The organism is Paraburkholderia lebeckiae (assembly GCF_014201005.1).
GTDB lineage: Bacteria > Pseudomonadota > Gammaproteobacteria > Burkholderiales > Burkholderiaceae > Paraburkholderia > Paraburkholderia tuberum.
The window spans coordinates 1-57671 of the sequence record NZ_JACHDK010000017.1; the positions used below are offsets into that span (position 1 = coordinate 1).

Genomic DNA, 57671 nt, shown 5'->3' on the forward strand with positions numbered 1-57671 from the left:
TCTCCACCCGGTATGACAAGCTCGCTGACAGCTATCTCGTGTTCGCGTCCCTTGCCTGCTCGTTTGGGCCGCTTTTAAATGTGAACACGGCCTAGAGGGGGCACGCAATGCAGATAGAGGGATGCACGAAAGCGGCGCAATCCTGGCCATCGCTGACCGAGCACAGCGTCACGGTCCCAATGACCAGGCCCTATGCAGATTGCTGGCACGGCAAGTTCCGCCAACTCATGCAACGCGGTCCGATTGCCGCAGCAGCGTCGCCGAACCAATCATTTCCATTTCAGCGTCCGACCACATTGGGCAGCCAGGCATTCAGGTCAGGCGCACCGCCGTCTGCCTTCGGCAACTTCCTGTATCACCCGGCTAAGATAATGCGGGTGGGGATGGCAAACCCCGACGCGTCAGACGAAGGCGCACCGAAAAGCGCTCTAACAACGTTCCGGCTTGTAGTTTTCCCTCTTCTGGCTGCCCTGGGCGCTACCGGCGCTGCCGATCTCGCTCGTGCACAGTCAATAACGACCACGGGCAACGTGACCCCCACGGCGCAATTGCCGTCTACCTCGACCATCACGGGCCCCGTCCAGGTGCCCGCGGCCGTTGGCGTCGGCAACGGCACAAACGGCAGTCTTACCATCGAAGGCGGCGCAAGCGTCACATCCAACACCGGGTCCGTCGCCAGAAACATATGGGGCGTGGGTGCCGGAAACATGGCCACGGTGATCGTGACCGGTCCGGGGTCGACTTTTACGAGTTCGCCGGCCAACGCCAGCAATCTGGAGCTCGGTCAGAACGGGGGGATGGGCAATCTCACCATCGAGAACAGCGGGACCGTCAACGCACCATTTCTGCGCGTTGGTTCCGGCGTCAACGGGCCGCCCGACACCACCGGCGGCACGGGCTTCATCGCGATCACCAGCGGCGGAGCGCTCAATATCACGGGGGGCCCCTTTGCCAGCCGATCAGATCGGCTGGCTTTCCAACTCCGTGGGTACGGTGTCGGTAAACGGCACTGGCGGCGGAGCCACTTATACCAGCGGCCCTCAGATCAGTGTCGGCTGGGCGGGGGTGGGCACTCTGAACATCATCAATGGCGGACTGACTACGGCCAACGGCGGAATGGACGTCGCAGTTCTGGCCAACAGCACGGGCACCGTCAATGTGAATGGCGGCGGCACACTGGCGACGACGTTCCTGACAGCCGGTTGCGATCCGGTTCGCATCGGCCAGCAGGGATGCACCAGCGTCCAGAAGGGCAATGCACAGCTTAATTTCAACGACGGCACCTTGCGTGCGCTGACGAGCAATTCAGGCTTCCTCACTGCCTTTTCCGGCACAGAACTCAACATCATGGCGGGCGGCCTGAGCATCGACAGTCAAGGCTTCACGGTCGCCACCGATACCACCTCGGCCTTCACCGGCGCGGGCGGGCTGACCAAGATCGGCAGCGGCACGTTCATTACGAATGCAGCCAACAGTTACAGCGGTGTGACTACGGTGACGGGCGGCACGCTTGCAGCGGGCGCGGTCGATGTCTTCAGTCCGAATTCCGCGACCGTGGTCAATCCTGGCGGAACGCTCGCCCTGCAAAGCTTCAACCAGACGCTCCCCAGCCTTTCGAACGCGGGCACGGTCGTGCTCCCGGCAATTGCGGGTGAATCCAGTCCAGCCACGACGCTGACCGTCAACGGTAGCTACTCCGGTAGTAGCGGCCACCTCGTGCTCAACAGTTTTCTTGGCGGCGACGGCTCTGCGTCCGATAAGTTGATTACTGGCTCGGCCTCAGGCACCACGAGTATTTTCGTCAACAATGTCGGTGGACCGGGCGCGTCGACCCCGGGCAACGGCATCCTCGTAGTGCAGCAAGCAACCGCGGCGACACCCGGTGTCTTTGACCTTGATAACCCGGAGCTGCGCGCGGGCCTGTTCGATTATCGCCTGTACCCGGGGGGCCGCAACGGTACGGACCCCACCAGCTGGTTCCTGCGGTCGTCCTTCATCGTGCCACCGCCACCTGGCCCACCTCAACCGCCGGGGCCGGAGGAGAACGTCGGCACCGAACCGCCGCCTCAACCTTCACCGTCGGGCGTGTGGCCCATCATTGGACCGGAGCTCGCGACCTACGGCGTCGTCCAGCCCATCGCGCGCCAGATGGGCCTGACGATGCTCGGCACGCTGCATGAGCGCATCGGCGACACGCTTACGGCCGCCGGTGGCGGCACGGACGGTTCAGGCTGGGCGCAGTCCGCCTGGGGCCGTGTGTTCGGTCAGCAGGTCGATAACCACTATCAGGCGTTCGCCGATCCACGTGCGAGCGGTTGGGTCGGGGGGCTGCAGACTGGCATCGACCTGTGGCGCGGCAGCATCTGGCCGGGCCATCGCGACACCGCCGGCGTGTACTTCGCCTATGGTTATGGCAATGTCGACGTCGACGGTCTCGTCACCAACGCGGCGGCCACCGGCTACGTCCTTGAGCACACCGGTTCGATGCACCTGAATGCGTATTCGGGCGGTGGCTACTGGACGCATTACGGCCCGAGCGGCTGGTATCTCGATGCGGTGCTGCAGGGCACGTACTACGACGGCAACGCGGGTACGCAGTACGCCAGCCTGCCGCTGCGCGGCTCGGGCTTTGTGACCTCGCTTGAAGGGGGCTATCCGGTGCCGTTGCCGCTAGGGCCTGGCTTCGTGCTCGAGCCGCAGGCGCAGATCATCTGGCAGCACGTATCGTTCAGCGATGAGAACGACGGCCTGGGGCGTGTTGCGCTGGGCTCGACTTCGGGCGCCACCGGGCGGCTCGGCCTGCGAGGGCGGTGGACCATCGAGGGCAGCAACGGTGCCGTATGGCAGCCGTACGTGCGGGCGAACCTGTGGCGGGACTGGGGCGCGCAGGCGAGCACGGCCTTCGGCACCGACCCGGTGCCACTGAACGTGCAGGCCACGCGCGTGGAGCTCGCCGGCGGTGTCACCGTGAAGATCAAGGAGCGTTTGAGCCTGTACGGCCAGTTCGGCTATCAGTTTGCCGTGAGTGGAGACAGCAACGTCCGCCGTAACGGCGTCGTCGGAGATCTCGGCGTGCGCTACAGCTGGTAGGCATCGCGGTGCGGAACGGCGTAGTCAGGGCCTTTTGCTTGTTCGATCGCTTGCCAATGCTGCGCGAAATTGCGTCGCTGCAACGTTCCCGCAGCATGGGGTGTGACGATAAAACCATTCAGCAGTAAGCACTGCCGCGACCAGAGCAACGGTGCAAAAGGCCACGTCAGCTAACGGCCGTTCCAGTATCCAAACCGGCCGTTGTTTGTGTCCTTGATCGAACGGCAGAGATGGGTCGAGATGGACTGTGTGAAAACGCAAAAGTACTCAGTTTTCGGGTGTCGCTTTACCCTTGGCAAGTTGCTGCCAGGCCATACGGCGCGGTCTGAAGGGTCGGCTTTTCCCAACCCCGCACTGAGCGCGCGTTTCCACACTGCCTCGGCCACTTCATTCAGGAGTATTGGCTACATCGGTGACAATCCGTCTACAAGTTAACTCTTTGCTGCGCTCGGCGAATTTCGTCCGTCACCCCAGCGATGGTCTGTAATCTGTCCCTTCTGCTGCGGACAAGAGGTTGGAGTTGTGAGATCAGGATACGGCGCGATATTCACCGCCTTAATCGCTGCGGCGCTGTTCGGCGCCGCGACACCGTTGGCCAAGGCGCTGCTCGGCTCTGTCAGCCCCTTCATGCTCGCGGGACTGTTTTATCTCGGTAGCGGCCTGGGGCTTGGCGTCGGCATCGCGTGGCGTGCCTTCCGATCGCGCGGGCTTCAGTCCGCCGCGGACCACCGCATCACCAAAGACGAGTTGCCTTGGCTGATCGGGGCGATCGCGATGGGTGGCGTCGCCGGCCCCGCATTGCTGATGCTGGGCCTGTCCACCACATCAGCGGCAACGAGTTCGTTATTGCTCAACCTTGAGGGTGTGTTGACCGCAGTGATTGCCTGGGTGGTCTTCCAGGAAAATGTCGACATTCAGGTTTTTCTCGGGATGGTGGCGATCGTTGCGGGCGGCGTGCTTCTGTCGTGGCATCCGGGACAGTCAGGCGTGCCGGTGGGTGCGTTACTGATCGTCGGCGCGTGTCTGTGCTGGGCAATCGACAACAACCTGACGCGCAAGGTCTCGGCGAACGACGCGATGGTGATCGCGTGTCTCAAAGGGATGGTGGCCGGTCCCGTGAATCTCGGCATTGCGATCGCGGCGGGCGCTTCGCTTCCGTCAGCAGGAACCATGGCGGCAGCGATGCTGACCGGGCTTGGCGGTTACGGTATCAGCCTCGTGCTGTTCGTTGTTGCACTTCGCCATCTCGGTACGGCGCGTACAGGCGCGTACTTTTCCGTCGCGCCGCTTTTCGGTGTCATGCTTTCGCTGATCATATGGCCCGCGCTACCCGATCTGTCTTTCTGGATTGCCGCCGCCCTGATGGCGCTGGGCATCTGGCTACACGTGCGCGAGCGGCATGAGCATGAGCACAGCCATGAGTTTCTTCAACACGCGCACCGGCATCTCCATGACGAGCACCACCAGCACGCGCATGATTTTCCTTATGCCGGTGAGGAGCCGCACACGCACCCCCACGTGCATCTGCCTATTACACATTCGCACGCGCATTTCCCCGATATCCATCATCGGCATCAGCACTAGCTGTCCTCCGACGTCGTCATTTCCCCAGGGCGGCGCAGCATCTTGTCGACTTCGCCCGCGTGCATCTCCTCGACGTGGATCATCTGACGGGCGAACTCCTCGAGTGCAACCGAGCGGTCCTCGACGAGCGCCAGCAGGTCGCGATACAACTGCAACGCAAGATTCTCGGCTTGCAGCGACTCGCGGAGGATCGAAGAGATATCGAAGGTGTGCGAGTCGAGCAGAGGACCGATCGCAAGGGACGGATAGGCGCCCAGAGTCGTGATCCATTCGCCGGCCTGCTGTGCGTGCAACAACGATTCATCGGCCTGCGCGCGCAACCACGACCTGATCGGAATGCGTCCGAATCCGAAAACAAGGAACGAATAGTGCGTATATCGGACGACGCCGGCCAACTCGGATTCGAGAATCTGGTTCAGCACCGCAACAACGTCTTCCTTATTGATCTCGGCCATTTGAAGTCTCCTTTCATGGCGTGGCGAGGCGTCAGGCCTCGCGACCGAGTAGGCCGGCAAGCGGCCGCAAACCGTGGCCGCGAGCCTGATCGAAACGGATAGAGATCCCGCCGGCCCACCGCTTTTCGCATCAAGCGTTCACGACGTCGACGAGCGCCGCACGCTCAAGTACCCTTCCCCTTCCTCACCCGCTCGATCTGCTGCTTCGCCGCCTGATACACGGCTCCCGGCGTGAAACCGAATTTCTTCTTCAGATCCGCGATCGGCGCCGACGCGCCGAACGTATGCATGACGACCTGCGCACCGAACCGTCCTGTATACCGATCCCAGCCGAGCGACGCAGCCTGCTCGACCGCGACGCGCGCCTCGACGTCCGCGGGCAGCACCGACTCCTGATACGCGCTGTCCTCGCGCTCGAAGATGTCCCACGAAGGCATCGACACGACGCGCGCCGCGATGCCCTCGCTCTTCAGCTTCTCGTACACGTCGGCGCAGATCGATAGCTCGCTGCCGGTCGCCATCAGGATCACCTCGGGCTTCTTGCCAGCGGGCGCATCGGCGAGCACATACGCACCGTGCCTGACGCCGCTCGCGGACGCATAGCGGCTCCGGTCGAGCGTCGGCAGCGGCTGGCGCGACACGACGATGCACGCCGGCCGATGCGGCTGCGTCAGCGCGACACGCCATGCCTCGGCCGCTTCGTTCGCGTCGCCGGGACGCAGCACCGTGAGGCCGGGCACGCCGCGCAACGACGCGAGCTGCTCGATCGGTTGATGCGTCGGACCGTCTTCGCCGAGGCCGATCGAATCGTGCGTGAACACATAGATGGACGGCACTTCCATGATCGCGGACAGGCGGATCGGCGGCTTCATGTAGTCGCTGAAGATCAGGAACGTCGAGCCGTACGCGCGCAGATTCGATAGCGCAAGACCGTTGACCACCGCGCCCATCGCATGCTCGCGAATGCCGAAGTGCAGATTGCGGCCGGCATAGTTATCCGCCTGGAAGCTGCCGGCGCCTTCGAACTTCAGGTTGGTTTTCGTCGACGGCGACAGGTCCGCCGCGCCGCCGATCATCCACGGCACACGCGCGGCAATCGCATTGAGCACCTTGCCCGACGATTCGCGTGTCGCGATGCCCTTCGGGTCCGCGTTGAAGCTCGGGATGTCGCTGTCCCAGCCCTGCGGCAATTCGTGCGCCTCGATCTGCGCGAATTCGCGCGCGAGTTCCGCATACTGCTTTTTGTAGCTGTCGAACTTCGCCTGCCATTGTTCGCGCGCCGCCTTGCCGCGCGCGCCGATGCCCTGCGCGAAGCGCTCGTGCACGCCCTCGGGCACGTAGAAGAACTTGTCCTCGGGCCAGCCGTAGAACTTCTTGGCCAGCGCGACTTCCTCGACGCCGAGCGCTTCGCCATGCGCGGACGCGGTGTCCTGCTTGTGCGGCGCCCCCCAACCGATGATGCTGTGGACCACGATCAGCGTCGGCCGGTCGGTCACGCTCTTCGCTTCGACCAGCGCCTTTTCCAGCGCGGCGGTGTCGTTCGCATCGCCGACGTGCAACGTGTGCCAGTTGTAGCCGTGAAAGCGGCTTGCCACATCGTCGCTATACGCGAGGTCCGTATGGCCTTCGATCGTCACGCGGTTGCTGTCGTAAATCCAGATGAGGTTCGACAGCTTCAGATGGCCCGCGAGCGAGGCCGCTTCGTGCGAGATGCCTTCCATCATGTCGCCGTCGCCGCAAATCGCGTACACGCGGTAGTCGAACAACGACGCGTCCGCGCGATTGAAGTGGCTCTCGTACCAGCGCGCGGCCATCGCCATGCCGACGCTATTGCCGAGCCCTTGTCCAAGCGGTCCCGTGGTGGTCTCGACGCCGGTCGTCATCCGGTACTCGGGGTGGCCCGGCGTATTGCTGTCGATCTGGCGGAAATGCTCGATGTCGTCGAGCGACACGGCCGGCCTGCCGGTCGGCTTGCCGTGTTCGTCGACGGCTTTCACGTTGGCCAGATGCAGCAGCGAATAAAGCAGCATCGACGCATGTCCGGCCGACAGCACGAAGCGGTCGCGATTCGGCCACAGCGGCTCGTCAGGGTCGTAACGCAGATGGTGTTGCCACAGGTGATAGGCGACCGGCGCGAGCGCCATCGGCGTGCCGGGGTGGCCGGAATTGGCTTTCTGCACGGCGTCCATCGACAGCGTGCGGATCGTGTTGATGCACAACTGATCGAGGGCGGAATCGTTTTGCATGGGACGCTCCTTATTCGGCAATTCGGCAGACGGCCGACGCGCGCCGCGGAGCGCGCGGACGGATCGGCGCATCGTGTCGACATGGAATCGCGCGCGTCCGGGCATGTCGATAAGGACGCGAAGCCGCACGTGGAACCGCACACGTGCCAGCGTCACCGCCGAAAGCGCGCGGGGAAATCGCGGCGAAGCCCACAGATGATGCGCCTAACCGCGCCACCCTGCACGCCACGCCGCCGCAGGTCGGTTTGCTTCGCGAACGACGAAGTTCAGGCCGACTGCAGCCAAAGCTCGACGACCGGACCATGCTTGCCGTCGATCGGATCGAGCGGCGGAAACGGCAACGCCAGCATCTCGGTGAGTTCCTGCGGCGTCAGGGCTTCGCGGCGAATGTCCCATTGCTGCCCCAACGGATAGCCCGCCACCACCTGAAAATGCCGCTCGAACGATTGCAGACAATGGCCGGTGCCGGCCGGCAACAGCAGCACGTCGCCCGCACGCACCGTCACCACGCGTCCGCCCGGCCCGCCGACGATCACCTCGGCGCTCGCGTCGGTCACGCCGAGCACCTCGTGCGCGGTCGCGTGAAAGTGATGGAAGTCGAAGATGCTGTTGCGCCACTGCGCCGGCCATGCATTGCGCTCGAACAGGATTTCGAACCCGGCGGCCAGATTGCCGCTGCGGGGCGACAGCGCGCGCCGGTACAGCACCACCGGCAGCTTGCTGTTGTTCGGCACCCAATCATGCGGCTCCAGCATGAACGCTTCGTATTCGGTCTGCGCGGCGTCGAAGCCGTGCCTGGACTCATTGAACATGGTTGCTCCTGGCTTGTGATGCGGTTGCCGCGAACCTGCGGACGAGCAGCCGGCTAGCCTCCGCCGATGCCCTGCAGCACCTTGCCCGTGCCGCCGCACACTGCGCAGCGAGCGCCCTCGACCTTGCCCGTGCCGTGGCAGGCGGCGCACAGGTCCTCGCCAGCGCCCGGCGTGTTGGGCGGCGCTTCGTCGCCGGGGTTCATCGATTCGGTTGGATTGTCCGGTTGCATGCGCTTTCTCCGGTTGGATGTTGACGGATTCGAGGCGCGGGCTGGCACGCATCGCGCCGCGTCATTGCTCGCCCGGCTGCTTGTGATGCGATTCGCGCCCGCCGCCCCCCGGCGGCTCCGCGTGCTCGCCGGTGCCGAGCGGCACTTCGGCGCCGTGGCGCGGCCGCTCGCTCGACCGTGGCGGATTGGTCGCTTTGTCCACGCCGGTCTGCACGACCGGTTCGATGCCGAGCGGACTCGGCTCGACGTAGTGCGTGCCGCTCGGCTTGTTGCGGGCTTTGACTTCGTCGGACAGCGTGGGTGCGGTGCGGTTCTCTGGCCTCGCGGACTGCTCGCCGCCCGGCGTCGCGCTCTGCTGCGGGGTGTCGGTCGATTGGGGATCTTGCATCGCGCCCTCCTCGTTTGTTTCTGCCGTCGATTCCGCGTCATTACGCGCCATCTCGAACGGGCACCTGGTTCATACAGCAACATTCGAGCCCTGCCGGAGAAGTCCGCGCGCAGCGCAACAGGCACGGCCATTGCGATCTCGAAGGCAGTAGCACGGCACGTTCGCTTTGTAAAAAAGGCGCCCCCGAAAGGAGAATCTCATGAGCATTACGACAATTCGCGTATCCGATACCGAGGTGCAGGTCGAGCGCACGCTGTACACCTTCGCGCAAAAGAGCGACGCCGATGCGTTCCAGAACTGCGTTGTCGAAGGTTCGATCGACACCTGCTATCGCGATCATCCGCCGCTGTCGGCGCGCCCCACCCTGCCCGACGAACATCTGGACGATCCCGCGCGCGGCAGCACGATTTCGCGGTCGCTCGGCGGTATGCCTTGAGGGCTCCGCGCCTCTCACGGAAGCACTGCCAAACCGGCTGCGCCCGCTCAGCCTTCGGGCGCGGCACGATCGGCCGCGACGAGCTGGCGGCCGTACGCAATCGCGGCGCGGCGTGCTTCGTCGGCGGTCGCATAGGGGCCGATCTGCGGTGCTCCCTCGAACGGGAACAGAATCCGCCTGTCCGCTTTCCTCACAACCTTCAGTCCACCTATGTATCGGCCGTCGCCTGTTCCGTGATAGCTGGCGAAAATCTCGAAGTCGTCGTCGGCAACGTCGGCCTTGTGTCGCGCCATATGCGCTCCTCGTGCTGTGCTTTGCGTGGGCGATGTCCACTGTGAGCCGGCGCGCGCGGTCATCGCGATGCGGCGCGCGTGCCGCATTCCAGCAATTGACGTTCCACGCGAACGACATCCGTCGGCATGCGGCACGAGCATTGCGCGTCTGAATCAAGACTATGTGGAGAGGACTGATGGATTTACCTGACACGAGCCGGCAAGCGCCCAGTGCAATCGGCACATTCGACCTCAACGCGACGACCCACGCGCAAATTTCGATGCAGTCGCTGTCACTGTCGCTGCCGCTGCATCCGCATACGCCGAGGCCGCCCGAAGTCGACCCCGACATCGCGCCGAACACGCCGCCGCCGAACATCGACCCCGATCCGATCCCGGACGATCCGGTCGACGTTCCGCACGAACCACCGGAAGGCGATCCACCTGAGGCGCCGCCGCCACAGCATGCATGGCGCCGGCATGCGGCGCTAGCCCGCCGGCGCGCGCATCGTCGCGATCGGAATCAGGAATTCGGACACGCCGGTCAGAATGATCTGCACGCCGATGCATAGCAGCAGGAACGCCGACACCCGCAACGCGACCTTGGTGCCCTCGACGCCGAGATAGCGCGCGAGGATCGTCGCGCGGCTGTAGATCAGATACACGCAGACGGCCACCGCGAACGTGATGGCGACCGACGCGATGCCCGACATCACGAACGCCGACAGCTTGTGCGTGCGATTCGCCGACAGCGCGATCGCGGTCGCGATCGAGCCGGGCCCAGTGGTCAGCGGCACGGTCAGAGGAAAGAACGCGCGCGATTTCGCGGTTTCGGCGTCGACGCGCTTGACGTCCGTCTGCTCGACCGCCGGCGTGTCCGGCGCATTGAGCATTTGCCAGCCGCCCACGGCAAGCGCGAGCCCGCCGCCGATGCGCAGCGCCTCCATCGAGATACCAAAGAAATGCAGGATCGGCGTGCCGATGAAGAATGCCACCAGCAGCACAACGGCGGCGTTGATCGCGATCTTGCGGGCGAGTACGGTGCGCTCGTCGAGGGTCAACGACGCGGTCCGGTCCAGAAACACAAACGCGCCGCTGAACGGATTGATGATGCTGATTAAGCCGATAAAGCCAAACATGATGTCCGAGATCAGACTTTCGACCATGTGCGTGTCCGTGTGTCTGCTTGTCTGCGTGTGCTTCGCGCGAGTTCGCGCCTGGGCGCGCTGCCGGTCATGAACCCGGTTGGAATCGCCCGGTCCGGAAAATGCAGCAATGCTCGCAGATCATATCGCGGCGCGCCAGCCGGCCTGCAAAAAAGCCGCGCGATACCTTGCGCGCCACGGCGCGTCCCGCTTTGCACCGCAGCAATCCGGGCTGGAAAGGTGCAATCGCAACGGTCGAAACTCCGACATTTATTTTGACCTGCTTTACGGGACCGAAGTATCCGGCATACAGTCCTCAGCGAAGCCGGAATTTCAACGACACATCCCTACTGGTTCGAGGAGTTGTCCACATGCTGCTTCGTGTACTTGCCGCGTTGCCGTTCGTCGGCATCCTGGTCGGCGTTTCGTTTGTCAATCGCGTCGAGCCGATCGTGCTCGGCATGCCGTTCGTGCTGGCCTGGATCGTCATGTGGGTGGTGTTGAGCGCGATCATCATGGCGATCATCTACAACCTCGATCCGTCCAACCGACACGTCGCCGCCAATGGCGAGGAGGTTCGCCCATGAGCGCACTCGTCATCATCGCCGCCGTTACGCTATTCGCGCTGTTCCTCGGCGTGCGCGCAAGGCGCGGCCACGACATGAGCCTCGAACAGTGGAGCGTGGGCGGCCGCAGCTTCGGCACCGCGTTCGTGTTCCTGCTGATGGCCGGCGAAATCTATACGACCTTCACGTTCCTCGGCGGCAGCGGCTTCGCGTACGGCAAGGGGGCGCCGGTCTACTACATCCTCGCGTACGGCACGCTCGCGTACATCCTGTCGTACTGGATGCTGCCGCCGATCTGGCGCTACGCGAAGACGCACCGCCTGGTCTCGCAGCCGCACTTCTTGACGCGCAAATACGAGAGCCCGGCGCTCGGCACGCTGGTCGCGCTGGTCGGGGTGGCCGCGCTGATCCCGTACCTGGTGCTGCAATTGAAGGGCCTCGGCATCATCGTCGCGACCGCGTCGTACGGTGCGATCTCGTCGACCGCGGCGATCTGGATCGGCGCGATCGTCGTGACCTCTTACGTGATCGTGTCGGGCGTGCGCGGCTCCGCCTGGAACTCGGTGGCCAAGGATCTGCTGATTCTCGCGATCGTGCTGTTCCTCGGCATCTATCTGCCGCTGCATTACTACGGCGGCTTCGGCGAGATGTTCCGCACGATCGACGCCGCCCGTCCCGGCTTCCTGACCTTCCCGGCGCGCGGTTCGAGCGTCGTGTGGTTCCAGTCGACGGTGCTGCTGACCGCGCTCGGCTTCTTCATGTGGCCGCACACGTTCGGTTCGATCTTCACGGCGAGGGACGAGCGAATCTTCCGCCGCAATGCCGCGATTCTGCCGCTCTATCAGCTGATCCTGCTGTTCGTGTTCTTCGTCGGCTTCGCGGCGACGCTGCGCGTGCCGGGCCTGAAGGGCGCCGACATCGACCTGTCGTTGTTCCGCCTGTCGCTGCAGACGTTCGATCCTTGGTTCGTCGGCGTGATCGGCGCGGCCGGTATCCTGACCGCGCTGGTGCCGGGCTCGATGATCCTGACCTCGGCGTCGACGCTGCTCGCCAACGACGTGTATCGCGGCATGGTGAACCGCAACGCGTCGGATGCATCGGTCGCGGTGATCGCGCGCGTCCTCGTACCGGTCGTGGCGCTGGTCGCGGTCGCCTTCACGCTGAACGGCGGCGAAACCATCGTCGCCCTGCTGCTGATGGGCTACAGCTTCGTCACGCAATTGTTCCCGGCCGTGCTCTGCAGCCTGTTCCCGCACAACCGCGCGACCAGACAAGGCGCGTTCTGCGGCATCGTCGCGGGTGTCGCGGTGGTCACACTGACCACGACGCTGCACTGGAGCGTCGGGCAACTGATGCCGTTCCTGCCCGATGCGCTGAAGGACGTCAACATCGGCTTCCTTGCGCTCGCGGTGAACGTGATCGTGTTCGTGATCGTCAGCGCGGTGACGCAACCGAGCGCAGCCGAGCAGGAGAAGCACGCGTCGGCGCATTGAAAGACGTCGCCGCGGCGTGATTCGAGGCTTGCCGTTTCGAGCGCCCGCATTTGCGTACGCTGGCGCCTGACGCATCTGAAGGGGCTGTTCGTTTCGGCGACAGCCCCTTATTCTTTCTGTTCACGGCTCGACCGCGCTCTCGACGATCCACGGAGTCCCGAATGTCCTACGTTCTCTACTACTCGCCCGGCGCGGCCAGCATGCCCGTGCACTGGATGCTGCTCGAAATGGGCGTGCCGTTCGAAGCGCGCCTCGTCGATATCGACGCGGGCCAACAGCGCGATCCCGAGTATCTGCGTCTGAATCCGGCCGGGCGCGTGCCCACGCTGGTCGTCGATGGCGTGCCGCGGCATGAATCGGCCGCGCTGCTGATGCTGCTCGCCGAGCGCCACGCCGAGGCCGACCTCGCGCCCGGGCCCGGCTCGGCCGCGCGCGCGGAATGGCTCGAATGGATGATCTACCTCGCGAATACGCTGCTGCCCGCGATGCGCGACTGGTTCTACGCCGGCAGCGACGGCGACCCCGCGGGCGCCGAGGCGGTGCGCGCGCTCGCGCAACGCCGCATCGAAGAAGCGTGTGCGCGGCTGGACAGGCATTTCGCCGACGGCCACGCATTTCTCGCGGGCGGCAAGCTCAGCACCGCCGATCTGCTCGCGCTCGTGCTGATGCGCTGGACCCGCAACATGCCCCACCCGGCGACGGCGGGCTGGCCGCATCTCGCGAGCTATATCCGTCGGCTGCGCGCACGGCCGGCGTTCATCGAACTCAACGAGCGCGAAAAGCTGACGGAGTGGCGCAACGAAGCCCAGTGACGTTCAGGCGGTTCACAACGTCGCTTCCCTGCCCGTCTGCGCCGCGAACGCGAAGCCGTTCTTGCCGTCGCGCTTGACCTGATACATCGCGGCATCGGCGGCGGCGACCAGACGGCGGTGATCGTCGACGTCGTCGGGATAACTCGCGATGCCCACGCTCGCGCGCACGCCGCCGATTCCCATCTGTTCGTCGGTGTCGACCACGCAGGCCATCAGCCGGCGCGCGATCTCGGCGAGCTCGTCATCGCCCGCAAAGGTGCGCACCAGCACCGCGAACTCGTCGCCGCCGATGCGCGCGACCAGATCGCCTTTGCGCACCGAGGCGCGAAACCGGGCGGATACCGCGGCGAGGAATTCGTCGCCGGTGCGATGCCCGAACGAATCGTTGACCTGCTTGAAGCCATCGAGGTCGATATACAGCACGGCGAAGCGCTGCTCGACGGCTGCGGTCCGCGCGTGCCTGGCGGCGGAGTCGAGCGCGGCCAGCAGCTTGCGGCGGTTCGACAGGCCGGTCAGCGAATCGTGCAGCGACGCGAGCTCGAACTCGTGCGACTGCCCCGCGAGCTGGCGGTTGCGCTTCGCGTACATCCCGAGCGTCGTGATCAGCATGCAAAACAGCAGCGCGGCGAGCGCGATCAGCGTGCGCGCGACGTGCGCGACGCGCAGCCGCACGTCGGCGCTCGACGCGTCGCGTTGCGCGCGCCAGTAGGCCGACACGCTGCCGAGCACCGTCGCGACGGCTTCGGGCGTCGCCTGGGTCGGTGACATCGACGGAATGGGCGGCGCCGGCGTCGGACTCGCGTTGACGAGCGCCGCGAGCGACGCGAAACGCCGCGCGAGTTCGGCGCGCGCCGCGTCATAGGCCGGCACGAACGACGCGTCGTGACTCGCCGGCGTGTCGGCCATCCGCTGCCACGCGGCCAACTGTTCGCGCGCGCTGTCGACGCGCCCGGCGGCTTCGAGCACGAGGCCGGCGTACTCCTGCTTCAACTGATCGGAAAACACCGTGCGGATCTGCATCGCCACATACAGCAGGCCGAACAGCAGACACAACAGCGCGGCCACGCCGACGCTCGCGGGGCCCGGCCGGAAGCGCCACACCGGCACGCGCGCGCGTGCGGCGCCGCGCAGCCCTGCTCGCCCCGCTGGTCCGACGACCGCGTGCTCAGGGATGGGAGTAGGTATCTTGTTGCCGTCGGCCGTTGTCATGTTGACGATAGCTCACGCGTCGAAAGAACTGTCCGATCCGCGCAAACAGACCGCCCTTGTGCTGCGACGACGCGCGCCGCTCCTGCTGTGCGAGCCGCGTTTCTTTCGCGTCGTGACCGGCCGCGGGCTTCGCGGTGGAATTGGCGGCATTGGCGACGTGCCGCGTGTAGCCCGGCGGTGGCGTGGGAACGATGGGCGCTGTGGGTGGGTTGGCCGACATATCCGCCGAGGTATCGACCGGCGTATCGGCCAGGGTGGCGGTGAGATTCGGGTCAGGCGTACTCGGGCGGATCTGCCCGGACCACGCGGCCGGGTTGGTGTCCTCGAAGCCGCCGTGCGCGCCGGCCGCTGCGAGCGCGACGTCTGGCGCGGCGGGCTGCCTGGCTGACGGCACGGCAAAGGGCGCGGCGGCCTCCTCCGGCGCGTGCGCGACGGCCACCGTCGGCACCCCGGCCGATGCCGATGAGCCGAGCGCCTGGCGCGCGCCCGCAATGGCATCCGCGTATGTCTGCTGATCCTGGTTGAACCAGACGCCGTAGGCGACGGTGCCCATCACACCGAAGGTCAGCGCGCCGGCCGCCGCGAGGCACAGGGCCAGGCGGCCGAAGCGCGGGGGCGGCACGCCCGATTCGTCCGGGCCGTCGAGATCGAAGCCGGTGGATCGGCTGTCCGTTGCGGAATGACGCAAGTCGGTATCGTCGGGATCGGTAACCATCGCAATACGCTCCGGGTATGCCACTTCCTGCTGACAAGCTGGCGCGCTGACGAGCCGGTGCGTAAACCGAGCTCGCGGGCTGCCGCTGCACGCAATGCTCAATGAATGTAATCCTGTCGCGAACGGCCGACAACACGGCAGCGTTGCGTTTCCGCCTCGCTTCGATGGTGTTTCGAACGACGCCGCCGGAGACCGCCTGAGGTTGGCAAAAAAGCGTGCAAAGCCGGTAAAAACTCCAACCCGGCAAAGCGCCCGATAGCCAGCCGTGCGCCTGCCGTGGGCCGATGCGACGCGGATTCTGCGAAACGCGCCAACGCGGTCGCCGTTCTGCATGCAACAACCGGGCCTGGCGGCGAACGCGCGCGCGACGCCGAAACCGCCGCTTGAACCCCCCGTTGGACTGCGGGCGCGCTCGCCTCGAGGAGCATCCCGCGATGCCTGCTACCGTGCGGATTCCCAAAGCCGTCCGTGCCGGATGGTAAGGTCACGAGCGCGCATGTCGCGAGCGCCGCGCCGTCCCATGCCCAACGGTGCCCGGCCCAACGTCATCGGTCAGCATAAAAATCATGTCGAACAGGTATCAGCACCAACCACTCACGCCGTTGCGCCGAGCGCTCGCACGCTTTTCTCTGTCGGAAACCGCCAAGTACACGAAGCTGACGCTCGGCCTGTGGATCGGTTTCGGCATCCCATACCTGCTCGGCTTTCCCGACGCGGCCGTGCCGCTCGCCGGTTCGACGATGCTGACGCTGGCGCTCGGTAGCTCGATTTCGGCGGCTCGAAGCTACTTCTACAAGCGGGTGTTTTCGAACGTGGTGGCGATGCCGATCGGCACGCTGCTGATCTGGCTGACCGCGCCGCACCTGTGGATGGGCGCGGCGCTGCTGCCGGTCGTGATCTTCAGCATCGTCGCGCTGCGGCCGTCGCTGTTCCAGATGACCAGCATCACGGTGCCGATCACGCTCGTGCTCTATACCGGCGAACATCTTCCGCTGCTCGAACAGCGCCTGATTGGCGTGGTACTCGGCATGTTGCTCGGCTTCGTCATCCAGCAGATCGCGTTTCCGCCCGATCACGGCTACTGGGCGAACACGCTCGTCAACGACGGCAACGAACAGGCCACCGATGTCGTCGCGCAACTGGCCGCGGGACAGCTCGACAAAGCGCAGATCAAGCCGGCGGCCTCCAGGCTGCGCACGCTGAGCACGAACCTGAAGCAGGCGCACCTGCTGCTGAAGACCGACCTCGAGCAGGCGTGGGTGTCGCCGCATCTGAAGCGCAACGCGGCACGGCTGCCGGTGTTCGCGAGCTATCAGGAGACCTTCGATTCGCTGGTCAATTTTCTTGAAACGATGGACACGTTTCACGATCAGTTCGCCGCGCTCGACGCCGCGTGGCGCGAAATGTTTCTCGCGCGGCTCGCGCGGCTCGTCAACGCGCACCGGCAACTGGCCGAGGCGGCGGACCTGCGCGTCGAGCGCCCGCCGCTCGACGCGCCGCCGCTGCATATGGAGGACCTGCGTCAGCTGACCGAGGACCTGCCCGCGTCGAACGTGTTCACGAGCGTGTACCTCGGGCATCTGACCGGCTATGGGATTCTGCTATGCCGGTTGAGCGAGCTGCATACCGCGTGAGCGGCGCGGGTTGCCCGGTTCACCGCTTATTGCACGGTAATGGTCGCCTTCATGTTCGGATGGATGCCGCAAAAGATCTTGTACACGCCCGGTTTATCGAATTTGAACTGATAGGTGTCGTCCTGGTCGAGCGCGGCCGAGCGGAACAGGCCCGCGTCGTTGACCACGGTGTGCGGCTCGCCGTCGAGATTCTTCCAAGTCACCGTCGTGCCCGCCTTGATGGTCAGTTCCATCGGCGAGAACATGAAGTTCTTGATCACGATCGCGTTAGGCGTCGACGCGACGGTCTGTTTCTGCACCTGCATCGGCGTCGTCGTTTGCGCAAAACCGAGCCCCGCCGACACCGCCAGAATCGCGACGCTGCCGAGCAGAATCGCGAGCGCGCGGCCCATCATCCTGGTTAGCATCATTGACCTCCTCGAGCGTAAAAGTAGCGCGTGTCGTCAGGCGAGCGTCGTGTCGTCGAGCGTCGCCTTCAACGGATGACGCGCGATGCTCACGCTCGTCACACCGAGCATCTTCGGCAGCTGGTCGCTCGCGACCTTCAGCGGCCCCGGGCCATCGCCCTGGCCGGCGGTCGGCTGCGGATAGGCGGTCGAGCGCGCGGTGTGGAACGTCACGTTGCCCTCGACCTTCGTCACGATCTGATGAATGTGGCCGTTCAACACCGTCACGGAACCGAAGCGCTTCAGATAGCTCATCGCCTGACCCGCGTCGCCCGTGCCCCAGCCCCACGGCTCGTAGATGGTCCACATCGGCATGTGCGCGAACACGACGACCGGGGTGCTCGACGAGCGGCCTTTCAGATCGTTTTCGAGCCATTCGAGCTGTTCGTCGCCGAGACCGCCGAGGCCGTTCGGCTTGAAATGCATCACGTTCACGAGCCCGACGAAATGCACGCCCTGGTGATCGAAGCTGTAATAGCCGCGGTTATCCGAAGCCTTGCCGAAGCGGCTGAAGTACTCGGTGCCAGGGCCGTCGGTGACGTCATGCTCGCCGGGGACCGTGTGCAGCTCGGCGATCTTCAGTCCCGACATCAACTGCGCGGCCAGATCGAATTCCGCGGGCTTCGACAGATGCGTGATGTCGCCTGTGTGAATCGCGAGCGGCGGACGCGCCGGCATCGCGTTGACGTAATCGATCGTCTGTTTCAGCGTGCCCGCGACGTCGGGATTCGCCTCCTTTTTGAAGCCGATATGCGTGTCGCTGATCTGCAGGAAAAGCGGCGTGCCAGCCGCTGGCGTCGCGGTGTTCGAGTCGGCCGCGAGCGCGAGTTCGACCGGCGTCAGCACGCCGCCCGACAGCATGAACACGGTGCCGAGGCCGCCGAACGCAAGACATTTCAGCGCGCCGCGACGCGCCGGATCGAATGAATGATGTGACGACATGATGACCTCACGATAGGGATTCGCCGAACCGAACCCGGTTCGTGAGGCATGACTGGCGTGGGGCGGGTTTTATTCCCGTGTCGTGCGGCGTTTGTGGGAGGCGGTACCTGTATGCGAATAGAAAGCGGCAAGTAATCGCCGTGATGGATTGCGCATCACGTCAGCCGCCGACCGCCGCGATGATCCGCGCGCGCATCGCGTCATCGGGCAGCGGTCCCGATCCCGCGCGCACGTTGTCCGCCATGTATTGCGGCCGCCCGGTTCCCGGAATCACGACCGTCACCGCCGGCTGCGCGAGCACGAATTTCAACAGAATCTGCGCCCAGCTCGTGCAGCCGATTTCGCCGGCCCATGCGGGCAACGGCGTTTTCATCACGCGCGCCAGCAAACCACCGCCGCCGAATGGCTGATTGATCACGACGCCGATGCCGAGATCGGCCGCGAGCGGCAGGATGCGCTGCTCGGCCGCGCGATCGTCGGCGGCGTAGTTGATCTGCACGAAGTCGGGCTTCTCGCTGCGCATCACCGCCGCGACTTCGTCGAACGCGCTCGACGTGTAATGCGTGATGCCGAGATAGCGAATCCGGCCGCGCGCTTTCCAGTCGCGCAAGGTCGCGAGCTGCGTGCGCCAGTCGAGCAGATTGTGGATCTGCATCAGATCGACATGCGGCTGCTGAAAACGCCGCAGCGATTCCTCCATCTGCGCGATGCCGGCCTCGCGTCCCTCGGTCCAGACCTTGGTGGCGACGAACGCCTTGCGATGCGCGTCGAGCTGCGTGAGCAGCGCGCCCGCGACCGCTTCCGACGAACCGTACATCGGCGAAGAATCGATCACCGAGCCGCCCGCTTCGAACAGGATGCGCAGCACCTCGGCGAGTTGGGCGTGCGCGGCGGCATCGTCGCCGACGTCGAAGGTGCGCCACGTGCCGCAGCCGATCACCGGCAGCGCTTCGCCGGTGGACGGGATCGCGCGGCGGCTCATGCGGGGTAAGGTGGTGACGGATTGCGCGTGCGCCTCAGTTTGCGCGGACGTGACGCGCGACAACGCAAGCGCTGCCGGCAGCCCCAGCGCCGTGCGCAGAAAACGGCGGCGGTGATCGTGGTTCGACGCATGTGCCATAGCGTGTATGGTGCTCTCGTTCATGAAAGTTCGACCACCGTCCACGCTGGCCAGGCTGTCGTCGATGAATAGCGTGTCCGTTGCGGCCGCGCCGAGGCGTTCGACGCAGCGCGCAGACAGGTTTGCGTGGCGGGCTTCGCCGCGCCGAACGCCGCCGAAAGGACCACGGTCAACCGCTTTAAATCGGGATAAGCCGGTTTTGACAAACCTTGACGGTGATCATTTCGGGCATTTCATTTCTATTGCATATTCCCGCTGGCGTGCAGCCTGCGATCGCCGCGAGACGCTCGACGCGAGCGGCGCGGTCGTACCAGGTGGAACAGAAGCAGCGTGAGGCGTCGCGCTGCGCGCCTAGCGCGCTCGCTGCCGCAACGGCCTGAAGAACTTTCGAATCTCGGCGGCGAGCAACGCGGGCTTTTCCATCGCCGCGAAGTGCCCGCCGGCTGGCATTTCGCTCCACTGCGCGACGTTGAAGGTTCGTTCGAGCCAGCTGCGCGGCGGATGATTGATCTCCTGCGGAAACAGCGCGAAGCCGACTGGCGTGTCGATGCGCTCGCCGTCGGAGAAACGCATCGGCTGCAGGCGGTTTTCCCAATACATCTGCATCGCCGGGCCGATGCACTGCGTGAACCAGTACAGCGAGATATTGATCAACAGATCGTCTTTCGAGAACACGCTTTCCACGTCGCCGCCGCAATCGCTCCACGCGCGAAACTTCTCGCCGATCCACGCGGCGAGTCCCACCGGCGAATCGTTCAACGACGCGGCGACGGTCAGCGGCCTGGTGCTGTGCTGATGCGCGTAACCGCCTTCGAGTGCGGCCCAGTCGTTCTTCTCGCGCAGATAGTCCTGCTCGGCCGGCGTCAGTTCCCGCTGCGCCGCGCCGATCGCGGGCTCATAGGAACTCGGCAGGAAGTTCAGATGGATGCCGTCGACCACCCGCGGATGATGCGCGGCCAACGCGATCGACACGCCCGCGCCAAGATCGCCGCCCTGCGCGCCGAAGCGCTCGTAGCCGAGCCCGCGCATCAGCGACACCCACAGGTCCGCGACCTGGAACGCGGATATGCCGGCCTGCGCGGGCGCAGGCGAAAACGCGAAGCCCGGCAGCGACGGCGTGACGACATCGAACGCATCGGCGGGATCGGCGCCGAACGCGGCCGGATCGCACAACTGATCGAGCAGCGCGCGAAACTCGAAGAAGGAACCGGGCCAGCCGTGCGTGATCACCAGCGGATAAGCCTGAAAGCCGGGCGCGACACTGGCGGCGCGCCGATGCGCGAAGTGCACGGTCTGGCCGTTCACGTCGGCGAGAAATTGCGGCAGCTGGTTCAACCTGCGTTCGGCCGCGCGCCAGTCGAATTGCCCGGCCCAATAGGTCGCGAGTTCGCGCAGCCAGGCCGGGTCGGCGCCCTGCTGCCAGGCGGGCGCGGGCGTCGTGGGCGCCCAGCGGGTGGCGTGGATGCGGCGGCGCAAATCGTCGATGTCCTGGTCGGCGATCGCAATCTCAAACGGGTCGATCTGCATGGCGGGTCGTCCTGGGTCGTTGGCGGCTCACCGTCATCGTACGCGCGTCGGACGAAAGCCGGATAATGGGCGTCCCTTCCCTACGATTCATTCACCGACCCACAGGAGATTGACGCGATGTCCGCTGACGAATCCAAGCTGCCGCGAGTGCTGCTGACGAACGACGACGGTATCGACGCGCCCGGCCTCGCCGTGCTCGAAGCCGTAGCCGCCGAGCTCGCGCACGAAGTCTGGGTGGTCGCGCCCGAGCACGACCAGAGCGGTACGTCGCATTCCATCAGCCTGCATTCGCCGCTGCGCGTGAGCCGCCAGGGCGAACGCCGTTTCGGCGTGACCGGCACGCCCGGCGATTGCGTCGTGATGGGCGTGCGTCATCTGATGCGCGAGGCGCCGCCGTCGCTGGTGCTGTCCGGCGTCAATCGCGGCGGCAACCTCGGCATCGAAACGATGTTCTCGGGCACGGTCGGCGCGGCAATGACGGGTCTGCTGCTCGGGCTGCCGTCGTTCGCGCTGAGCCAGGCGTTCAGCGATCGCGAGCGCGTGCGCTGGGACACCGCGCGCACGCTCGCACCCGGCGTGATCCGTCAATTGCTCGCGATCGAGCATGCGGCGCCGACCTGCCTGAACATCAACTTTCCCGACGTCGATGCCGCCGACGCCGGTCCGCTGACGCCGACGCGCCAGGGCGTCGGGCTCGTCAGGGACATCGAGGTGCTGCCTGAAGTCGACCCGCGCGGCATCGCGTATCACTGGCTGCGCTTCGATCGTGGCCCGCGCGAGAACGATGCCGACAGCGAAACGGCAACGGTCGCGGCGGGTCGCGTATCGGTCACGCCGCTTGCGTTCGATCGCACCGACGAAGCCACCTTCGCGCGGCTCGCCGCGTCGTTGATCTGACGGTTGCCTGCGGCGCGGCGCGGGCCCTGCTTCAGTGCGCCCCAGGTCCCGATGGCTCGGGTCTGCCGAAGGCGGGCATCGTACCGTTCTCACGCGCGCGCACGAGTTCGGCCTCTACTTCAGCGCGGGTTTTGGGGCCGTTGCTGGCGACCGCCTGAGTTGCGGCCTGGCTGGTCAGCCCCGCGCGCGGCATCGACCATGGCGACTCGACGCCTTGCGTTGCATATTGCGCCGACGGCCGCGCCTCTGGCACGACGCGGACCGCTTTCTTCCCAGACCGCTCGGCAGTAGAACTTTTCCGGTGGCTGCCGCCCCGCGCATGACTACCCGATGTCGTCGCAACGCTTTGCGCTGAGCGCGGTTTCGTCGTAGTACCCGACGCAATGCGGCCATGGTGTGCGTGCCCGGTCTTTGCCGGGGGTGGCGCCTGGGTCCGGTTCGAAGTCACCGCAGGCTGCGGCGGCAAACTCGTCTGTTGCGGCTGCGGCTGCGGCTGTTGCTGCGCCTTGTTCGACTCCCGCGCGAACTGTAGTGCGGCGATGGCCAGAGCGTCGCCCGCCTGCGCTCCAATCGACGCGGCCGGCTGACCCCGCAAGGCGGTCACGTCGTCGCGCAGCGCATGGCGGCGCGTTGCCGGCGCGACCGTCGCCGCGCCGGACTGGCCTTCGCTCTGCCCCGCCGCCGCGCCCATCGTGCTGACACCCCGCTCGCCATAGGCGACGAGACTCACGTCCCGACCGGACGACCAGTCGTTGTCCAGTTGCGACACATAGGCCCCAAGCGTCACCGCGCCGAAGACGAGGCCCGTCAACACGATCATTCTCGGTTCGCTATACAAGGCACGCTCCCCATTCCAACCGATCGACCGCCGAAGTCGACGCACGCGCATGCGATCGACCCTTAGTCAAAGTGTGGGCGATACGAATGACAGTGTTTTCCTTTTAGACCCAACAAGCTGCGAATCGGCGGATCTGGTCGGGGATGTGTCCGAAATCGACGGGTATTCCTCCGTTCAAACGCGCGCTTTAATCGGAGTCCCAAGCGATTCTTCAGGCGCCGCGCGACGGGCGGCATGGACGATTCGGTGAGCGTGGGCAATGGAAAACCGGACTATGCCCGCGCTCGCGCGCGCCCTCGCGATTACCCCGCGCGCCCACTTTGGCAAATCAGGGAATCCACCGATACTGGTCGAGCTAACTAATAATATTATTCATATCGATTTCTGCACTCCTACAGCAACGCCGTAAAGCAAGTTCGCTGTATGCGTATTTAATAATAATTATGACCGACGACCAAGCGGGGACCTCAGGAGATACAGGTGCGCAATTACTTTGTGCTGGCAGCGCTCGCGATGCTGAGCGCCTGCGGCGGTAATGACGGTTCGCCCAACGCATCCGCGACGGCGGACAAGCAGGTCAAAGCGGTTGACGTGACAGCGGCGACAGCCGCTTCGTCGGCGTCGGCCGCCGCCGTGGCTTCGGCCGACGCGGCGGACGTGCAGAATGAGTTCAAGGCCGCCAGGGCCATCCCGGTCGGCATGAAAACGACCACGCCGCCACTCGTGATCGCCGACCCGACGCTGAACCTGGCGCCGTACACGCCCCCCGCGCCGCCCGCCCCGCTCTCGACGGCAACGCTGTCGTTCGGCGATTTCACCAGCTACCTCGCGCCCGGTTCGGCGAGCACCTGGCACCCGGGCGCCAGTGCGTCGACGATCGCAATCGACGCGCCGCCCGCCAACGGCACCGGCGCCGGCGACAAGGCCGTCGCGCTCGCCAAGACCTACGCGAGCGCGTCGTACGAAGCGGACGTGACTGTCACCGCACCGGTCGGCTCGGGCCCTGCGAACGCGGGCTTCGTCGTGCGCGCGACGAACCCGACGGCGGGCGGTCCGGACAGCCTGACCGGCTATTTCATCGGCCTCGACACCGGCTCGCATTCGCTCGTGGTGGGTCGCGAGAACAACAACTGGACCAATTTCATCCAGTATCCGGTCAGTTCGATCGTCGGCGGCAGCACGCATCATCTGAAGGTGACGACGAGCGGCAACGCGATCCTCGTCGACCTGGACGGCCAGCGCGTGGTGAGCGCCAACGACGCGACCAATGCGCTGCCCGCGGCGTTCCAGTCGGGCAGCTTCGGCGTGCGGCGCTTCGGTGTCGGCGTATCGTTCGGCAACATCACGATCCACACGTATCCGACCGTGACTTCGCCGGTTTACGATTTCTCGAAGGTAGTCGGCGCGGTCTATACGCCGTCCAACGCGGTCAACGCAATCGACTTCTGGGAGAACTACGATCCCGAGATCGTCAACCGCGAACTCACCTATGCCCAGACGTACGGCATGAACACGGTCGCCGTGTACCTGCACTATCTGGTGTGGGCCAACGATCGCGTGGCCTTCCTGAGCAAGTTCGAAAACCTGCTGACGATCGCCGCGCGGCACGGCATCAAGGTTTCGCCGATCTTCTACGACGACTGCTGGAACCCCACCCCTCAATACGGCCCGCAGCCCGCGCCAGTCTGGGGCGTGCATAACAGCCAGTGGGTGCAGTCGCCGGGCACGCCGGTCGAGCAGGCGTATTTCCAGGCGAGCGCGTCGAACCCGGCGATCACGTACAGGCAGAGCCTCGCGAACTACATCACCGACTTCGTCGCGCCGCATCGCAACGACCCGCGGATCATCTTCTGGGAGCCGATGAACGAACCGGGCTGCAGCGGCAATGGTTCATTGCAGAACACGCGCGCTGTGATGATGAACGATGCGCGTATCTCGATCCTGAACGCGGGCGCGACGCAGCCGATCAACTCGCCGCAGGTGCAGGAAGACGAAGGCACGTACTTCTCGGACTTCTATGGGTTCCATCCGTACAACAATCCGTACACGGGTCCGGTGAATGGCAGCAGCATCAACGCGTTGAATTCGGAGACGCTGCAACGCGGCTTCGCGGGCACGACGGGCCAGACGATGCCGGGTATCGTAGCGAACTACGGCGGCACCACCGGCTTCATCGTGTGGGAGCTCATGATCGGCCGTACCAATACGCGCTTCCACTGGGGCCAGACGCCGAGCGCGCCCGCGACGGTCGAACCGGCGACGCCGTTCCAGGGGACGTTCTACCCGGACGGCCATCCTTGGCAGACATCGGAAACGCAGGCGCTGACGGGCGGCTTCGACGTCAAGCTGCCGGTGCTGCAGGTCGCGTACTACAACGATCCGACCTTCAGCGCGGCGCCGGTGAAAACATCGATCACGCCGCTGATCGACTTCGATCTGAACACCGAGCGCGGCACCGATTCGCCCGATGCATCGGCCGGCGTCAACGCGACCAACTACGGCGTGCGCTGGACCGGCGCGCTAAAGGCGACGCAGGACGGCGAATATACGTTCACGATCAACAGCGACAACGTCGCGCGTCTGTGGATCGACGGCGTGAAGGTGATCGACAAGACGAGCACGACGCCAGGCAGCGCGACCGGCAAGGTCCATCTCGCCGCGAACCAGAGCGCGTCGATCAAGGTCGAGTACGTGCACGGCACGGGGACGGCGAGCATGCATCTGTTGTGGTCGAACCCGGCTGCGAAGAGCCCTGGCGTGTTGAAGATCGCGCCGTCGGATTCGCTGGTGACGTCGAGCTGATAGGGATGGTTGCGGCGGGCGGCGCGGTGGGGTTGAAACCGCGCCGCCGCGCCGGCTTTTAGCAAGCCGGGTGTTAATCCCTCAAACTAAAAACCGTTTTTAATGCCGCTTTAACCCGCACAAATTTCCCGATTATCCGCAAGCGGCAAGAAGTTACCGGTCTTGCCATCGAGCGCAAGCATTTCACCGCTTTCGATATTGAAGATCCAGCCGTGCAGTCGCAGCGTCTTGTTCACGAGTCCGACCGCCACCGACGGATGCGTGCGGATGTTGCTGAGTTGCGCGATCACGTTGTCCTTGACCAGCGCCTCGAGACGCTCCGCATCCGAGCAGTAGTGGCGCGACGCGTTGATCGCCTTCGCCGCATCCGCGTGACGCAGCCAGCTCGCGACCGCCGGCATGTGCTCCAGATTCGTGCAGCTCGAGATCGCCGTCATCGCGCCGCAGTTCGAATGGCCGCAGATCACGATGTCGGTCACGCCGAGCACGGCAATCGCATATTCGACGGTCGCCGACACGCCGCCCGGCTCCGGGCCGTACGACGGCACGATGTTGCCCGCGTTGCGGATCACGAACAGCGACCCCGGTTCGGTCTGCGTCAGCAGTTCCGGCACCACGCGGCTGTCCGAACAGGTTACGAAGAGCGTGCTGGGATTCTGCGCGGTCGACAACCGCTTGAAGAGCGCGCTTTGCTGTGGAAAGACCTCGCGTTGAAAGCGGATCAGACCTTCGATGATTTCCTGCACGATATTCTCCAGAGAATCGAAGAGACGGATTTAAAGTTGCCGCGACTATACCGCAGCCTTTCAATCGTCGCGCGAATCACCGTGCTAATCGTCGGACGCTCCTGCCGCGAATGCCAGCGAAATCACGGCGTGCCTGCACGTGCCATAAAAAAGACCCGGCTGCCGGCAGCCGGGTCCAACTCTCTCGCTCACACGCGTTAAACGGTGTGCGCGTCGATACTGTAGCCGCGCCGGCGTCGCGGATAAGTCGCCGCGATGGAAGAGTCCTTTCCACCGCGGCACGAATGGCTTGACCCGATACGAGCAAGCGGGTCGCTCAATCGAAGTCGCGCGTCTCGAGCTCCACGGACCGTCCCCCGTTGCGTTCGAGCACCCGCCGCGTAGCATTTTCAATGCGGGCGCGGTTCGCCTCGAACGCTCCCACCAGATCGTGAGCAGACGGGGCGCCGTTGCCGAGGCTGCCATTGCCGAAATGGTCATTGAGCGCGTCGAGCGACACGCTGCACCATACGTCCTTCCCGTCCACATTGGCCTCGTAGGCGACGCGCGCAGCAGCCACCACTTCCCGGCGTCCGGTGAATTCGATCCTCATGATTGTCCTCCGTGTGTCAAAGGGAAATCCGAATACGCAACGGTCGTGCCCAATCCGGCCGGCCCGCCGGCTGGCCGGGCGCGAGCACGCATTCTCCGCAAGGTGCATACTCCTGACCGGCCGCCACGCGCGGCCGCGCCGATGCGTCGCAGCAAGGCCTCCTCCGGGCCGTCGACGCATTCAACATATCGATACTACGCCCTTCATGTGCCGCAATACTCAATCTTCACGCCCGCTCGTGATCGCCGCCGTGATGGCCTCGATGGCGATGGTCGCGATCGAAGCGACCATCGTGTCGACCGCGATGCCGCAGATCGTCTCGCAACTCGGCGACCTGCATTTATACAGTTGGGTGTTCTCGTCGTTCCTGCTCACGCAGACCGCGATGACCGTGGTGTTCGGCAAGCTCGCCGACCTCTATGGGCGCAAGCCCGTGATCCTCGCGGGCATCGCGATCTTTCTCGTCGGCTCGGTGCTCGCCGGTTTCGCGTGGTCGATGCCGGCGATGATCGTGTTCCGCCTGATCCAGGGGATCGGCGCGGGCGCGATCCAGCCGGTCACGCTGACCGTCGTCGCCGATCTGTACCCGGCGCGCGAACGCGGCAAGGTGCAGGGTTATCTCGCGAGCGTGTGGGCGATTTCGGCGGTCGTGGGTCCGATGGTCGGCGGCTTCATCATTCACAACCTGTCGTGGGCGTGGATCTTCTGGATGAACGTGCCGATCGGGCTCGCGTCGGCGGCGGGCTTCATCGCGTTCCTGCGCGAACCGGAACGGCACGCGCGGCCGTCCATCGACTTCGCCGGCGCCGCGCTGTTCATGGCCGCGATCGCAGCGCTGATGATGGCGCTGACCTACGCCGGCGACGACGCGTTGGCGCCAGCCTCGTTCGCAGGCGGCGTCTTCGTGCTGTGCGTGCTGCTGTTCGTGCTGCAGGAGCGTCGCGCGGCCGAACCGATGATCTCGTTCGCGCTATGGAGCCGCCGCCCGATCGCCGCATGCAACGGCGCGACGGTGCTGGCCGGCATGATCCTGATGGGCGCGACCACGTTCCTGCCGATGTACGTGCAGGGCGTGCTGCATCGTTCGCCCGTGGTGGCCGGCCTCGCGCTGACGATGATGATGGTCGGCTGGCCCACCGGCGCGACGTTCGCGGCGAAGTCGTTTCACCGGCTCGGTTTGCGGCGCATCCTGATCTGCGGCAGCGCGTTCGTGCCGCTCGGCGCGGTGCTGCTGCTGTTGCTGTCGCCGGGCGCGTCGCCGCTCGTCGCCGGGTTCGCGTCGCTGATCATGGGCTTTGGCATGGGGACCTCGAGCGTCGGTTCGCTCGTGCTGATCCAGGAGATCGTCAGAATGGAGGAACGCGGCAGCGCGACCGCGTCGAACCTGTTTTCGCGCAATCTCGGCAGCACGCTCGGCGCGACGCTGTTCGGCGCGGTGCTGAACTTCGGGCTCAGTCATTCGCAGGGTGTCGCGACGGTCACGTCGGATCAGCTAAAGGCGCTGCTGCAGAACCGCGCCGCCGATCTCGGCGACAGCGATCTGGTCCGGCTCGTGCTGCACCAGTCGCTGCATCTGACCTTCGTGTCGATGTTCGTGATCGCGCTATTCGTGGTCGTGCTGCTCGCGCTGGTCCCGACGATCCGATTCGGCGACGACAAGCCGGCACCGCTCAAGGCCTTGTCGCCGCTCGAGGACTGAGTCGCGCGGCGTCGCGAACCGCTTGCGTTCGCGAGCGCTACGAGCCGCCCGCCGGCAGCGTCGCCGCGAAGAAATCACGCACCTGTGCCGCGGTTCGCGCATGAATCGCGGCGCGATCGACACCCGGCCCGTCCTTGCAGATCGGCGCCAGACGCTCCATCGCCTCGGGCTCGCACACATCCATGAACGTATAGTGCGAGGCGCCCGGCACCATCGTCACCGTCGCTTGCGGCATGAAGCCCGCGATGCGGTGAATGTTGGTGTTGACTGGCGCGGTCGTGTCCGCCTCGCCCGCGAGCAGCGCGACCGGAATCGTCACTTCCTTGAACGACGCACTGTTGAATGCCTCGCCGAGCGCGGGCGCGATCGCGAAAGCGGCTTTGACGCGCGGATCGCGATACGAGTCGCCCGAGCGCGCGCGCGATGCGTTCGTTTGCGCCGATAGCCCCTCGACCGTCAGCGCCGGCGTGCCCGGCGCGTGCGCGAGATTGGCGGCTTCGGGCGGCGAGCAGATCGCATCGGCTTCGGGCGACGTGCAGAAGCGCTCCAGCGCCGCGCGATCGGTCCGTGCGCCCGCGACTTCGAGCACCGTATAGCCGCCGAGCGAAAAGCCCAGCGCGCCGATCCGCGTCGTGTCGACGCTCGGACCGAAACGCGGGTCCGCGAGCACCCCGTCGAGCACTTCGCTCAAATCGGTCGCGCGCTCCCACCAGAGGATGAAGCCGTCGCGCGTGCGCGGCTCCAGCGCGTTGTTACCCGGATGATTGACGCCCGCGACGATATAACCCTGCGCGGCCAGCGAGGCCGCGAGCCAGTCGAGACTGTCCGCGCTGCCGCCGGTGCCGTGCGATAGCAGCAGCAACGGGTATTTGGGCTGCGCGGCGGACAGCGGGGCATCGTCGGCGGCCGCGTGGCCGACGAACATCGGATGGCCCGGCGCGCCGATATCGTGAGGCGTCTCGGGCTGCGCCGCATCGGCCGGGTACCAGATGCGCGTGATCAGCGCCTGCGTTTGCGCGCCGCGCCAGTTGCGGGCCACGGCGGGGTGAAATACGCGGCTCGTTTCGCCGACATGCCAGCCGGCGGAGGCGGTTTGCGCGATGGCGTTCGCCGGCAACGAAGCCCACATCGCGCCAGACAGCACCCCTGACAACGCCGCGGTCAACGACACCACCACCGCGCTCGACAGCGCGGCACAACCTCGACGCATCATGGTTAGTTCTCGCAAATGGGGATCAGTAGATCGGTGACGCAGGGATGTTGCGCGCTGCGATCGGGCGTGCTTCGATACAGTTCCAGCCCCGGCCGCTGATCGCGCCGGTAGCCGCTGCGCGGCAGCCAGCCGCTGTACAGCGCCCTGAAAGTGGGCGAGATCAGCGCATAAGGGCCGACGAGGCGGTGCACCGCATACAGCCCGCCTTCGAGCCGCAGCGGCTCGATGCCCGGCGGCGGCCCGGCAACACGCGGGCGTTGCGCGGCTTCGTCGAGCCGCTCCATCGCACTGCTCAACGCCGCCTGCGAGCCCGCGACAATTGCCGCGTGATAGCAAAACCCGCCAGCCATCGACGGATCGCGCGCGCAAATGCCGACCCGCTGTTGCAACAGCGGGTTCTCGTCGCAGCGCAGCGTCGTCATCAGCGTGTGGAAGGTCTGGCCGATCGTCGCGATCGGGCCGTCATGGCGAAGGCATAGCACGTCGAGCGGCGCGAGCTCGGTGACTTCGACGGACGGCAGCGCGGGCGGGCTTTGGCTTTCGGTGCTTTCGTCACGATTACCGTCGACGCCATCGTGAATGCGGGCGCCATCGCCATCGCCGTCGCCTCGCTGCGCGATGCGCGCTTGCGCCGTTCGCAGGGTCCGCGCCGAAGCTGTCGAAACCGCCGGATTCGCCACCAGATGCCGCTGCCGGGTCCTGAATTCGCTCGGCGACACACCGGTGAAATCGCGAAACGCGCGCGCGAACGCTTGGGGACTGTCGTAGCCGGCGTCGTGCGCGACCGCGGTGACCTGCGCGGCGTCGGTCAACCGCTGGGCCGCCTCGGCGAGCCGCAGACGCTTGACGATGTCGCCGACGCTCTCGCCCATCAACGCGCGATAAATCCGGTGGAAGTGATACGGCGACATATGCGCGACGGCCGCGAGGCTGTCGAGCGTGTGTCGCGCGCCGGGCTCGACCAGAATGGCCTCGACCACGCGAGCGATCCGTCGACGGTAATCACGTTCGGTGCTGGGCTTCATGATGGCGCCACGATAGCGGTCTGCGCGCCGCGAGGCGGTGCAGAACTTGCGGATTTTCGCGTTTTCGCGCTTCGCGTTTTGCCAGCAGACGGGCGGCCAGGCTCGCGCGCTGCGTCACATTATGATCGACAATCCACGCGGCTTCCTGACGCCAGAACGGCTTTCACGGCGCCGTCAACTGCCCTTCGCATACAGCGTCGAATCGGCGAACCCTTCGGCGGCCAGCACCTGGCCGACCAGAATCAGCGCGGTGCGCTCGATCGCGCTGCCCTGCACCTTCGCGACGATATCGTCGAGCGTGCTAGTGATCTTTTCCTCGTCGGGCCAACTCGCGCGATAGATCACCGCGATCGGACACGCGCCGCCGTAATGCGGCCGCAGCTCATCGACGATGCGCGCGAGATGCCGCACGCCGAGGTGAATCGCCAGCGTCGCGCGATGGCGCGCGAGATCGCCCAACTGCTCGCCTTCGGGCATCGACGTTTTGCTCGCGTAGCGCGTGAGGATCAGCGTCTGCGACACGTCAGGCAGCGTCAACTCGCAGCCGAGCGCCGCCGCGCATGCGGCCGTCGCGGTCACGCCGGGGACGATTTCGTAAGGAATGGCCAGCTCGCGCAAACGGCGGATCTGCTCGCCGATCGCACCGTACAGCGACGGATCGCCCGAATGCACGCGCGCGACATGCTGGCCCTTCGCGTGCGCCGCCGCGAGCAGCGCGACGATCTGGTCGAGATCGAGCTCCGCGGTGTTGATCACCTGTTGCGCGCTATGACCTTCGAGCACCGCGGCCGGCACCAGCGACCCCGCATACAGGATCACCGGACAACTGCGCACGAGACGCTGCCCTTTGACCGTGATCAGTTCCGGGTCGCCCGGACCCGCGCCGATAAAAAACACTGTCATTCAGTACTCCAATTATTTGCTCACTTACCCGAATCCGCATGCGCCTGCGCGGGCAACGCATCGAGAAGATCGGCAACGCTGGCGAACTCGCGATCGACCTCGGGCAACACCGGCCGTCGCAGCATGATCACCGGCAAGCCACGTTCGCGCGCGACCTCGAGCTTCGCCTCGGTCGCGCCGCCGCCGCTGTTCTTGCTGACGACCACGTCGAACGCCTGCAGCGCGAACAGCGCGCGTTCGCCGTCGAGTGTGAACGGTCCGCGCGCCGCGAGGATGCGCGAGCGCGCCGTGTCCGGATGCGAGTCGAGCACACGCACGGTCCAGAATTGATGCGGCGCAATCTCGTCGAGATGCGCGAGCGGTTCGCGCCCGAGCGTGAAAAGCGGCCGTCTGAACGGCGCGAGCGTGTCGATCAGTTCGTTCCAGTCATCGACCATGCGCCAGTCGTCGCCGGCTTGCGGCTGCCACGCTGGACGCCGCAGCGCCCAGCACGGCACCTTCGCCGCGCGGCACGCGTCTACGGCATTCGCACTGATCCGCGCCGCGTACGGATGCGTCGCGTCGATCACGAGGCCGATCGCTTCGCTCGCGAGGTAACGCGCCAGACCCGCGCTGCCGCCGAAACCGCCGACGCGCACCGCGCACTTCAAGTCGTCGGGGACCTTGCCGAGTCCCGCGAGACTGTACACATGCGCGGGACCGAATTGGCGCGCGATCTTCAGCGCGTCGCCGGTGCCGCCGAGCAGCAGGATGCGCGTCATCGCGCGACTCCGACGATGTTGCCCTGCCGGTCGATCGCGAAGATTTCGACGCTGACCTGCGGCGGCACGATATCGCGAGCAACGGCCAAAGCGTGCTGACAGACGATATCGCCGAGCGGCACCTGCCGCGCGTGAGCGAGCGCGAGCGCCTGCTGGCTCGTGTTGGCCGCGCGCATCGCCGCTTGCAGCGCGGCGTCGGCGCCATGCGCGGCAGCCCAGCCGGCGAGTTGTTCGAGATCGATGCTGGAGTTGCGGCTATGCAGATCGAGATGGCCGGCCGCGAGCTTGCTGAGCTTGCCGAAGCCGCCGCAAATGCTCAGACGCTCGACCGGCGCGCGCTTCACATGCTTGAGCACCGCGCCGACAAAATCGCCCATTTCGATCAGCGCGATATCGGGCAGGCCGTAGTGCGCGCGCATCGCGTCCTCGCTCGCGTTGCCGGTGCAGGCGGCCACATGCGTATAGCCGTTCGCGCGCGCGACGTCGATACCCTGATGGATCGATGCGATATACGCCGAGCACGAAAACGGCCGCACGATGCCGGTGGTGCCGAGGATCGACAGTCCACCGACAATCCCGAGTCGCGGGTTCATCGTTTTCAGCGCGAGCGCTTCGCCGCCTTCGACGCCGATCGTCACTTCGAAGCCGCCGCGATACGCGTGGCGCGCGGCGAGTTCGTCGAGGTGCTGCGTGATCATCTGGCGCGGGACCGGATTGATCGCCGGTTCGCCGACCGGCAGCGTGAGCCCCGCGCGTGTGACCGTGCCGACGCCCGGCCCCGCGCGAAAGATCACACCGGGTCCGGGCACGAGGCGCACGCGCGCGAACACGAGCGCGCCGTGGGTCACGTCGGGATCGTCGCCGGCGTCCTTGATCGTGCCGGCTTCGGCGATCCGCTCGCCGTCCGTCGCGGCAAGCCGGCAGAACGTGAGCCGCATCGGCACATGCTGGCCCTTCGGCAACACGATCTCCGCGACCTCGCTGAGCTCGCCCGCCAGCAGTAGACGAGCGGCCGCGAGCGACGTCGCGGTCGCGCAACTGCCGGTCGTATAGCCGCTGCGCAGCGGCGCCGGCTGTTCGGGAGTCTCGTCGCGCATCACGAATCGGCCGATGGTTTGGCGGGTTTGGTCACGTCGAGCAGTGTGATCGGCAACGCCTGGCGCCACGTATCGAAGCCGCCGAGCGGTTGCGCGTGAGCGAGCCCGATGCGCGTCAGCGTACCGCCATGCCGCTCGCGCCATGCGGCGAGCACCGCCTCGCCTTGCAGCGTCACCGCGTTCGCGACGAGCCGGCCGCCGTCGCGCAGTTGTGTCCAACAGGTGTCGAGCACGTCGGGCTCCGTCACCCCACCGCCGATGAACACCGCGTGCGGCGCCGGCAGTCCCCGCAACGCGTCAGGCGCGCGGCCGGCCACGAGTTGCAGCCCCGGCACGCCCAAAGCATCGCGATTCTGTTCGATGAAGCGCTGCCGCGCTTCGTTCGCTTCGATCGCGATCGCGCGACACGTGGGATGCGCGAGCATCCATTCGATTCCGATCGAACCGCTGCCCGCGCCGACGTCCCACAGCAACTCGCCGGGCGCGGGCCCGAGGCGCGCGAGCGTGATGACGCGCACGTCGCGCTTGGTCAACTGGCCGTCGTGGATAAAGGCATCGTCGGGCAAACCGCAGGACAGCGGTAGACGCGGCGCATGCGCCGACGCGCGGCACTCGAGCGCGATCAGATTGAGCGCGGCCATCTCGCCGGCCGGCCATTGATCCGCGCGGCCATCGACACGCCGTTCGCGTGCGCCGCCCAGATGTTCGAGCACGGTCATGGCAGTCGCGCCGAAACCGCGCGCATCGAGCGAGGCCGCCAGTGCCGCGGGCGTGCGCCCGTCCGCGCTCAGCACGAACAGGCGCGCGCCGTCACGCAGATGCGCATTCAGCGCGGCAAGCGGTCGGCCGACCAGCGAGACGGTCGCGACATCCTGCAACGGCCAGCCGAGCCGCGCGGCCGCGAGCGACAACGACGACGGCGCCGGCAGCACGCGCAACTCGCCGGCCGGCAACTGCCGCGCGAGCGTCGCGCCGACGCCGAACAGCATCGGGTCGCCGCTCGCGAGCACGCACACCGCGTGCGGACGCTCGGCGAGCAACGGCGCGAGATCGAACGGACGCGGCCACGCGGCACGACGCGCCGCGAGCCGTGCGGGCAGCATCGCCAGATGGCGCTCACCGCCGTACACGACCGACGCGCCCAGCAACGCACGCCGCGCGGGCCGCCCCAAACCGGCGAAGCCGTCGTCGCCAATGCCCACTACGGTCAGCCATGCCGGCATGCATCCATCCTCATCAGTTGCGTCGATTCTTTAGCGATTGCACCGGCTCATGCATGCGGCTTTGCGCAGGCTCGGAGCGCGGGTTGCGAAAGTCGGCATGATACCGCCGCCATGCGGCCCGCGGGTTCGCGGCGGAGCGCCATGCTGCCGGGATCACCGGCATCGCGCGATGGCCGGCAAACAGGCGCTGCGGCCACAGCGTAAAGATATAATGGCCGCTTTCATTGCCCACGGTCAGCCCGCAGCGCTTTTCGGCCGCACAGTTCACGCCGGCCCTCGTCGGGCAGCATGCAGCGAGGCCGCAGCCATGCCGTCGCGCGACGCTAAACCCGGTGCCCCTTTGAATCGAGCTTCGCCTCCCACCGTTTCGTCCCACGTGGTCACGATACCGCGGTCCTCGGCATGTCCGGGGTTGCTGCGCATCGTCCCCGCGCGCGACGGCGGCATCTGCCGCATCAAACTGCCCGGCGGCGTCCTGAGCGCGGCGCAGGCACGCGCGATCGCCGATGCGAGCACGCGGCACGCGAACGGCGTCGCCGAGCTGACCAATCGCGCGAATCTGCAACTGCGCGGCGTGCGCGACGGACACGAAGCGGCGTTGAGCGCGGCGCTGATCGGCGCGGGGCTTGGACCGGCGGGCGCGCTCAGTTCCGCCGACGACGTCCGCAACGTGATGATCAGCCCCGCCGCCGGCCGCGATCCGCACGCGCTGATGGACACGACGCCGCTGTGCGGAGAACTGCTGACGCTGCTGCAAGGCGATGCGCGCTTCGTAGCGTTGTCGCCGAAATTCGCGCTGCTGCTCGACGGCGGCGAACAGCTTGCGCGGGTCGATCATCCGCATGACGTGTGGCTCGCGGCGTCGGCTGACGAAGAAGGCGTGCGCTTCGTGTTCGGCCTCGCGGGGTGCCCGGCTCCGGCAGGCGAGAACTCGAACCCGCGCGACCATCGCGATTCCAACGGCACGGGCGCACTCGCGGCGGTGCCGCCGTCGCGCGTGCCCGCGCTCCTGCGCGCGTTGCTGCACACGTTCCTCGACCTCGCCCCAGCCGACGCGACCCGCATGCGCGACCTGCTCGCCACGCATTGCGCCGACGCGCTGCTGCAGCACGCGCAGCGCTACGTCGATTTCCCGCTCGCGCGCGACGCATCGCTGAGCCACTGGCAACGGCACATCGCCGCCGACCCATCGCTGCGGCTCGGCGCTCACGCGCAGCGCGGCGACGGCAGGTCGCATGTCGGCGGCCAACCACCGCTCGGCCGGATCGATGCGGCCACGCTGCGCGCCCTGGCTGCGCTCGCGCAAAAACACGGCAACGGCAGGTTGCACGCGACGCCATGGCAAAGCGTGCTGCTGCCCGACGTCGCGACGACGGCGGTGCCCGCCGTGCTCGCGAAGCTGACCGCACTCGGTCTCGCGTGCGATCCCGCGCAGGCCATCACGCACGTGATCGCCTGCGCCGGTTCGGCCGGCTGCGCGAAGGGCCTCGCCGACACCAAGACCGACGCGCTGCAACTCGCCGAGCGCTTACCCGCCGGCGTCGACGTGCATCTGACCGGCTGTCCGCGCTCCTGCGCGGCAGCCCATCGCGCGCCCTACACGCTGCTCGCCGCCGCGCCCGGCCTCTACGACCTCTATCGACGCGACGGCCGCCCCGGCTTCGGCCAATGCGTTGCGCCCCAACTGACGATCGACGAGGCCGCCGCGCTGCTCGCGCGCCTCGCCCGGAGTACTCCACATGCTTGATTACATTCGCGACGGTCAGGAGATCTATCGCCAATCGTTCGCGACGATCCGCGCGGAGGCCGACCTCGCGCGCATCCCCGCCGACCTCGAAAAGCTCGCGGTGCGCGTGATCCACGCGTGCGGCATGGTCGACGTGATCGACGACCTCGCGTTCTCCGACGGCGCCGGCAGCGCGGGCCGCCGCGCGCTCGCGCAAGGCGCGCCGATCCTGTGCGATGCGGGGATGGTCGCGCAAGGCATCACGCGCGCGCGGCTGGCCGCGAACAACGAAGTGATCTGCACGCTCACGCACCCGGACGTGCCCGCGCTCGCGCGCGAAATCGGCAACACGCGCTCGGCCGCCGCGCTCGAATTGTGGCGCCCGCATCTGGCGGGCAGCGTCGTCGTGATCGGCAATGCGCCGACCGCGCTGTTTTATCTGCTCGACATGCTCGATGCCGGCGCGCAGAAGCCGGCGCTGATTCTCGGCTTTCCGGTCGGCTTCGTCGGCGCGGCGGAATCGAAAGCGGCACTCGCGCAAAACAGCCGCGGCGTCCCCTATGTGGTCGTGCACGGACGGCGCGGCGGCAGCGCGATGGCCGCCGCCGCGGTCAACGCGCTGGTGACGGAGGTCGAATAAATGGCGAGCCAGCTAACGAGTCGCGGACGGCTGTACGGCATCGGCGTCGGTCCCGGTGACCCGGAATTGCTGACGTTGAAGGCGCTGCGGCTGCTCAAAGCGGCGCCGGTGGTCGCGTATTTCGTCGCGAAGGGCAAGAAGGGCAACGCGTTCGGCATCATCGAGGCGCATCTGCACGACGCGCAGCAGCATCTGCCGCTCGTCTATCCGGTCACCACCGAAGCGCTCGAACCGCCGCTGTCGTACGAAGCGATCATCGCGGACTTCTATGACACCGCCGCCGAAATCGTCGCGGGCCATCTCGACGCGGGCCGCGACGTCGCGGTGATCTGCGAAGGCGATCCGTTCTTCTATGGCTCGTACATGTATCTGCACGACCGGCTCGCGGCGCGCTACGACAGTGAGGTAGTGCCCGGCGTGTGCTCGATGCTCGGCGGCGCGGCGGTGCTCGGCGCGCCGCTCGTGTATCGCAACCAGAGCTTGTCGGTGCTGTCGGGCGTGCTGCCCGAAGATGAATTGCGCCGCCGTCTGGCCAACGCCGACGCGGCGGTCATCATGAAACTCGGCCGCAATTTCGACAAGGTACGGCGCGTGCTCGACGAACTCGGACTCGCGCAGCGTGCGCTGTACGTCGAACGCGCGACGATGCGAAATCAGCGCATCGTGCCGCTCGCGGAAGTCGATCCGATGGCGTCGCCGTATTTCTCACTGCTGGTCGTGCCGGGGCAAAAATGGCAAGGATGAACGCGCCCGCCATCGTGATTCTCGGCACCGGCGCGCTTGCGACCGCGCGGCGGATTCAGGCGTCGTATGTCGAGCGTGGCGCGCATGCCGCGGCCGGCGTTGCCACGGACTGCCAGGTCCATGCGCTGCAGGGGCGCGTCGACGCCGACGTCTCGTACAGCGAACTCGGCGCGCATCTGCGCGAGCTGTATGCGCGCGGCACGCCGATCGTCGCGCTGTGCGCGGCCGGCATCGTGATTCGCTGCCTCGCGCCGCTGCTGTCGAACAAAGGCGCCGAGCCGCCGGTGCTCGCGGTCGCCGAGGACGGCAGCGCGGTCGTGCCGCTGCTCGGCGGCCTCGCGGGCGTCAACGTGATGGCGCGCGACATCGCCGCGGCGTTGGCCGTGCAGCCCGCGATCACGACGAGCGGCGAGCTGCGCTTCGGCACCTGCGTGCTCAATCCGCCCGATGGCTATGCGCTCGCCGACCTGGGTCAGGGCAAGCGCTTCGTGTCGGATCTGCTCGCGGGCGAAAGCACGCGCATCGAAGGCGACGCGCCGTGGCTCGACGACGCACAACTGCCGCGCTCGGCGTCGGCGCGTCTCGCGATTCGCGTGACGCCGCGCACGTGGGATGGGCGTGAAGACGAGCTCGTGATTCATCCGCGCAGTGTGGTGGCGGCTGTCGCCAGCGACGCTGCCGATGCCGCCGACGCGATAGTCGCGCGCGTGCGCGCGGCACTGTACGCACAGGGTCTCGCGATGCTTTCGCTTGCGGCCTTGCTCGCGCCATCGACGAGCATGGCCGACCCGGCGCTCGCGCAAGCGGCAAGGCTTCTCGAGGTACCGCTGCGCTTCGCCGATGCCAGCGCCGAACAGGGCGAATCGAGTGCCGCAAGCTTGCTGCATACCGCGCTACGCGTCCCCCACGAAACGCTGCACGACGACGCACACTCCAACGTCGCGCTCGCCCTCTCCCCGCTCGCCATCGACCCCGCGACGCTCGGCCGTGCCCGCGGCCGTCTGACCGTGATCGGCCTCGGCCCCGGCCGGGCCGAGCTGATGGTCCCGGCTGCGCGCACCGCGTTGAACGAAGCCACCGACATCCTCGGCTACGACACCTACGTGAAAATGGCCGGCCCGCTGCGCGCCGGTCAGCGCGTGCACGGCACCGACAATCGCGAGGAAATGCAGCGCGCGCGCCACGCGTTCGAGCTCGCGAGCGAAGGCCGCTCGGTCGTGATGGTGTCGTCGGGCGACCCCGGCGTGTTCGCGATGGCGGCCGCCGTGCTCGAAGCGCTCGAAGCTTCCCGGAACGACGCATGGGCGGCCGTCGAACTATCGATCGTGCCGGGCGTGTCGGCCGCGCTCGCGACCGCCGCGCAGGCCGGCGCGCCGCTCGGCCACGACTTCTGCATGCTGTCGCTGTCGGACAACCTGAAGCCGTGGACGATCATCGAAACCCGCCTGCGCCATGCGGCGCAAGCCGATCTCGTGATGGCGTTCTACAACCCGATTTCGCGCGCGCGTCCGTGGCAACTCGACAAGGCACTCGACATCGTGCGGGAGTATCGCGTGCCATCGACCCAGGTGGTGCTGGGTCGCGATATCGGCCGGCCCGGCGGCACGCTGCGCACGCTGACGCTCGGCGAGCTTCGCTCGGCCGATGTGGATATGCGCACGATGGTGATCGTCGGGTCGTCGCTGACGAGAAGATTCGCTTGCGGTCATCACGGCGCGCAGTGGGTGTACACGCCGCGGTGGTACGAGTAAGCGGACCGTACCGGGTGGTACCAGCCCGCCCCGCTCACGCCACCTTCAGATCCTGCACCGCCCGCTGCCTGACGCCCAGGTCGTCCCACAACTCCGGATGGCACGTGAACACCAGAATCTGATGCCGCGTCGCCGCGTCGATCAACGCGCGTTTGAGCGCGTCGCGGCGCGCGGCATCGGTGTGTACCGCGGCGTCGTCGAGCATCAGCAGAGTCGGCCGGCCTGAGGCCTGCAAGAGATCCGCGTACGCGAGCCGCGTCAGGATGCCGAGCTGTTCGCGCGTGCCGAAGCTGAGCGCATCGAGCAGTTCCGCGCGGCCGTCGCGATCGAGCATCGCCGGAATCAGATCGTCGCCGAGCGCGAGGCTCGACTGCGGAAAAAGCCGCTTCAGGTAGTGACCGACCCGCTCGGTCAACGGCGCACGCAGTTGGGCGAGCGCGGCGTCGCGTTCGTCGACCAGCACTTCGTCGAGCAGACTCAGCGCGCTCGCGCGCAGGCGCAGTTCGTCGTTGCGACGCGTGGCCTGCTCAACCTGGGCTTCGAGCGCGGCAAGCCGTTCGCCGAGGCCCGATGCGCCCATCGTTTCGAGCTGGCTACGCAGCTCCGCGATCCGCAGTTGACGCTCGTGCTGCTCGTTGCGCGCGAGGTCCGCCGATGCGCGATAGCGCTTCGCCTCCGCCACGGGGTCGTCCAGACGCGCCGCATCGAGTTCGCGCTCGCGCTCGCCGCGCTGGTTCTTCAGCGCATCGACCTTGACGCGTTGCTCGACGATATGCGCCTGCCACCGCGCGCGGTTGCGCCGAAACGCTTCGTCGTGCAGCTGTGCTTCTTTACGCTGCAACTGCGCCGTGAGCGAATCGGCCTTCGCAACGCCGCTGGATTGCGCGCCCGCCGCCTGCGCGAGCACCTTGCGCGCGGTCTCCAACGCGTCGCGCGCGATGTCGGCGTTGCGGCGCGCGTCGTCGAGCGGCGGCGCCGCGGACACGTCGGGCAGACTGGCAAGGCGCTCGCTCGACGCCTGCAAGCGCGCCGCCGTCGATGCCAGCGCCGCGCGCAATGCATCGATGCCTTGCGGCGCATGGACTTCGAGAATCCTCGCCTGGCTCTTCTGTTGCGCGACCAGCGATTTCCATTGCTCGTGACGCGCCTGCGCATCGCCCACCGACGCGACGCCGAGCGACCGCAGCAACTGCGCGTGCTTCGCCTCGAGCGACGCCAGCTCCGACAACCGCGCGGACAGATCGGACACGCCCGGAATCACGCGCAGTTCGCCGAGCTTGCCGAGGCCGATGCGCTTTTCATCGTCGACATGCAGCACGCCCGTGCCGCTGATCGTCTGATCGCCGACGCTCAATTCGCCATTCAAGCTGTACTCGATGCGCGTCATCGCCGCTTCGGTCCGCGCGCGCAACACGGTCAATTCGCCGTCGAGCGCGACGACGCGCTTGAACTGCGCGTCGTCGAGTTCGAGCGCCGCCGCGTCTCGCGCGGCCTGCAACACCGCCGCGTTCGCCTTGTCCGCCTCGCCGATCGACGCTTCGAGCCGCTGGCCCTCCTCCCGATAGAAATCGACCTGGCTGCGCAGATCGGCGGCGGTCACGGCCGCGTTCGCGAGTTCGAGCGCGCGGTTCGCCTCGGTCGATGCATGCTCGAATTGCGCCACACGGCTTTGCGCCTGCGCATGCGCGGTTTGCGCGGCCGCGACCTCGACGCGCGCCGCGTCGAGCTGCTCGCGTTCGCGCGCGATGGCCGCCTCCAGTTCGAGCGCGCCCTGCTCCTGCTGCACCGACAACGCGAGTTCGGCCTCGCCGATCTTCAGCGACTGCGCGAGCCCTTCGAGACCGCGTTCGAGTTGTTCGACCGCCGCGGCACGTTGCTGCGCGAGCGCGGCCTTCTGCTCGTGAAGCTCCCAGGGACGCCTGCGCTCGGCGTCGTCGAATGCCTGCTGTTGGGCGGCGAGGCGCGCGATGTTGTCGTCGAACTGCTGGCGCTGCTGTTGCAGCTCGTCGCGGCTCGCGATCAGCGAGGCGAGCTTCTGCTCCGCCTCGGCGAGCGGCCCGGTCGACTTCTGCGTGCGCGCGGTCAGCAGTTGCCGCAGCTCGCGCTGCACGGCCGCGATCAGCGCGTCCTCGCCGCCCGCTTCGCGGCCGCCCGACAGTTGCGTGAGCGCGTCGCGCAGATACTGTGCCGCGTGCCCGGTCGAATCGCGCATCTCCTGCGTGCCGCCTTGCTGCACCCACAACAGACCCGGCACGCCGGCGTTCTCGGCTTTCATCGGACCGCGCGCCGCGCGCGAGAAGCCGAGCAGCGCGGCGAGCTTGTCTTCGGCTTCGTCCTCGCTATACACGGCCTGGCCGATCCTCAGCTCGCAACGCTGACGCGACACGAACTGCTTCGACAGACGGCACGCCACACCATCGAGCTCGAAGCTGACCTCGACCGACGGCTGCCCGCTCGCGAGCCCCCACGGCAACAGGTCTTTCAGATGCGACGCCTTGTAGCGTTCGAGGAACACCGTGCGCACCGCCTCGGCAATCGTGCTTTTGCCGGCTTCGTTCGGGCCGATGAACAGATTGAGACCGGGTTGCAGATCGTCGATCACGATCTGCCCGCCGAACTGCCTGAATTCCTGAATCGCGATACGCTGCAGCTTCATGCGGGGGCTCCTTCACGCGGCGCTTCAGGTTGCTGCCGCTCGCGCATCTGCGCGGGTGGTGCGGCCTGCGAATCGCGTTGCCGCTGGTCGCGCTGAAAACGCGCCAGCAGCAGCAACGCCTCGGCCGCGCGCCGCGCCTCTTGCGGATCGGCCTGCGCGTCTTCCTGCAGGCCGCGCAGCCGCGCCACCACCTTCGCGAGATAGCCGCTTTGCGCGCCGAGTTCGGCGAGATCATCGGAGGTCGGCAGCACGTGCAGGCTGCTCAGATCGGCACGCAACGCGCGCACACGCGCGCGCGCCTGTTCGACCGCGACATGCAGCGCCTCGGCATCGGCGAGCGCCGCGGTGCCGCCGACCTCGATGCGCAGCACGTCATTCGCGCCGAGTTCGGCGAGGCGGGTTTTCAATGCATCGACATCGGTCGGCACCGAAATCGTCTCGTCCCAGCGATGCCACCGGTATTGCCCGACCCGCACCGCGTCGACCTGCGGCACCGCGCCGGGTTCGCTGACGGTAACGTCGAGCACGAAGCCCGGCTCGTTCGCGCGGAAACGGTCCTGCTCGTGCGTGCCCGCGTACCACGTGCGTTCGTCGACGCGCAGATGGCCGTGCCAGTCGCCGAGCGCCAGATAGTCGAGCCGCGCACTGGCGGCGCGCGTCGGCGCGATCGGATTCGACGAATCGATGCCGTCTTGCAGAATGCCGCCGACGCTGCCATGCGCGAGCCCCACGCGGTGATAGCCTGGCGGAGTATCGGTGGAATCGAAGAACGCGGTGGTGTCGTCGTAGGTGATGCGCTGCGTGAGCGGCGCGCACAGCAGCGCGCACCGGCACGCGTCGAGCAGCACGACGCCGGCTTCGAGCACGAGCCGCACGTTCGGCGGCACGCAATCGAGCCGCTGCGCGCGGGTCCACACGCTTTCGACGAGCGCCGCGTCGTGATTGCCCGGCAGCATGATCCACGCTCCGGAAAACGCTTGTAGCGCGGCGAACAACCGTCGGATCACGGTGTCCGACACCGTCTGCAGATCGAACACGTCGCCCGCGACGAGCACCGCGTCGACGTTGCGCGCGGCCGCTTCTTCGGCGATGCGGCGCACCGTGTCGAAGCGCGCCTGGGCGAGATGCGCGGCCTCGTCCGGTTCGAACTGACCGAATTGCGTGCCGATCTGCCAGTCCGCGGTGTGCAGAAACCTGATCACTGTGCCTCCATTTCGATTGCGTTGCGTCCTCTTGCGTTGATTTCGCCGAGGAGCCCAATCGCGAATGTTACCTTGCCGAAGCGCCGGCGCGTATCCAGGCTGGACGCGCGCGCGGGCCGTACCGCATCATTGCAACCGAACCGGCTGAGCCCGCCGACTTTCCAGCCGCCGCCCGACACGATCAACCGCGCCCGATGGACAAGACCACCGAACTGAAGAAGGCCAAGCGCACGCCTTTACTGCTACTGCTCGCGGCCGCCTGCGTTTTCGTCGTCGCCGCATTCCTGCCGCGCGGCCTGTGGGTCGACGGCATCAAGGCCGTCGCCGAGGCCGCGATGGTCGGCGCGCTCGCCGACTGGTTCGCGGTCGCGGCGCTGTTTCGCCGCGTGCCGATTCCGCTCGTGTCCGCGCACACCGCGATCATCCCGCGCAACAAGCACAAGATCGCCGACAACCTCGCGCACTTCGTGCAGGACAAGTTTCTCGACGTGCCGTCGCTGGTCGGTCTGATCCGCCGGCATGACCCGGCGCAGACCGTCACCGCGTGGCTCAGCGAATCGGCCAACACCGCGCGCCTCGGCGACTACGTGGTGCGGCTCACCGGCGGCATCCTCGACGTGGCCGACGACGCGCGCATTCAGAACTTCATCAGGGACGGGTTGCGCGACGTGCTCGCGAAGGTCGATCTGTCGCAATCGCTCGGCGCGATTCTCGACACGCTGACGCGCGACGGCCGCCATCAGGAACTGCTCGACACCGCGATCGATCAGGTGATCGCGGTGCTGCGCGAGGCGCCGGCGCGCGAATTCATTGCCGCGCGCATCGTCGATTGGGTGAAAAGCGAGTATCCGACGATGGAGAAGTTTCTGCCGTCGGTATGGCTCGGCGACAAGGGGGCGGAGGCGATCGCGAGCGCCGCGAACCGTATGCTCGAACAGATCGCGCAGAACCCCACGCACGAGCTGCGCGACAAGTTCGACCAGGCGGTGCAGAAGCTGATCGTGCGGCTGAAGACCGATCCCGTGTTCCTGCAGCAAGGCGAAGCACTGAAGCGCTATCTGGTCGAAGGCGATGCTTTCGGCAGCTACGTGAAGGACATGTGGGGAGAGCTGCGCGCGTGGCTCAAGCGCGATCTGCAAAACGCCGATTCGGCACTGCATGGGCGTGTCGCCGCGATGGGCGCGTGGGTCGGCCGCGAACTCGCGCGCGATCCAGCGCTGCGGCAATCGCTGAACGACCACCTCGAGGAAGCGGCGCGCGCGATGGCGCCGGACTTCGCGCGGTTCCTCACACGCCATATCAGCGATACCGTGAAGAACTGGGACGCGCGTGAGATGTCACTGCAGGTCGAGTTGAATATCGGCAAGGATCTGCAGTACATCCGCATCAATGGGACGATCGTCGGCGGATTTATCGGCTTGTTGCTGTATGTGAGTTCGCTGTGGCTGGAGATGCTGCGGGTGCATGTCGGCTAGCATGCGGATTGGCGGCCCCTACCGGTAGTCTTCCATGCCGCCGATCGGCCGAAGGACGTCGCACTTTTTGACTGATGCGGTTTCGATCGCAGTTTTGATCAAGCAGTGCGCATCGAGCAATTCTCTGACTCGTGCATGCCGCGTTCGCAAATCACTTCGCATTTCGTCACGCGCAAATCGGACAATGGTCTGTACAAAACGGAACTCATTCACATTCATCGTCCGACGTGCCGTATTAAGTCGAACCAACCGGCGTCCATGAATTCGGGGCCACGTTCCCTCGCCGCTTGCCCGATGTATTATCAGCCATCCTACTTACGTCGACTGGCTATGTCCGAGAACCTTACACACAGTGTCGAGGGAAGGGTTGGAGCCACCGGGTTCTTCTTCGTCGTCGCGTATGCGGCGCTTTCGTTGACAGCGATAGCGCTGGTCGGCCCTTATGGCTGGGACGACGGCGCCATCACTATTGCCTATGCGCATACACTCGGGCGACACGGGGTATTCGCGTTGACCTCAGCTTCGGCGCCGGCCGAAGGTACGTCAACTTTGCTCATGACGGCGATGTTGGCGATAGGGCAGTGGATGATGCATCCAGGCTTTCTGGATGCGATCATGACGGCGCAGTTGCTCTCCTTCATCGCAATGAGCGCTACCCTGGTGCTCGTGTGGCGCGCACTTGAACCGTGCCTGCCGAGCCCAACGCATCGCCTCATCGTGGTGTGCTTGCTGGGGCTGCTGCCAGCCTGCCAGGCCGAGATCATCAATGGCATGGAAATGACGGTCTTTGCGTTGCTGCTGTTTGCGTTCGTGCTCTCCTGGCGCGCGCGATCGACACTCGCCTATGCACTGTTGCCGCTTCTGATGCTGACTCGCTTCGAGGCGGTGTTCTATCTGGGATTCGCGCTCGGCTGGATGGTCGTGTTTTCCCCGCAGGATAGGCCGCATGCCATTCGAATGTGCGTCTGGCTCATGCTTTGCTTTCTGCTGATGACAATCTGGAGGTATCGTGTCTTCGGCACGCTATTGCCGAATACCATCCTGGCCAAGCTGCAAATGCCCTACAGCAAAAAAGGCTGGGACGGCGTATTGGTAAAGCTGCGCGGTCTCAAGGATTTCCTTTTCGTGAATGCCGCGTTTCTGGCTGGCATGTACCTGAGCCGGAAGGGAGAGAAAAAGCGCCGTCTGGATCCGATGCCTGTACTTCTAATATTTTCTTTTGCCGTATTCGCGCTCGTATCGGGAAAAAATTGGGGCTATACCGGGCGGATGTTCATGGCCGTGGTTCCCCTTTTCGTCCTTTCTCTCGCAGAACGTTTTGCGAATATGCGTCAACCATATGTATTTCGTGGGCTTTTGCTGTGCCTTTCTGGAACTTTCCTGTTCAACATTGCATTGCTGCGCGACAACGTCGACACGGTAATCCTTGGTGCGGCGATGCGTGGCGTGCTGCCCGCTGCGCTGAATGCGGCGGGAGACGCGGCCCGAAACAGAGCGTGGCACGATTTCCCCGGTGACTGGCGCGGAATTACGCCAGCGAACTACGCGATGACGGGTGCTTCGGTTGATCATCTGCGCGAGTATCTGGGGCAACCGACGCTCAAGTTCATGACGCCAGACGTTGGTGGCGCCGCACTGTGCTGCGAACATCTGGACATTCTGGATTCGGCGCTGTTGACCAACCCATCGCTGGCGCGTCGCGGGTATGCAGGGTTTGCGGACTATCTGAGCAAGGAACGTCCGGAAGTCATCGAAACACATGGCCTTTGGAGCAGCAACAGCGGGATATACTCCGTCGCCGAATTCCAGACGGACTATCTGCCCGCGATTTACGATGGGACGCTTTTCTGGCTGCGTCATGACGTCCTGGAGCGTCTGATTGCTCGCGGCGTGGCGGCCGATCCTGTTCGCCCGGGGAGGTTGCTTGATATTCGCTATGTGGGAGACAGTCGAGACGCCTGGTATCTGATGCGATTTCCCGCTGTGACGGTACTCAGTCCGTGAACTTCTGTCGGCTTGGAAGCTGTTGCGAGCGCCCCAACGGGTAGCAACGGTTCGACGAGGGACCACAGTTCGTCGGGTATGCATTCTCTGAGCTTCGCCTCATATCGCGACAAACCGAGACCGAATAGTACGGAAGGTCTGCTGAACTCGTTTCCTGACCGCTGTACCTTCAGGCGATCAATGCTTTGCAGAGCAGATCGCTTCGCATTTCGGCTTCTTCAAAGGCGTGATGGCGAGCACTCATTCGCATCGGCCTCGGGCTATGTTGCAGTGCTAGTCCTTGCGCTTTACATGAAATCCACCGACGTGACGGTGCTGTACAGCCATCCCCATCGGCTGCGGATTCTGTGTTGCCTGCTCCTGTACTGGATCAGCCGCGTCTGGATGGTTGCATTTCGCGGTGAGATGCACGACGACCCGATCGCCTACGCAATAAAAAACTGCTCCAGCCTTCTGACCATTGTGCTGTGCGTAGTTGCAGTGCTCATTGCGATCTAGCCCGCGATGCATGGTGCGTGACCGGCGCACGCGTTCATCGTGTCGCATGTCGGAATGTGTCGATAAGTTCGACAGCCGCTGACGCCATGTTGCCTTTGGTGACCCTGGCATCCGTCGCCCTTCGCTCACGGTCTCGCCGTTGGGTGTCGGCGTTCTCGAATTCGAGCGGCAAACGGTAGCCAATCCTGCTGTGCAGGCGGCGTACGTCGTACCAGCCCTCCAGGAACCAGACGATGCGCGGCCGGCGATCTGAATCGGCCTCTTACCGCTCGCCGCGACGTGGCAAAGCACCCCACCCCGCCAAACCACCTACAATTCGGGCATCTGTCTTGCTGACGACCAGTGCTCCGCTCGGCCGTCAACACGTCCCAACCGGAATTCTGCTTACATGAAAATATCGCTACCGCCGCCGCATGGGCGGCCCAACCGCGTTTACCCGCCGGGCACGCCGGGCCTGCATGGCCTCGTGTCGCTGATCACCGGCGTGGTGGTCGTGTGCGGGCTGTACTTCGGGCGGGAGGTACTGATTCCGATCACGTTGTCGGTGCTGTTGAGCTTCCTGCTCGCGCCGCTCGTGCAGATGCTGCGGCGTCTGCACATGGGCCAGTTGCCGTCGATCTTCATCGCGGTGCTGTTCGCTCTCGCCTCGCTGCTCGCGGTCGGCGCGCTGATCGGCGCGCAGCTCGTGCAGCTCGCGGACGCGCTGCCGCAGTACCAGGAAGCGATCGAGCAGAAGATCGAAACCGTGCAGGAAAAGACCGTTGGCCGCGCCGACTCCCTGATGAGCAGCGCTGCCAGCGCGCTGCAGCGCGTGGCGCCATCGCGCCCCGCGCCACCGCGCCCGACCGGCCGCGCCGCGCGCAACGCGCCGCAGGTGCCGCAACAGGTCGAGGTGCACGAGCCCGCGCCGACGCCGGTGCAACTTGCGCAGCGCGCGCTGACGCCGGCCATCGCGCCGATCGAGACGACCTTCATCGTGCTCGTCGTGACCATCTTCATCCTGTTGCAGCGCGAGGATTTGCGCGACCGTCTGATCAGCCTGTTCGGTTCGCGCGACCTGCACCGCACGACTACCGCGATCAACGACGCCGCCGGGCGCCTGTCACGCTATTTCGTCGCGCAGCTCGGCGTGAATCTGAGCGCGGGCGGCATCATCGCGATCGGGCTCGCGATCATCGGCGTACCGGGGGCGCTGCTGTTCGGCGTGATCGCCGCGCTGCTGCGCTTCGTGCCGTACATCGGCATCTGGATCGCGGCGATCCTCGCATTCTTTCTCGCAGCCGCGATCCAGCCGCAATGGACGATGGCGGTCCTCACGCTGATCCTGTTCATCGTCGTCGACGTGGTCGCCGGGCAGATCGCCGAGCCGCTGCTGTATGGTCATCGCTCGGGCCTGTCGCCGCTCGCGGTGGTGGTCGCGGCGATTTTCTGGAGCTGGCTGTGGGGGCCGATCGGCCTCGTGCTGTCGACGCCGCTCACGCTGTGCGTCGTCACGCTCGGGCGCTACGCGGACCGGCTCAACTTCCTGACCGTGCTGCTCGGCGATCAGCCCGCGCTGACGCCCGCGCAGAACTTCTATCAGCGCCTGCTCGCCGACGATCCGCACGAGGCGATCGTGCAGGCCGAACGGCTGCTGCGCGAGATGTCGCTGATCGACTACTACGACAAGGTCGCGCTCGAAGGCCTGCGGCTCGCGCGCAACGACGCGCAGCGCGGCGTGCTGATGCCCGACCAGTTGCAGCGGATCAACGACGCGCTCGTCGATATCGTCGAGAACCTCGATATCGCCGAAGGGCTGCGCGATTCGCTGTCGCCTGCCGCACCGGCGGACGCGGGTAACGCGCTGCTTGCCGGGACGCCGGATCTGGCGTCGCCGGGCGCGGGTGCCACGGAGCGATACCGCAGCGATCTGCTCACGCGCTCGCAACAGCCGGACGGAGCGGGCAAAGCCGCGGTGTTGTGCGTGCCCGGCCGCGGCGCGTTCGACGAAGTGACGACCGCGATCGCCGCGCAACTGCTGAACCGCCAGGGCTTCGCGCCGCTGTTGGCGACGCACTCGGGCTATCGCAGTGCGCGCGCCGACGAGCCGAGCTTCAAGGACACGTCGATCATCTGCATCGTGTCGCTCGACGCGCCCGAGTCGCCGCTGTACCTGCGCAACATGCTGCGGCGCACGCGCGAATGGCGGCCACGCGCGACGCTGGTGGTCGGCGTCGGCGTCGGCGACGCGCCGGACGGTAGCGTCGAACTCGATGCGGGCGGCGAGCTGCATGCGTCGCCGACGTTGCGCGCGATGATCGAGGCATGTCACGCGGCGACGGCTGGGCAGCCCATGCGGCAGCCGTCGCAGACGGCCAGCGCCGGCTGAGGCCGGGTGGGATGACGCCGTGACCGGAGTGGTGAAATCTGCGTCGTGATCGCCATTTGCCGGTCACTGCGCTCGACGCTGATAACCGCTCTTCAATGCGTCCACTACAAGCTCGACTGCCCGGGATGATTTGCGGCGGCCAGGGTAATAGACGTGATGTCCGACGAACGTGGGAAACCAGTCTTCCAGCACCCAATTCAGGCGCCCGGCCCGGACGTGCACCTCAGCCAGGTCTTTGGGCACGTACGCGAGCCCAAACCCGCCAAGCGCTGCGTCCATCATCTGGTAGACGCTATTGAAGGTGAGCTGCCCTTCGACCCGCACCTGCAGTTCTCGCCGCCCCTTCCGTAGCTCCCACGGCAGCAGTGAATCTCGCGTTGGCAATCGGAGATTGATGCAGTTGTGCAGCGTTAGATCCTGCGGCGTCTTCGCCGGTGCGGTCGATTGCAGGTAGCCTGGAGAGCCCGCGATTGCCATCGTCATGTCAGGCGCGATTCGCACCGCGATCATGTCTTTGGCCACCTGGTCGCCTAGTCGCACACCGATGTCGTACCGATCCGCGACGATGTCGGCTAACCCGTAGTCATTGATCAATTCAATCTTCAGGTCCGGATATTGGCGCAGCAACGGTTGCAGACGCGGCCAAACATACGAGTTTGCCGCGTAGTCGGTGGTCGTGATCCGGACCGTTCCGCCTGGGCGGCTCGTCATCGCGCGCAAAGAATCGACCTCCGCTTCGATTTCCTGAAAACGCGGTGCAATCGCGGCCAGTAGCCGTTCGCCTGCCTCCGTCAACGAGACACTCCGGGTAGTGCGCATCAGTAACTGAAGGCCCATCCGCTTTTCAAGGCCGGCAACCGTCCGGCTCAAGGCCGACTGCGAGACTCCCAGTTGCGCGGCCGCCCGCGTGAAGTTGCGCTCACGCGCGACGTTCATGAAGCCGACCAGATCGTTGAAATCCTCTTTCAATTAATGCTCCACAGCATAAGGGCATCCCGATATTGCGACCTAGTCGCATCAATTGCCAGGAGTTAGATTAACAGCAGTGGCATATCGCCCCGACGATACCGACGAGGAACAGTCATGGAATTGAAACGTGCGGGCTCCCAGCCCTCGAAGAAAGGCCCTGAAGAATGGTTTACGGGCACGGTGCGGCTCGACCCGTTGAACGCTCCGCCTCCGCCGGCACGCGTTTCGTGCGCGAGTGTCACATTTGAGCCGGGAGCGCGGACTAACTGGCACACCCACCCGCTCGGCCAAACCTTGATCGTTACGGCCGGCTGTGGCTGGACCCAGTGCGAAGGCGAGCCGCGCGTCGAAATCCGAGCTGGTGACGTGATCTGGTGCCCGCCTGGCCACACGCATTGGCATGGCGCAACTTCGACGACCGCGATGACACATATCGCCATTCAGGAAGCGCTCGACGGCAAGAACGTCGAATGGCTGGAGAAGGTCACGGACGAGCAGTACCTCGGCAGCGGCGAGCAGGTGTAACGCCGTTCATGAGGCCGCAGGCGTGCACTTTTGTGCGCGGCAAATCCAGAATGCGGCTGCTGGTGCGCGTCGTTACGGCGACAGCCGTGGCGCTTATCTTCGCTGCCTGTACCTCAATGGAAAGGACTGGAAACATGCAAGATTCATTGTCACAAATTGATCTCACTCCCGTTTCTCCGGCATTCGCGCGTCATACGAACCAGACCGTGCTCGGCGGCCTCTGGAAGAGGCCGCAACTGTCACCGCGTGACCGAAGCATCGTGACGCTGTCGGTGCTCATCGCCCGCAACCAGACCATCGAGATGCCGTTCTATTTGCGGTTGGCGCTGGATAGCGGTGTGAAGCCTGCCGAGATTTCGGAAATGATCACGCACCTCGCCTTCTATTCCGGCTGGGGAAATGCGACCGCAGCGGCTGTCGTCGCGAAGTGTATCTTCGATGAACGTGGCATCGGTATCGATCAGATCCCTCGGGCCGATGTCGAGCCGCTACCACTGAACGAAGTCGCAGAGCAACAGCGTGCGCTGGCGGTCGAGCAAAGCTTCGGCTCGGTCGCTCCCGGCGTTGTTCAGTACACGACCGATGTGCTTTTCCGCGACCTATGGCTGCGTCCAGCACTCGCTCCACGCGACCGGAGTCTGGTCACGGTGAGCGCCCTGGTTGCCAGCGGTCAGGTCGCCCAGATTCCGTATCACCTCGGCCGTGCCGTGGACAACGGTCTGACGAAGGACGAGGCGTCCGAAATGCTGACGCAGCTCGCCTTTTACGCAGGCTGGCCAAACGTCTTTTCGGCGATGCCCGTGTTCAAGGATGTTTTCGCGAAGCGAGCGGCATAAACGTCGATGCCGGAATCGTCCACCGCTTGGAAAACCGCGTTTTTCCAACCGAGGTGAAAGCTCGTCGGCCCGGATGCTGCACTGGCACCGCGGAAACTCGAACAAACATCAGTGAGGGACCCTTCTTCATCTCATACCGGTTCTCGAACATGTTCACGCCACTGACTGAGCAAGGATCCGCAAAAGGCGCTTGACGTGCAAGGGACGATCCCGGGACCTGGCGAATGCTGTATTCGCTATCGGGATACGAAAGGGCACCGGCTTACGGTGCCCGAGGAAAGCTAGCGACCGGCGCTCTGACGGCCGTCGACGTGCAGGATTTCTCCCATGATGAACGATGCTGATTCAAGGAAGAGAATCGCGTCGGCGATATCGCTCATCTCGCCCATGCGCCCCAGCGGAAGAAAGGCGCCCAGCGCCTCACGTGTTTCCGGCGCGAGCATCGGCGACTTGATGATCCCCGGCGCGACCGCATTCACGCGAATCCCTTTCCTCGCATACTCGATCGCCAGTGACTTCGTGTCGGCGTTCAGCCCGCCTTTCGTCAAGCTGCCAGTACCGAAAACACACCACTGACCGCAGCGTCGACGACACTGGCGGTCACGCTGACCACGTGCCCGTTGGATTGCTTTTCCATTTCGGCGATGGCGAATTGCGTGACGCGATAGAAACCCCGCCATGTTCACGTTCATCACCGCCGCGTAGTCTTCAGCGGTGTATTGAGCGAGAGGCTTTCCAATGTAAATGCCGGCGTTGTTGACCAGCGTGTCGATCCGGGCCATGCTTTGCCCAGGAAATTTTCCGCTCGGCTTCAACGCCACCCGAGTCGATAGCCAATATCAAGCAGAACGCAGACATGCTGATTCTGGTTTCGCATCGACCTGAAATCACCCCTTTTCAGTTTGCGCCAGCCACTGGTCCAGGCTCACGCGGCCAATCCGCGCGTCGCCGAGCGGTACGAGCGACTGTTCCTCGACGCGGCCGCCGTAATAGCGCGCACCCTGATCCGTCACAACTGGGCGCGGGTCGCCGACAGACTTCAGATAACGTCTGATGATGGCGGCAAATGGTTCACGGTCCGGGCCCGCGATATCGACTGTGCCGTTCAGTGGCGTGGCGAGAGCGACCTGCGCGAGATTCGCTGCGACGTCGTCCGCGGCTATCGGCTGGAACAGTCCGTCCCCAACGCGCACCGTCCCGCCTTCTGTGCCGGAATCAGCAATCGCGCCGATGAATTCCATGAACTGGGTCGCGCGCACGATCGTATAGGGCACGCCCGCCGCTTCGATCGCCTCTTCCTGCGCGACCTTGGCAACGAAATACGCATTTTCCGGCGTGCGGTCGCAGCCGACGATGGAAAGCGCGACGTGATGGCGTACCCCTGCAGCCACTTCGGCTTTGCCGAGGTTGCGCGTCGAGGTGCGGAAAAAGTCGAGCACCGCCTGAGGCTCCCAGGAAGGCGCGTTCGCCACATCCACTACGACGTCCGCGCCCGCTAGCGCGTTGCTCAGACCTTCCCCCGTCACGGCGTTCACACCGGTACGTGGCGACGCAGCAAGTGCCTCATGCCCGGCCTCGCCGAGCAGCGTGACGAGGCGCGAGCCGATCAGGCCGGAACCACCGATTACGACGATCTTCATGGCACATCCTCCAGATGAGAGTCAGTTGACACGGGCAGACGGCTGGCGGCCGTTGCATCGCGGCAAAGAACTCGCCGCCGTCGCATCGTGTGAGGCTATTGTGAGAAGATCATGAACTATCGAAAAGTGCCAAGAATTGTCGATCGGACCAGGACATCCTGATTCCGGTCTGCTTGCCGGCAAGACCGTGATGACCGTACCGCCTAGCGAATTCACCGTCGATATCGATCGGCAGCTCCAGTTGCCGATCTACCTGCAGATCTGCGCGCGCTTCAGAACCGCGATCGCCGCAGGGCATCTGCGTCCAGGCGATCGCGTGCCCGCGCTGCGCGGCCTCGCTACGCAACTGAACATGGCGCGCGGCACGGTTGAACTGGCGTATACGGTCCTCGTCGACGAAGGCTACCTGCAGATGCGCGGTGCGGCTGGCACGTTCGTGTCGCCCTCGCTGCCAGCTTCAGTGACGCGCTCGCGTACGCAAAGCACAAAGAGTTCGGACGGCACTACCGTACCTCAGACGCCAGGCGAATCGCACGGCGCTCAACCGGCGCCGCGCCAGCTTGCCATTGCCGCCGCCATGAGCGGCGAGCCCCGGCCGTTGCAACCCGGGCTGCCCGCGCTTGACGCGTTTCCGGTCAAGGCTTGGAATCGTCTCGTTTCGCATCGCGCGCGCAGCGGCGAGCGCGCGATGCTCGCGTACCCGGATCCTGCCGGCTACCGGCCGCTTCGCGAACACATCGCCACGTATCTTGGGCTGTCGCGCGGGGTGACCTGCCTGCCGGACCAGGTGTTCGTGACGGGCGGCTACCGTGCGACGCTCGAGCTCGTGTTGCGCAGTCTCGCCCGCCCGAACGACAGCGTGTGGTACGAAGATCCGGGCTATCTGCTCGCGCGCGGTTTTCTTGCCGAAACCGGCGTGCAGCTCGTCGCAGTGCCGGTGGACGAAGAAGGGATCGACGTCGAACACGGCATACGGCTGGATGCGCAGGCGCGCTTCGCGCTGGTCACGCCGTCGCACCAGAGCCCGCTCGGGCACACCTTATCGCTCCCCCGACGCATGGCGTTGCTGAGCTGGGCAGAGCAAGCGTCCAGCTGGATCGTCGAAGACGATTACGACAGCGAGTTCCGCTATCTGGGCCGGCCATTGCCGGCATTGAAGAGCCTCGATCGTCACGATCACGTGATCTATTGCGGCACATTCAGCAAGGTGATGTTTCCCGGCTTGCGGCTCGCGTATGCGGTGGTGCCGGAGCGGGCCGTCGAGCGCGTCGGGCGGGTGGCGCGCAGCATGAACGCCGGATCGCCAACCGTGTTGCAGGCCGCTTTGGCGGACTTCATCGAGCGGGGGCATTTTGCGCGACATCTGAAGCGCATGCGTGCGTTATACGCCGAGCGGCGCGTGCTGATCGTGCGTGCGTTGGAGCAGGCGTTCGGCGAACGGCTGAGCGTCGAACTGCCGCCAGGGGGAATCCAGTTCGCGGCACAGTTCGTCGAGGGCCCTGATGGCCCGGTCGATGACGTCGCGGTTGCGGCGCGCGCCCGCGAAGCAGGGCTCGCCGTTCTGCCGCTCTCGGTCTGGTACGCGAATGGTCGCACCCGTCGCACGCCGCGTGGCGTTGTGATGGGCTTCGCAAACATCGCCAATGCAGGTGAAGCGGGCCACCTCGCGCGGAGCTTGCGCGCCTGTCTGGACGGCTAACGAGCGGCGAAGGTCCCGGTCTCTACCACTCGTCACGTTCGCGCGCGGCGTTGTACCCAAAATGAGGACAGCCGCGCGCGAACGCTGACGCATACTGGACCGATAACGCAAGAAAACTGGAGACACGCATGACCCGCCCGTTCAAGCCCTATCCGTTCGCCCCGCGCCGCTATCCGGCCGCGTTGCCGCCGCTCAACGACGGACGCGATCCACAAGCGCGCGCCGTCGCGATCGTCGGCGGCGGTCCGGTCGGCATGACGCTCGCGCTTGCGCTCGCGCGCCAGGGCGTGCGCTCGGTGCTGATCGAGGCGGATGACAGCGTGTGCACCGGCAGCCGCGCGATCTGCATCTCGCGACGCAGCCTCGAAATCTTCAAGCGGCTCGGCGTCGTCGACGGCTTTCTGCAAAACGGGTTGGCGTGGACCGGCGGGCGCAGTTTCTATCGCGACACCGAGGTGTTCCGCTTCGCGATGCATCAGGACGACGAGCAGTCGCTGCCGCCGATGATCAATATCGCGCAGTATCAGATCGAGCAGTTGCTGCTCGACGAGATCGAACGGCACGCCGATCTGATCGACGTGCGCTGGCAAACGCGTGTGACTGGCCTCGAGCAACGGCCGCAGGGCGGCGCGACCTTGACCTTGCGCAGCGCCGATCCTGCCGATCCGCAAGGCAAAAGCTGGCAGATGGACGCTGCGTGGGTCGTCGCCTGCGACGGCGGACGCAGCACGATCCGCGACCTGCTCGGGCTGAAGCTTACAGGCACGACCTACGAAGGCCGCTACGTGATCGTCGATATCGAACTCGACAGCACGCGCGCGACCGAACGGCTCGCGTACTTCGATCCGCCGTCGAATCCGGGCTCGACGGTGCTCGTGCACAAGCAGCCTGACAACGTGTGGCGCATCGACTATCAGTTACGCGACGACGAAGACCCCGACGCCGCCGTACTGCCCGAGAACGTGATACCGCGCGTGCAAAACTTGCTTAACTCGATGGGCGAAGCCGGCGCTTGGTCGCCGATCTGGATCACGATCTACAAGGCCAATGCGCTGACGCTCGAACGCTATCGGCATGGCAGCGTGCTATTCGCCGGCGACGCCGCGCATCTGGTGCCGATCTTCGGCGTGCGCGGCGCGAACTCCGGCATCGACGACGCCGACAATCTCGGCTGGAAGCTGGGCTGCGTGATCAACGGGAGCGCGTCGCCAGCGCTGCTCGATAGCTATAGCGACGAACGTGTGTACGCGGCGCGCGAGAACCTGAGCTACGGCATGAAAAGTACCGAATTCATGGCGCCGCCGACCTTCGCGTTCGACTTGCTGCGCACGGCCGTGCTCGGGCTCGCCGAACGGCATGCGGCGGTGCGGCCGCTGATCAATCCGCGCCAGACGCATGCAATCGCGTATCGGCAATCGCCGCTGAACTTCGCAGGCGACGGAGCCGATGCGTTCGATCGCGGCCCCGCGCCGGGTACCGTGCTGCCCGAGGGCAGGCTGCTCAAACAATCGCAAGATGGCGCACGGCTCGGCATTCATCTAACCGATCTGCTCGGACCGTGCTTCACGGCGCTGCGCTTCGACGCAGACCGCGCGAACGATGGTGACGCGTGGCAGCAACTGCAAAGCACGCTAGCCCACCAAGGCGTTCCGTTCAACCTGATCGATATCGTCACGGCCGAAGCGCAATCGGCAAACAGCCCGCGAGCGATCGACCCAACCGGCCGCCTGCACGACATGCTCGACGCACGGCCCGGCACCGTCTATCTGAGCCGCCCCGACGGCCACGTTCTCGCGCGCTGGCGCAACGGCAGCGCGGCGGCCGTTCTGCGCGCGCTCGATGCCACGCTGACACGGCAGAACTAACGCGCAAGGACCTTCGACATCATGACCGATTCCGATCTCGACCTCGTCTATACGACGCTGTGCAACACGCTGACCCACGAAGGCGAGGCGCAGGCGTCGCTGTATCTCGCGCGCCTCGCGCTCTTGTGCCTCACCGAACTCGACGACTCGCGGCG

The 57671-nt window shown here is 65.6% G+C and carries 50 protein-coding genes and 2 pseudogenes (1 of these 52 running past the window's edge); 25 read left to right on the forward strand and 27 right to left on the reverse strand.

What is annotated here, in order from left to right; translation table 11 throughout:
* From HDG39_RS25625 to HDG39_RS25635, 4 genes and pseudogenes are all read left to right on the forward strand, one after another.
* Nucleotides 1-95: pseudogene (locus HDG39_RS25625) on the forward strand (IS5/IS1182 family transposase); the annotation flags it as partial.
* A gap of 612 nt (nt 96-707) precedes the next feature.
* Nucleotides 708-779, forward strand: a pseudogene (locus HDG39_RS35910) (hypothetical protein); the annotation flags it as partial.
* Between the two features lie 169 nt (nt 780-948).
* Nucleotides 949-3090: an autotransporter family protein gene (locus HDG39_RS25630; RefSeq protein WP_260328257.1), complete on the forward strand. Its 2142-nt coding sequence runs from the start codon at nt 949-951 to the stop codon at nt 3088-3090.
* 522 nt (nt 3091-3612) lie between these two features.
* The gene (locus HDG39_RS25635) at nt 3613-4674 is read left to right on the forward strand and encodes a DMT family transporter (RefSeq protein ID WP_184009708.1); all 1062 of its coding nucleotides are present in this window, start codon (nt 3613-3615) and stop codon (nt 4672-4674) included.
* On the opposite strand, the gene HDG39_RS25640 is transcribed toward HDG39_RS25635, so the two are convergent.
* The 5 genes from HDG39_RS25640 to HDG39_RS25660 all read right to left on the reverse strand — a co-directional run bounded on the left by HDG39_RS25640 (nt 4671) and on the right by HDG39_RS25660 (nt 8805).
* Nucleotides 4671-5129, reverse strand: a complete 459-nt coding sequence (locus tag HDG39_RS25640) for a ferritin-like domain-containing protein (RefSeq protein ID WP_184009710.1) — start codon at nt 5127-5129, stop codon at nt 4671-4673. The two genes, HDG39_RS25635 and HDG39_RS25640, sit on opposite strands and share 4 nt — an antisense overlap.
* Before the next feature lie 164 nt (nt 5130-5293).
* Nucleotides 5294-7375 carry a transketolase gene (tkt, locus tag HDG39_RS25645; protein ID WP_184009712.1) on the reverse strand — a complete coding sequence of 694 codons (2082 nt, stop codon included), beginning with the start codon at nt 7373-7375 and terminating at the stop codon, nt 5294-5296.
* 266 nt (nt 7376-7641) lie between these two features.
* Entirely contained in the window at nt 7642-8187 is a 546-nt protein-coding gene (locus tag HDG39_RS25650) for a cupin (protein ID WP_018425188.1), read from the reverse strand.
* Nucleotides 8188-8240: 53 nt separating this feature from the next.
* Entirely contained in the window at nt 8241-8417 is a 177-nt protein-coding gene (locus HDG39_RS25655; protein WP_018425189.1) for a hypothetical protein, read from the reverse strand.
* Between the two features lie 61 nt (nt 8418-8478).
* A complete protein-coding gene (locus HDG39_RS25660) occupies nt 8479-8805 on the reverse strand; it encodes a hypothetical protein (protein WP_184009714.1) in 327 nt (108 codons plus the stop codon).
* A gap of 199 nt (nt 8806-9004) precedes the next feature.
* Here HDG39_RS25660 and HDG39_RS25665 point away from each other — a divergent pair, with 199 nt between their 5' ends.
* The gene (locus HDG39_RS25665; RefSeq protein ID WP_184009716.1) at nt 9005-9241 is read left to right on the forward strand and encodes a hypothetical protein; all 237 of its coding nucleotides are present in this window, start codon (nt 9005-9007) and stop codon (nt 9239-9241) included.
* Nucleotides 9242-9288: 47 nt separating this feature from the next.
* Here HDG39_RS25665 and HDG39_RS25670 read toward each other — a convergent pair whose 3' ends face one another.
* The gene (locus HDG39_RS25670) at nt 9289-9534 is read right to left on the reverse strand and encodes a DUF6723 family protein (RefSeq protein ID WP_184009718.1); all 246 of its coding nucleotides are present in this window, start codon (nt 9532-9534) and stop codon (nt 9289-9291) included.
* A gap of 467 nt (nt 9535-10001) precedes the next feature.
* Nucleotides 10002-10679 (reverse strand): MarC family protein, encoded by a 678-nt coding sequence (locus tag HDG39_RS25675; RefSeq protein ID WP_184009720.1) that lies wholly within the window; start codon nt 10677-10679, stop codon nt 10002-10004.
* 350 nt (nt 10680-11029) lie between these two features.
* Between HDG39_RS25675 and HDG39_RS25680 the strand changes: the two genes are divergently transcribed.
* The 3 genes from HDG39_RS25680 (at nt 11030) to HDG39_RS25690 (ending at nt 13529) form a co-directional block, all read left to right on the forward strand.
* Nucleotides 11030-11245, forward strand: coding sequence for a DUF3311 domain-containing protein (locus tag HDG39_RS25680; RefSeq protein WP_184009722.1), 216 nt, complete (start codon nt 11030-11032; stop codon nt 11243-11245).
* Entirely contained in the window at nt 11242-12717 is a 1476-nt protein-coding gene (locus tag HDG39_RS25685) for a sodium:solute symporter family protein (RefSeq protein WP_184009724.1), read from the forward strand. The genes HDG39_RS25680 and HDG39_RS25685 overlap by 4 nt, the downstream gene beginning before the upstream one ends.
* Before the next feature lie 161 nt (nt 12718-12878).
* Entirely contained in the window at nt 12879-13529 is a 651-nt protein-coding gene (locus tag HDG39_RS25690) for a glutathione S-transferase family protein (RefSeq protein ID WP_184009726.1), read from the forward strand.
* Nucleotides 13530-13541: 12 nt separating this feature from the next.
* Here HDG39_RS25690 and HDG39_RS25695 read toward each other — a convergent pair whose 3' ends face one another.
* Both HDG39_RS25695 and HDG39_RS25700 read right to left on the reverse strand, forming a co-directional pair.
* Nucleotides 13542-14738 (reverse strand): GGDEF domain-containing protein, encoded by a 1197-nt coding sequence (locus HDG39_RS25695; protein ID WP_221305861.1) that lies wholly within the window; start codon nt 14736-14738, stop codon nt 13542-13544.
* Entirely contained in the window at nt 14695-15453 is a 759-nt protein-coding gene (locus tag HDG39_RS25700; protein WP_184009728.1) for a hypothetical protein, read from the reverse strand. The genes HDG39_RS25695 and HDG39_RS25700 overlap by 44 nt, the downstream gene beginning before the upstream one ends.
* Nucleotides 15454-16019: 566 nt before the next feature.
* Here HDG39_RS25700 and HDG39_RS25705 point away from each other — a divergent pair.
* Nucleotides 16020-17087: an aromatic acid exporter family protein gene (locus tag HDG39_RS25705; protein WP_184009730.1), complete on the forward strand. Its 1068-nt coding sequence runs from the start codon at nt 16020-16022 to the stop codon at nt 17085-17087.
* Nucleotides 17088-17113: 26 nt separating this feature from the next.
* Here HDG39_RS25705 and HDG39_RS25710 read toward each other — a convergent pair whose 3' ends face one another.
* From HDG39_RS25710 to HDG39_RS25725, 4 genes are all read right to left on the reverse strand, one after another.
* On the reverse strand, nt 17114-17494 hold the full coding sequence (locus tag HDG39_RS25710; RefSeq protein ID WP_184009888.1) for a cupredoxin domain-containing protein: 381 nt from the start codon (nt 17492-17494) through the stop codon (nt 17114-17116).
* Between the two features lie 36 nt (nt 17495-17530).
* Nucleotides 17531-18475, reverse strand: coding sequence for a metallophosphoesterase family protein (locus HDG39_RS25715; protein WP_184009732.1), 945 nt, complete (start codon nt 18473-18475; stop codon nt 17531-17533).
* A gap of 160 nt (nt 18476-18635) precedes the next feature.
* A complete protein-coding gene (locus HDG39_RS25720; RefSeq protein ID WP_409259210.1) occupies nt 18636-19619 on the reverse strand; it encodes an aldo/keto reductase in 984 nt (327 codons plus the stop codon).
* A gap of 327 nt (nt 19620-19946) precedes the next feature.
* Nucleotides 19947-21122 (reverse strand): epoxide hydrolase family protein, encoded by a 1176-nt coding sequence (locus HDG39_RS25725; RefSeq protein WP_184009734.1) that lies wholly within the window; start codon nt 21120-21122, stop codon nt 19947-19949.
* Nucleotides 21123-21239: 117 nt separating this feature from the next.
* Between HDG39_RS25725 and surE the strand changes: the two genes are divergently transcribed.
* Nucleotides 21240-22019 carry a 5'/3'-nucleotidase SurE gene (gene surE, locus HDG39_RS25730; protein ID WP_184009736.1) on the forward strand — a complete coding sequence of 260 codons (780 nt, stop codon included), beginning with the start codon at nt 21240-21242 and terminating at the stop codon, nt 22017-22019.
* 31 nt (nt 22020-22050) lie between these two features.
* Here the strand turns inward: surE and HDG39_RS25735 are convergent, their stop codons facing one another.
* A complete protein-coding gene (locus tag HDG39_RS25735) occupies nt 22051-22839 on the reverse strand; it encodes a DUF4148 domain-containing protein (protein ID WP_184009738.1) in 789 nt (262 codons plus the stop codon).
* Nucleotides 22840-23337: 498 nt separating this feature from the next.
* On the opposite strand from HDG39_RS25735, the gene HDG39_RS25740 reads away from it, so the two are divergent.
* Entirely contained in the window at nt 23338-25659 is a 2322-nt protein-coding gene (locus HDG39_RS25740) for a PA14 domain-containing protein (protein ID WP_311667353.1), read from the forward strand.
* Nucleotides 25660-25769: 110 nt separating this feature from the next.
* On the opposite strand, the gene HDG39_RS25745 is transcribed toward HDG39_RS25740, so the two are convergent.
* Both HDG39_RS25745 and HDG39_RS25750 read right to left on the reverse strand, forming a co-directional pair.
* Nucleotides 25770-26405, reverse strand: coding sequence for a carbonic anhydrase (locus HDG39_RS25745; protein WP_018425208.1), 636 nt, complete (start codon nt 26403-26405; stop codon nt 25770-25772).
* Between the two features lie 316 nt (nt 26406-26721).
* Nucleotides 26722-26997 (reverse strand): DUF1488 family protein, encoded by a 276-nt coding sequence (locus HDG39_RS25750; protein ID WP_008923225.1) that lies wholly within the window; start codon nt 26995-26997, stop codon nt 26722-26724.
* On the opposite strand from HDG39_RS25750, the gene HDG39_RS25755 reads away from it, so the two are divergent.
* Nucleotides 26996-28696: an MDR family MFS transporter gene (locus HDG39_RS25755; RefSeq protein ID WP_260328258.1), complete on the forward strand. Its 1701-nt coding sequence runs from the start codon at nt 26996-26998 to the stop codon at nt 28694-28696. The two genes, HDG39_RS25750 and HDG39_RS25755, sit on opposite strands and share 2 nt — an antisense overlap.
* A 37-nt stretch (nt 28697-28733) precedes the next feature.
* Here the strand turns inward: HDG39_RS25755 and HDG39_RS25760 are convergent, their stop codons facing one another.
* The 6 genes from HDG39_RS25760 to cbiE form a co-directional block, all read right to left on the reverse strand.
* Entirely contained in the window at nt 28734-29909 is a 1176-nt protein-coding gene (locus tag HDG39_RS25760) for an alpha/beta hydrolase family protein (protein WP_184009742.1), read from the reverse strand.
* Between the two features lie 2 nt (nt 29910-29911).
* Complete coding sequence (locus HDG39_RS25765; protein ID WP_221305862.1) at nt 29912-30934, reverse strand: AraC family transcriptional regulator; 1023 nt, start codon at nt 30932-30934, stop codon at nt 29912-29914.
* A gap of 174 nt (nt 30935-31108) precedes the next feature.
* Nucleotides 31109-31837, reverse strand: coding sequence for a precorrin-4 C(11)-methyltransferase (cobM, locus tag HDG39_RS25770; protein ID WP_184009744.1), 729 nt, complete (start codon nt 31835-31837; stop codon nt 31109-31111).
* A gap of 20 nt (nt 31838-31857) precedes the next feature.
* Nucleotides 31858-32598 carry a cobalt-precorrin-6A reductase gene (locus tag HDG39_RS25775; RefSeq protein WP_184009746.1) on the reverse strand — a complete coding sequence of 247 codons (741 nt, stop codon included), beginning with the start codon at nt 32596-32598 and terminating at the stop codon, nt 31858-31860.
* Nucleotides 32595-33695, reverse strand: coding sequence for a cobalt-precorrin-5B (C(1))-methyltransferase (locus tag HDG39_RS25780; RefSeq protein WP_184009747.1), 1101 nt, complete (start codon nt 33693-33695; stop codon nt 32595-32597). Before HDG39_RS25780 ends, HDG39_RS25775 begins: the two co-directional genes overlap by 4 nt.
* Nucleotides 33695-34918 carry a precorrin-6y C5,15-methyltransferase (decarboxylating) subunit CbiE gene (gene cbiE / locus HDG39_RS25785; protein WP_184009749.1) on the reverse strand — a complete coding sequence of 408 codons (1224 nt, stop codon included), beginning with the start codon at nt 34916-34918 and terminating at the stop codon, nt 33695-33697. Before cbiE ends, HDG39_RS25780 begins: the two co-directional genes overlap by 1 nt.
* A 307-nt stretch (nt 34919-35225) precedes the next feature.
* Here cbiE and cobG point away from each other — a divergent pair, with 307 nt between their 5' ends.
* The 4 genes from cobG to cobJ are packed head-to-tail and all read left to right on the forward strand — an operon-like array spanning nt 35226 to nt 39779.
* Nucleotides 35226-36665 (forward strand): precorrin-3B synthase, encoded by a 1440-nt coding sequence (cobG, locus tag HDG39_RS25790; protein WP_184009751.1) that lies wholly within the window; start codon nt 35226-35228, stop codon nt 36663-36665.
* Nucleotides 36658-37284 (forward strand): precorrin-8X methylmutase, encoded by a 627-nt coding sequence (locus tag HDG39_RS25795; RefSeq protein ID WP_184009753.1) that lies wholly within the window; start codon nt 36658-36660, stop codon nt 37282-37284. Before cobG ends, HDG39_RS25795 begins: the two co-directional genes overlap by 8 nt.
* Nucleotides 37285-38028 (forward strand): precorrin-2 C(20)-methyltransferase, encoded by a 744-nt coding sequence (locus HDG39_RS25800; protein WP_184009755.1) that lies wholly within the window; start codon nt 37285-37287, stop codon nt 38026-38028.
* On the forward strand, nt 38025-39779 hold the full coding sequence (gene cobJ, locus HDG39_RS25805; RefSeq protein WP_184009895.1) for a precorrin-3B C(17)-methyltransferase: 1755 nt from the start codon (nt 38025-38027) through the stop codon (nt 39777-39779). Before HDG39_RS25800 ends, cobJ begins: the two co-directional genes overlap by 4 nt.
* Nucleotides 39780-39813: 34 nt before the next feature.
* On the opposite strand, the gene HDG39_RS25810 is transcribed toward cobJ, so the two are convergent.
* Nucleotides 39814-42435, reverse strand: coding sequence for an AAA family ATPase (locus HDG39_RS25810; protein WP_184009757.1), 2622 nt, complete (start codon nt 42433-42435; stop codon nt 39814-39816).
* Complete coding sequence (locus tag HDG39_RS25815; protein ID WP_184009759.1) at nt 42432-43637, reverse strand: metallophosphoesterase family protein; 1206 nt, start codon at nt 43635-43637, stop codon at nt 42432-42434. Before HDG39_RS25815 ends, HDG39_RS25810 begins: the two co-directional genes overlap by 4 nt.
* Before the next feature lie 194 nt (nt 43638-43831).
* Between HDG39_RS25815 and HDG39_RS25820 the strand changes: the two genes are divergently transcribed.
* The 4 genes from HDG39_RS25820 to HDG39_RS25835 all read left to right on the forward strand — a co-directional run bounded on the left by HDG39_RS25820 (nt 43832) and on the right by HDG39_RS25835 (nt 49982).
* Nucleotides 43832-45112, forward strand: coding sequence for a DUF445 domain-containing protein (locus HDG39_RS25820; protein WP_184009761.1), 1281 nt, complete (start codon nt 43832-43834; stop codon nt 45110-45112).
* 330 nt (nt 45113-45442) lie between these two features.
* Complete coding sequence (locus HDG39_RS25825) at nt 45443-47116, forward strand: hypothetical protein (protein WP_184009763.1); 1674 nt, start codon at nt 45443-45445, stop codon at nt 47114-47116.
* Between the two features lie 291 nt (nt 47117-47407).
* Entirely contained in the window at nt 47408-47614 is a 207-nt protein-coding gene (locus tag HDG39_RS25830; protein ID WP_311667362.1) for a hypothetical protein, read from the forward strand.
* A 388-nt stretch (nt 47615-48002) separates the two neighbouring features.
* Entirely contained in the window at nt 48003-49982 is a 1980-nt protein-coding gene (locus HDG39_RS25835) for an AI-2E family transporter (protein ID WP_184009765.1), read from the forward strand.
* Nucleotides 49983-50045: 63 nt separating this feature from the next.
* Here the strand turns inward: HDG39_RS25835 and HDG39_RS25840 are convergent, their stop codons facing one another.
* Entirely contained in the window at nt 50046-50951 is a 906-nt protein-coding gene (locus HDG39_RS25840; RefSeq protein ID WP_184009767.1) for a LysR family transcriptional regulator, read from the reverse strand.
* Between the two features lie 114 nt (nt 50952-51065).
* Here HDG39_RS25840 and HDG39_RS25845 point away from each other — a divergent pair, with 114 nt between their 5' ends.
* Nucleotides 51066-51476: a (R)-mandelonitrile lyase gene (locus HDG39_RS25845; RefSeq protein WP_184009769.1), complete on the forward strand. Its 411-nt coding sequence runs from the start codon at nt 51066-51068 to the stop codon at nt 51474-51476.
* Between the two features lie 134 nt (nt 51477-51610).
* The gene (locus tag HDG39_RS25850) at nt 51611-52312 is read left to right on the forward strand and encodes a carboxymuconolactone decarboxylase family protein (RefSeq protein ID WP_221305863.1); all 702 of its coding nucleotides are present in this window, start codon (nt 51611-51613) and stop codon (nt 52310-52312) included.
* Between the two features lie 281 nt (nt 52313-52593).
* Here HDG39_RS25850 and HDG39_RS25855 read toward each other — a convergent pair whose 3' ends face one another.
* On the reverse strand, nt 52594-53094 hold the full coding sequence (locus HDG39_RS25855; RefSeq protein ID WP_184009771.1) for an SDR family NAD(P)-dependent oxidoreductase: 501 nt from the start codon (nt 53092-53094) through the stop codon (nt 52594-52596).
* 105 nt (nt 53095-53199) lie between these two features.
* A complete protein-coding gene (locus HDG39_RS25860) occupies nt 53200-53952 on the reverse strand; it encodes an SDR family oxidoreductase (protein WP_184009773.1) in 753 nt (250 codons plus the stop codon).
* A gap of 190 nt (nt 53953-54142) precedes the next feature.
* Between HDG39_RS25860 and pdxR the strand changes: the two genes are divergently transcribed.
* The 3 genes from pdxR to HDG39_RS25875 form a co-directional block, all read left to right on the forward strand.
* Nucleotides 54143-55651, forward strand: a complete 1509-nt coding sequence (gene pdxR, locus HDG39_RS25865) for a MocR-like pyridoxine biosynthesis transcription factor PdxR (protein WP_184009899.1) — start codon at nt 54143-54145, stop codon at nt 55649-55651.
* A gap of 128 nt (nt 55652-55779) precedes the next feature.
* Nucleotides 55780-57516 carry an FAD-dependent oxidoreductase gene (locus HDG39_RS25870; protein ID WP_184009775.1) on the forward strand — a complete coding sequence of 579 codons (1737 nt, stop codon included), beginning with the start codon at nt 55780-55782 and terminating at the stop codon, nt 57514-57516.
* A 21-nt stretch (nt 57517-57537) separates the two neighbouring features.
* Nucleotides 57538-57671: the 5' portion of a hypothetical protein gene (locus HDG39_RS25875; RefSeq protein WP_184009777.1), read on the forward strand. Its footprint extends 52 nt past the window's final position; the window shows 134 of its 186 coding nt (coding positions 1-134); it begins with the start codon at nt 57538-57540; its stop codon lies off the right edge, out of view.

Bases quoted from the DNA above. Each gene is read 5' to 3' on its own strand.
- HDG39_RS25655 (WP_018425189.1), bottom strand. From the start codon at position 8,417: ATGCAACCGGACAATCCAACCGAATCGATGAACCCCGGCGACGAAGCG.
- pdxR (WP_184009899.1), top strand. From the start codon at position 54,143: ATGACCGTACCGCCTAGCGAATTCACCGTCGATATCGATCGGCAGCTC.
- HDG39_RS25760 (WP_184009742.1), bottom strand. From the start codon at position 29,909: ATGATGCGTCGAGGTTGTGCCGCGCTGTCGAGCGCGGTGGTGGTGTCG.
- HDG39_RS25765 (WP_221305862.1), bottom strand. From the start codon at position 30,934: ATGAAGCCCAGCACCGAACGTGATTACCGTCGACGGATCGCTCGCGTG.
- HDG39_RS25820 (WP_184009761.1), top strand. From the start codon at position 43,832: ATGGACAAGACCACCGAACTGAAGAAGGCCAAGCGCACGCCTTTACTG.
- HDG39_RS25830 (WP_311667362.1), top strand. From the start codon at position 47,408: ATGAAATCCACCGACGTGACGGTGCTGTACAGCCATCCCCATCGGCTG.
- HDG39_RS25825 (WP_184009763.1), top strand. From the start codon at position 45,443: ATGTCCGAGAACCTTACACACAGTGTCGAGGGAAGGGTTGGAGCCACC.
- HDG39_RS25795 (WP_184009753.1), top strand. From the start codon at position 36,658: ATGCTTGATTACATTCGCGACGGTCAGGAGATCTATCGCCAATCGTTC.
- surE (WP_184009736.1), top strand. From the start codon at position 21,240: ATGTCCGCTGACGAATCCAAGCTGCCGCGAGTGCTGCTGACGAACGAC.
- HDG39_RS25665 (WP_184009716.1), top strand. From the start codon at position 9,005: ATGAGCATTACGACAATTCGCGTATCCGATACCGAGGTGCAGGTCGAG.
- HDG39_RS25850 (WP_221305863.1), top strand. From the start codon at position 51,611: ATGCAAGATTCATTGTCACAAATTGATCTCACTCCCGTTTCTCCGGCA.
- HDG39_RS25845 (WP_184009769.1), top strand. From the start codon at position 51,066: ATGGAATTGAAACGTGCGGGCTCCCAGCCCTCGAAGAAAGGCCCTGAA.
- cobG (WP_184009751.1), top strand. From the start codon at position 35,226: ATGCCGTCGCGCGACGCTAAACCCGGTGCCCCTTTGAATCGAGCTTCG.
- HDG39_RS25715 (WP_184009732.1), bottom strand. From the start codon at position 18,475: ATGTCGTCACATCATTCATTCGATCCGGCGCGTCGCGGCGCGCTGAAA.
- tkt (WP_184009712.1), bottom strand. From the start codon at position 7,375: ATGCAAAACGATTCCGCCCTCGATCAGTTGTGCATCAACACGATCCGC.
- HDG39_RS25650 (WP_018425188.1), bottom strand. From the start codon at position 8,187: ATGTTCAATGAGTCCAGGCACGGCTTCGACGCCGCGCAGACCGAATAC.
- HDG39_RS25640 (WP_184009710.1), bottom strand. From the start codon at position 5,129: ATGGCCGAGATCAATAAGGAAGACGTTGTTGCGGTGCTGAACCAGATT.
- HDG39_RS25685 (WP_184009724.1), top strand. From the start codon at position 11,242: ATGAGCGCACTCGTCATCATCGCCGCCGTTACGCTATTCGCGCTGTTC.
- HDG39_RS25755 (WP_260328258.1), top strand. From the start codon at position 26,996: ATGATTGTCCTCCGTGTGTCAAAGGGAAATCCGAATACGCAACGGTCG.
- HDG39_RS25810 (WP_184009757.1), bottom strand. From the start codon at position 42,435: ATGAAGCTGCAGCGTATCGCGATTCAGGAATTCAGGCAGTTCGGCGGG.
- HDG39_RS25675 (WP_184009720.1), bottom strand. From the start codon at position 10,679: ATGGTCGAAAGTCTGATCTCGGACATCATGTTTGGCTTTATCGGCTTA.
- HDG39_RS25680 (WP_184009722.1), top strand. From the start codon at position 11,030: ATGCTGCTTCGTGTACTTGCCGCGTTGCCGTTCGTCGGCATCCTGGTC.
- HDG39_RS25780 (WP_184009747.1), bottom strand. From the start codon at position 33,695: ATGCGCGACGAGACTCCCGAACAGCCGGCGCCGCTGCGCAGCGGCTAT.
- HDG39_RS25725 (WP_184009734.1), bottom strand. From the start codon at position 21,122: ATGCAGATCGACCCGTTTGAGATTGCGATCGCCGACCAGGACATCGAC.
- HDG39_RS25800 (WP_184009755.1), top strand. From the start codon at position 37,285: ATGGCGAGCCAGCTAACGAGTCGCGGACGGCTGTACGGCATCGGCGTC.
- HDG39_RS25710 (WP_184009888.1), bottom strand. From the start codon at position 17,494: ATGCTAACCAGGATGATGGGCCGCGCGCTCGCGATTCTGCTCGGCAGC.
- HDG39_RS25690 (WP_184009726.1), top strand. From the start codon at position 12,879: ATGTCCTACGTTCTCTACTACTCGCCCGGCGCGGCCAGCATGCCCGTG.
- cbiE (WP_184009749.1), bottom strand. From the start codon at position 34,918: ATGCCGGCATGGCTGACCGTAGTGGGCATTGGCGACGACGGCTTCGCC.
- HDG39_RS25695 (WP_221305861.1), bottom strand. From the start codon at position 14,738: ATGACAACGGCCGACGGCAACAAGATACCTACTCCCATCCCTGAGCAC.
- HDG39_RS25660 (WP_184009714.1), bottom strand. From the start codon at position 8,805: ATGCAAGATCCCCAATCGACCGACACCCCGCAGCAGAGCGCGACGCCG.
- HDG39_RS25735 (WP_184009738.1), bottom strand. From the start codon at position 22,839: ATGATCGTGTTGACGGGCCTCGTCTTCGGCGCGGTGACGCTTGGGGCC.
- HDG39_RS25720 (WP_409259210.1), bottom strand. From the start codon at position 19,619: ATGAACGAGAGCACCATACACGCTATGGCACATGCGTCGAACCACGAT.
- HDG39_RS25870 (WP_184009775.1), top strand. From the start codon at position 55,780: ATGACCCGCCCGTTCAAGCCCTATCCGTTCGCCCCGCGCCGCTATCCG.
- HDG39_RS25700 (WP_184009728.1), bottom strand. From the start codon at position 15,453: ATGGTTACCGATCCCGACGATACCGACTTGCGTCATTCCGCAACGGAC.
- HDG39_RS25750 (WP_008923225.1), bottom strand. From the start codon at position 26,997: ATGAGGATCGAATTCACCGGACGCCGGGAAGTGGTGGCTGCTGCGCGC.
- HDG39_RS25705 (WP_184009730.1), top strand. From the start codon at position 16,020: ATGTCGAACAGGTATCAGCACCAACCACTCACGCCGTTGCGCCGAGCG.
- cobM (WP_184009744.1), bottom strand. From the start codon at position 31,837: ATGACAGTGTTTTTTATCGGCGCGGGTCCGGGCGACCCGGAACTGATC.
- HDG39_RS25835 (WP_184009765.1), top strand. From the start codon at position 48,003: ATGAAAATATCGCTACCGCCGCCGCATGGGCGGCCCAACCGCGTTTAC.
- cobJ (WP_184009895.1), top strand. From the start codon at position 38,025: ATGAACGCGCCCGCCATCGTGATTCTCGGCACCGGCGCGCTTGCGACC.
- HDG39_RS25670 (WP_184009718.1), bottom strand. From the start codon at position 9,534: ATGGCGCGACACAAGGCCGACGTTGCCGACGACGACTTCGAGATTTTC.
- HDG39_RS25855 (WP_184009771.1), bottom strand. From the start codon at position 53,094: ATGGCCCGGATCGACACGCTGGTCAACAACGCCGGCATTTACATTGGA.
- HDG39_RS25860 (WP_184009773.1), bottom strand. From the start codon at position 53,952: ATGAAGATCGTCGTAATCGGTGGTTCCGGCCTGATCGGCTCGCGCCTC.
- HDG39_RS25775 (WP_184009746.1), bottom strand. From the start codon at position 32,598: ATGACGCGCATCCTGCTGCTCGGCGGCACCGGCGACGCGCTGAAGATC.